This is a genomic window from Sinorhizobium chiapasense, assembly GCF_036488675.1.
GTDB lineage: Bacteria > Pseudomonadota > Alphaproteobacteria > Rhizobiales > Rhizobiaceae > Sinorhizobium > Sinorhizobium chiapasense.
The window spans coordinates 401,507-459,177 of the sequence record NZ_CP133148.1; the positions used below are offsets into that span (position 1 = coordinate 401,507).

Genomic DNA, 57,671 nt, shown 5'->3' on the forward strand with positions numbered 1-57,671 from the left:
GGCGACGACCATGCAGGACAGCGAAGCTTATGGCGATCGGTTTGGCGACAAGTTCGGACTCGAGACGGCTCCTGTCTTTATCACGAGAACACTCCGCAATGCAGAAATCGCTGTGACCGAGATACGGTCGGACTATCCGCGGATCGGCTTGACGGACTCAATCGCTCGTGAAGACGGATACCTTGTGGGCCTTCAGATTCGCGACTATCCGCATCATGAGTACTGGGAAGACGGCAGGCAGGCGCCCCTGACTTCGCTCCGCTCCGGGGATTCGGTGTTTTACGACCTCAAGCGCGATCCGCTGGTGCTTATCGATAAGCCCTTCCACTCCATGCATTTCTATCTGCCACGTGTGGCCCTCAACGCGATTGCAGATGACACGGAGGCGCCGCAAATTGGCGAACTTGCCTATCAACCCGGGGCAGGGGTGCCCGACCCCGTGATCGCCGATCTCGGCTTGTCATTGCTCGGCGCATTTGGTCGTCCGGAAGAGGTGAGTCGCGTTTTTGTCGATCACGTCACGCTTGCGGTTGGCGTTCATGTCGCGCACAGATATGGCGGCATGCGTGTCTTGCGGCGCGAGCGCGGTCAATTGGCAATGTGGCAGGAGAAACGTGCCAAGGAGCTTCTGGAAGCCAACCTCGATGGAGATATTTCGCTCAGGGCACTCGCGATGGAATGCGGCTTGTCACGCAGCCACTTTACCCGGGCGTTCCGTGCGACGACGGGTGTTGCGCCACATCAATGGCTGCTGCAACGGCGAATAGAGCGAGCAAAAGACCTGCTTCACGATACCAAGCAGACCATCGCCGAAGTCGCCCTTTCATGCGGATTCGCCGATCAGAGCCATTTCACCAGGATATTCACCCGCGTTGTCGGCACGAGCCCTCATGCCTGGCGCCAATCCGTAAACTCTTGAACGATCGGGGCGCTTTCATCTGGGGGCGGATGCCGGCCTGCCAGCAACCATATGCCCTACGGATCGGCCGATGCTCGCTCCTGCTCCCGCGGTGGCCCCGGATATTCGCTCGCCGAGCGTGAGATCACGACCGTCGATCTCCTGGCCTTCGATGAGCCGCTTGCCAACCAGACGAATAATTTCCGGGCTCTCAGCAAATTTGCTGTGATGAAAGCTATCGCCTCCCTTGAGCTTGGTGAGATTGATCACGACAATGTTGAATTCCTTCAGCTTGGATCTGTAGGGCTCCCTTTCCGGATCGATCGCACCGACGCGATCGATGTCGCCGCCCAGATGGCGAGACAATGCAAGCGCCTGATCGTCCTGCGAGAGGAATATCGTGATGCGGGGCCGTGGCTCGGCCATCTGAACGAGCTGGCTACGGAACACTTCGACATCGAGGTCGGGCGAGGCCATGATGATGTTCTTGATCTTCGAGGGCAGCCGGCCACGTCTGATCGACAACTGCCGGAGCGCTTCAACCATCGTCCAGTTGCCCATGGAGTGCGCCATCACCGTAATGTCGGAGACATTGGGATTGGCGGCGGCCCGTGTCAGGAGATATTCCAGGGCATCGCGCGAGTAGGTGGCGCTTTCCTTGTCGTAGACATAGTCGAGCACATGTCCGCGCGAGGGCCACGTGAACAGTACTGGGGCCGCCTCGGCGCGGGAATCGTGTGTAATCTGAGCGAGCCTGTAGGCGGATGTCGCGAACGTATTGTTGTAGCCGTGGACGAAAATGAGGAGCTTGCGCTTCTTGCCCGCCACCCGGAGAAACCACCGATCGACATCGGCCGGATTCATGTCGCTTGCCTCGACGGTCACGAAGTCCGTCCGGGCGTCGCCTCTCGGCCCCCTCGGCCACTGTATCTCCCCGATCTTTCGGGCTTTGTCGGGTGGTATCGATACCACCAGATGATAGAGAGACTGCTTCTCAGCCCTGTCACCACCATAGACCGCACCGGGCAGGGGGGACCGCTCGCGCGTCGACATCACGAGCATGTCGACCTTCTGGGTTCCCACCGCACCGATGGAACTGGCTTTTCCTGGCGCGATCAATGCGTGTGGTTGAGTCGCGCAGCCGGCGACGCTCGAGGTCATTATCAGGAGCAGGCTCGCGCATAGCCTCGTCAAGCCCTCGCGCGCGATATGCAGCCGCCTCTCAATCGGCCACATTTCCGCTCGCTTTGGTGGCCTTGGCGCGCAGTTCGAGAAGGCCGAGCAGAACTTCGTCTCGCTCGGCTGCGAGTGACTCGATCGATCGCGATCCCACCTCTGCGCGAACGCCGTCTATCAGTTTCTGCTGCAGCTCCGGCGTCAGCTCGGGAGTGCCGAGGACCTTCCACCACGCCGTCATCGGCCCGGCGAACTGCTGCAGGAAGTGCTCCATGCCACCCTGACCGCCGCCCAGATGATTGAGAAGAACCTGGCCCATGATGCCCCAGCGCAGGCCCGGGCCCCAGCACAAAGCTGCGTCGATGTCAGCGACGCTGGCGACGCCTTCGGAGACGAGATGGTAGACTTCGCGTGCGATCGCCGCCTGGAGTCGGTTGGCGACATGGCCCGGCAGTTCCTTGTTGAGGCGGACCGCCTTCTTTCCCAGCGACGTGTAGAAATCCGTGGCGCGGCGGATCGTGTCCTCCGAAGTCCTCGATCCGCCGACGATTTCCACCAATGGAATGAGATGAGGCGGGTTGAAAGGATGTGCAATCACGCACCGCTCCGGATGGGCGGGGCACCCGGGCTGGATTTCGCTCATCGTCAGACCCGAAGAACTCGACGCTATTATAACCTCCGGAGGCAGCAACTCGTCGAGCTCTCCATAAAGCTTCCTCTTGAAGTCGATCCTTTCGGGCCCATTCTCCTGAACGAGATCCGCATCCTTGGCCGCCTCGGCGAGGTCTGCCGCGAATATCAGATTTGATTGCGACGCCCCTGGCGCAAGACCGAGCCTCTCCAGTGCTGGCCAAGCCGTTTCGACGAAACGCCGGAGCGATGCCTCCGCATTCGGAGCAACATCGGTGGCGGCGACCCGAAGGCCTTTTGCCAGAAAGAGTGCCGTCCAACTCGCCCCGATGACACCTGTGCCGATGACCGCCACGCGGCGGATAGGCTTGCTCTCGGACATGATCAGTTTCCCCTTCTACGCAAATCGGCGTAAGCGATGCCGGTGAGGTTTCCCTGAGCGTAGAGAAGCGTCCGCTTCTCAGAGCCGTCGAGTCTGGCGGAATAGATGGAACCACCAAAATCGGTGACGAACATGCGATTGCCTGGAACGTCAAGCGCAAGCCCGATGCCCTCCATCAGGTCACTGACGACCCTCTCCGGAGTCGGCCTGTCTTGAGATGACCTGTCGATTACCGCGCGGTTGACGGTGTTGCCGCTCGGCGGATTTCCGCGATCTGTCCAGTAGAGAATGCGGTTCGTTAGGTCGAGCTCGAGGTCGATCGGCTCCGGCAAACCATCGAAATAGACCTCGATGTCGCTGCGGCTGGCGGGGCTCTCCCCCGCAGGAATGTCGATGCCCGCACGAAGGATGCGACCGAGACCGGCATTGTCCGGGCCCTTTTGCGTCCAGTAGATCTGTCGCCGCTCGGGGTCGGCGGTGATGCCAACGCACCATCTTGTCTGATCGTGTCGCTCAGCGTCGCCGTCCCCTGCGATGACGAGCGTTTCGACGCTGGATCCGTCCAGATTGGCCCGCATGACGCGCATTCCCTCGCGGTCGCACCAGTAGAGCTTGCCCGCACCCTTTTCGAGGTGAAGTTGCTTTGGCGTGAACGTCACGCCTTCCGGAATGATGACGGTCCGATTTCGTCCATCGATGTCGACGCGTTCGATGGAACCATCGTTCAGGTTGGGCACGCCCATATTGCTCCAGTAGATATGGCCGGTCTCGATATCGATCGCCAGCCCATCGGGGTTTCGCCCATCCGTCACGACCACCCGCTTGTCGGATCCATCAGGCTTCATGGAAAGGACACGACCGCCGCTGAGGTCGAGAATGAACAGGCGACCGTCCACGGTCCCGCCGGCCCGCGCGGATTCGGCACTGACAATTTGTGTTTCGGTCACGTTTCCCTCCTTCAGGCACCGCTTCATCCGCGAGCGAGGCATCGAACCTTCATTTGGCCGCAGCGTGAGCAGCCGCTCCTTGGATTGCCCCGTTGGCGCGCAGGCTCTCGACCTCCTGTAGTGTGAAGCCAAGTTCCTCGAGAATCTGGTTCGAGTGCTCGCCGAGTTCCGGTGCAACGCGAGGCGCAACCTTCGGCGCCTCTCTGACGGTGATCGGGCTGTTCACGGTGTAGCGGGGCTCCGCGCTGCCATCGGCAATCGGCACGATGACGTCGTTTGCCAGGAGCTGGGGATCCTTCACGATCTCCGCCGGCACCTGCACGACGCCGTAGGGCAGCCGGGCGGCGTCGAGGACCTCTTTCCAGAAGTCGAGGGGTTGCGACCGGAACGTCCTGTCGAGCTCGGCGACGAGCACCTCGGCATTTGCACTGCGGTTCTTCGCATTGCTAAATAGGCCATCCGCAGCGAGGTCGTCGCGCCCGATCGCCTTGGTAAAGACCGGCCAATTCTTGTCCCCCTCGACGAAGGCAAGAAGCAGCCAGCGGTCGTCCGCCGTCTGATAACTGCCTCCGGCGAGGGGGTTGGGAGGTCTTTTTCGATCGCTCAATCCCGAGAATCGACCGCCCCAGAGCGCCGCCTGCAGCCACGCGGCAGTGGCCCAGGCCCCTTCCGCAATCAGCGAGGTCGAGACACAGCAGCCCTTCCCGGTGCGTTCCCGGCGATAAAGGCCGGTGACGATGCCGGCGTAGAGTGAGATTGCGGTCGCGTGGTCACCGATGCCGGGGACGGGGATTGCAGGAGGGCTGCCGGCATTCCGCGTATATTCCATGAGCCCGGATCGCGCCCAATAGGCAGTGATGTCGAAGCCCGGCTTGTCGGCCTCCGGCCCCTTCTCGCCATAGCCAGTCAGGTCCGCATAGATCAGCCGCGGATTGAGGGGCGCAAGGTCCTCGTAGTCGATCCTGAGGCCTTTCCGCACGCGCGGGGGGAAGTTGGTCACGAAGACATCGGCCCATTTGATGAGCCGGCCGAGAATCTCTGCGGACTGCGGGTTTTTGAGGTCAATGGCAAGGCTGCGCTTGTTGCGATTAGTAAGTTGCCAGGTGTAGTTCCCAGCGAGAGGCGGGTTTGGCGGCGTTATGTAGAAGTAGCGATAGGGATCGCCGATCTTTGGCGGCTCGACCTTGATGACGTCCGCGCCGAAATCCGACAGCACAGTCGTTGCAGCGGGGCCTGCGATGAAGCTCGCAAGATCCACGACCTTCAATCCCGAGAAGATGCTGTCCGTCTCCATCGCCACCTCCCAATTGCTGTCTAAAGGGACCACAGCCCAGGCTTCTGTGTTTCGAGGACCGAGGAGATCCAGTCAAGCAATCGCGCCTGAACTTGATCGCGGTTGATTTCATTAAGCATTTCGTGCCTGCCACCGAGGTAGAAGTCGTGGCACAGGTTGTAGAGGCCGGCCGCACGGTAGCGCTCCATCAACAGCTCGACGCCGGCAAGCCGCTGGCCGACCGGGTCTTCGCTGCCGGAAAAGAGGTAGACCGGCAGGTCAAGCCGTATCCGCGCGAGAGCAACGGGATCGGCCAGGCGCGGCGCGGCAGCGAGAAAGGACGCAAAGGCAGCCGGTTGAAGTTCCGCGAAACAAAGCGGATCATTGATGAATGCATCAACGATCGCCGGGTCGCGACTGAGCCAGTCACACGTTGTACGAGCCGGCTCGAAAGGAGCGTTGAGGATGTTCGTTCCAGGGGACGCCGCATGCGCCAGGCGCGCCAGTCCATCAAGGGCGCCGGAACCGGATAGGGCGAGGCCGGCGATCTCCTGGCTATGGTCGAGCACATAGCACTGCGCCGCAAACGAACCCATGCTGTGACCAAGCAGGATAAGCGGCAGGTCGGGGTTTTCGTCGCGGGCGATCAGGCTGAGCCGCGCCATATCCGCCACAAGGAGCTCGAAGCCGCCTTCGCCGAAATCCCCGAGGTGAGCGGGAGTAGGGGCCGTTCGGCCGTGACCGCGATGGTCGCTGCCGTAGACAGTCAGGCCAGCGCCAGTCAGCGCCGCGATTGCTTCGTGATAACGCCCGATATGCTCGCCCATTCCATGGGCGATCTGGACGACACCGCGCACGCGGCCGCGCCCCTCCCAGCGGTGGCAGGTGACTGGCAATCCGTCACTGCTGCTGAAACTGAACGCAGTCGAGGGCACCGCCTCGGTGCGCACGCCTGGGCCGCTTCGCCCTGCCGCCAAATGAGCGCGCTCGCCGGCCACGTCACCGCCCCCGAAAATGGGGTGCGCGCTTCTCCAGGAAGGCGGAGGTCCCCTCCTTCTTGTCTTCGGTCGCAGCGCAGATGCCAAAATAGGAAGCCTCTAGGGCAAGACCGTTTTCCTGGCTCGCCTCCAGCCCCTTGTTTACCGCGTCAAGCGCGAACTTGACCGCGATGGGTGCATTGGCTGCGATCTGGGTGATGATGACCTCCGCGCGCTTGATCAGCTCCGCGGGCGCAACGATCTCGTTGACCAGACCAATACGGTGAGCCTCCTCGGCGCTGATCATCTCGCCGGACAGAATGAGCTGCAGGGCGCGCCCTTTACCCACGAGACGTGGTAGCCGTTGCGTCCCCCCGCCGCCCGGAAGAAGCCCCAGTTTCACTTCCGGTTGGCCGAACTTCGCCGTCTCGACAGCGATCCGGATGGTGCAGGCCATCGCCGTTTCGCATCCGCCGCCGAGCGCAAAGCCATTGATTGCCGCAACGACCGGCTTTCCGAGGTTCTCGATGAGGTCGAGTACGCTTTGTCCGAACCGGCTCGACTCCTCTACCTCGAACGCGCCGAGATCTGCGAGTTCGCTGATGTCCGCGCCGGCGATAAATGCCTTGTCTCCCACTCCGGTCAGGATGACGCCCCGCACAGCAACGTCATCGCGCGCATGTTCGAAAGCCGTGCGCAGGTCCGTCCAGGTCGGCGTGTTCAAGGCATTCAATACCTCGGGCCTATTGAGCGTGATGTAGGCGATGGCGCCTTTTCTTTCGTAGAGAACATTGGCAAGCGAAAGCTCAGAACCTGCCGCGACTGGCAAGTCTCCGAACGGACGAGTTGCGGTGGGTGAACTCATTGGACCGGCTCCTTTCAAACTGCGGACGGCGACGGCAGGTGGAGAACCAAGGCTGTCACACAAAGGCACTGAGCCCGGTGATCGCCTTGCCGACGATCAGGTTCTGCATCTGGTACGTACCTTCGTAGGAATAGAGCGCCTCGATATCCGCGAAGAAGCGCGCGACGTTAAAGTCGGCGACGATGCCGTTTCCGCCGAGCAGTTCGCGTCCCCAGGCAACGGTCTCCCGCCCCTTGGCCGTGCAGAACGCCTTGGCCAGCGCCGCGTGCTGATCCTGAAGCTTGCCTGCGTCGTCGAGTTGGGCCAGGCGGACCATCAGGCACTGGCAAGCCGTCACGTTGGCTAGCATCTTCGCAAGAAGGTCCTGAACGAGCTGGAACGAAGCGATCGGTTTGCCGAATTGCAGTCGTTTCTGGGTGTAAGCGAGCGTATGTTCATAGGCGCCCATCTGCGCCCCGGTCGACGCCCAGCCAACCATGTACCGCGTCATCCGCAGCACACGGGCCGTATCGCGGAACGAGTTGCCTGCCTGCAGACGGTTGGCCTCCGGCACGCGAACGTCCTGCAGAGTGATCTCGCCGTTCTGCACCACCTTGAGCGCTATCTTGTGCTCGATCTTTTCGACGCTGAAGCCAGGGGTGGTTTTGTTTTCGACGATAAAGCCCTTCACTTGGTTATCGGCCACGTCGCGCGCCCAGATGATCGACAGATCGCACCAGGGTGCATTGCCGATCCACCGCTTTTGACCGTTGAGGATCCAGGTGTCCCCTTCGCGCTTCGCGGTGGTGGTCAGGCCACCGCTGGCGCCGGAACCCACCAGCGGCTCAGTCAGGCCGAAGCAGCCGATCTTTTCAAAACGGGCCATTTGCGGCAGCCATTGCCGCTTCTGCTCTTCGGAGCCATCGAGGTAGATGGAGCCCATTGCAAGGCCGCTGTGGACTCCGTAGAACGTGCAGAAGGATGGGTCGACCCGCGCCAGCTCCATCGCTACGAAGCCGAACTGGGCCTGGCTGCCTCCAGCGCAGCCATAGCCCTCATAGCCAAGGCCACCAATACCCAATTCCTTGAAGGAAGGTAGCAATTCGAAGGGGAACGCATCGTCGGCCCAGTATTTGTCGATGATCGGCGCAACATTCGTCTCCATATAGCTGCGCACCTTTTTCAAGAGCGCCAGCTCATCCGCGCTGAGCGTACTTGCTAGATCGTAGAAGTCGCTATTCGGCACGGGTAGGGGCTTCGGCGCCTGGACGGTGTTTGTGGCTGCGACTGGCATTTTGGGCCTCCCACATTTTTCGCCTGCGCGGCCCGACTTCGACACGCGCGAGGCTGAAGGATGACGCAACAGAGATGGTCCCGTATGGCATGAACGGACCGTCGTTTGGTCAATTCGGCCATTGCATGACAGGTGCCCGGATGGGCGCTTGGTTCATTTTGAATATTCGCGCCAGGGCACCACGACCGCACCGTCGGCTCGAGCTAGCGCCCTCCCCAGATGGTCGGCACTCGCAAAGCCGGTCGCTGCCGCGACTTCAGCAAGCGAGACGTTCTTTTGCTGCAGAAGGTCTCTGGCTCTCGCAAGTTGGAGGCATTCGATCCATCGGTGGGGCGTCAAGCCGGTGGCTCTGCGAAACGCTTCGGCGAACTGGCTCACCGGCAGGCCGCAGGCGTCCGCGAGCTCTGCGACCGTGAGGCCGCCATCCAGCCTCGACGCAAGCAACTCCTTGATCTGGCGCTCCTCCCGGTCCGACAGCGTTATTCGCGCCGGCTTGCCGGCCTTGGTGCCGTACACGCGCGCGAGATGAGCGGCGATCGCTACCGTGACATGATCGATGAAGAGCGGCGACACCTCCTGCGGATTCTCAAAGGCTGGCAACAGGGAAGTGGCGAGGCCTTTGAAGATCGGGTCATCCACTCCGAGCCCAGGCTGCGACATCAGCTCGTCTACACGCGGAGCACCGTCGCTGTCGGCGATCGCGTTCAGGACCTTGTGCGGCAGGTAAAAATGCAGGTTTCGAAACGGACTGATGCTGTTGGCGATCGGATTCTGGCGGAGATCGTAGATCGAGAGCGATCCGGCAGCCAGATAACCGGTCTTCTGAGGTTTGCCGTCGATCCAAAGGTCGTGCCTGGGGCATGGGCGCAATTGCATCGTTGCGAGGAATGCATCCTCGCGAGGAATTGGAGCCGTCAGGCCATTGTTCTCGACGTCACAGACGATTTGCGTGACGGCAATGGTGGTCCGGCTCAAGGTCCGGATGATGAAAGGCGGCGGCGCCTTGAGCCCGAATATGTCGCCGAGCCTCTGACCATAAGCACCTGGCTTGCTCGTCCTTCCCATCGCAACCTCACGCCCGGGCTGCCTGCGTGACCATGCGGGGGCTGGCACGCTCCATGGGGTCCACTTGATCACGGCTGCAGACACGAGGCTATTACAAAAGGATGGCGTTTTTCACACTTGCGGCATCACCCGTAAGCGATACTCTGTACGCGGAACTCAAGGCGGGATTTGTCAGATCCTGAACAAGTGCCTGATGCGTGCGGTCAGGCGGGGCGCCGACTTGGAACCGTCGTCGTCATGATATTGTTTCAGTCGAACCAGCTCCGCGGCGGCTCGCTTGGACAAACTGGAGCCGAGTTCGTCGGCGATCGCAGGGCGGTCGCACAGCAGCGCTGCGAGACCCTCCTGTGTGATCTCGTAGACCACGACGAAGGTCAGTGCCTCGACTGTCCCGAACTCGCCCGCCCCCGTGAGCAGACCGGCTTCGCCGAAGAAGTCGCCCGGCGCGAGACGCACAAGTTCCGTCACCCGCGTCTCGTCGCGACGCGTAATTGCGACGATGCCGCTGCGAATGATCATCAGCGAATCCAAGACAGCACCCTGTTCGACCAGAATCTCCCCCTTCCGGAACGTTCGGCGAACCATCGTCGAAGCGAGGGCTTCCTTTTCGTCGTCGGTCAGCGAGGCAAACAGCGCAATCGCATCAAGAAGGCGTCGAGGTGTTGTGTGATGGCCGAAGGAGATCTCGTCATCGGCGGCGCCCATCGCAGCTCCGGCGCTCTCAGGCGGCGGAGCAAGAATGAGCCCTGTCGCCTTCGCGTGGCGGTAGACCAGGTCGAAGATCTCGGTCCTTGCTTTTCCGGCGAGTCCGATATCAGCAACGCTGAATGTCAGTTCCAGTTGAACCGCAGTCGCGTCAAGGGATGTCACCTGGACGCTCGGTTCCGGCTGCGCCATGATCGAGTTGCTGCTGGTCAATGCCGACCGCATCACTTCGATCATCGCCGAGGGTAGTGTGGTCGGGCGGAATCGCACAGTGAGCGTCACGCCATGGCTTTGTTCGGGACTGCTGAGGTTGGTCAGCCTCGCCCTTGCGAGATCGCTGTTGGGAACCACGATCAGATCGTTGGCGCCGGTGACGAGGTGCGTTGCCCGCCAATTGGTCTCCACCACCTTGCCTTCGATGTCATTGCCGAGCACGAGCCAGTCGCCGATCCCGTAGGGTCTGGCGAGATTGAGCGCGATTCCCGAAAACACATCGCTCAAGGTGCTTTGCAGTGCGAGGCCAAGGACGATGGCGATGGCACCCGAGGTCGCGATGAGCGTGCCGACGGGGGCGTCGAATACGTAGGCAATGACCGACAGAATCGCGCCGACATAGATCACGCCGACGATCAGGTCCTGCAGGAGCCGCACCTCGCTTGGCTGCCGCTCGAAGATCAGAAACACGCGGACGATGCTGATCAGCGACCACGCCGCGTTTGTCCACCAGATGATCTTGGCGATGGCGATGAAGACCCGTTGCAGGACCGTCGTCCCGGGGCGCCCTGGTTCATAGGGAATGATACCGTGATAGAGGAGCAGGACTGTGAGTGCTACGAAGAAGGTCAGCTGACCGATCAGGCGGCGCTTCGGATGGTGGCGCAGCAGCACGCGCGTGATCAACGCCCCGACGGCGGCGAGAGCGCCAGTCTGCACAAACGGATCGACGATGATATCCATCATATCGCTCAGCCTTTGAGCGCCCTATGGTTGAGGAGAGAGCCAAACGGTCATCCCCGGTTCGAGATTATCTATGGCTTCACCGGAGTCGAGTCGCACGCGGAAGCTGTTGAGATCGTGATCGCCGACGGCGCGGGCCGCACGCCAGGTGGCGAACTCGCCCAGTGGGCGGAGTTCCGTCACGCGGGCGTCGATGCGCCGTCCGTCCTGGGCGGTCAGCGTCACCGCGGCCCCAAGCGCGATCCTATGCATTTCGTCCTCGCGCAAGGTAAAAGCAAACCACGGGTGGTCCTCGGTCTCCATCGTTAGTAACGGTTTGCCGGGCCCCAGGATCTCTCCGAGTTCGGCCACCCGTATGCGTACCGTGCCGTCGGCAGGCGCGAACAGCCTCGTCTTATCGAAGCGTGCGGCGAGCTGCGCCACCGTCGCATCGGCGAGCGCAACCCTGGCATCGGCCAATGCGCGTTCTTCTGCCGTGGGGCCGGCGCGTGCAGCCGCCGCCTGGGCCTGCTTCAGGTCGAGGTCGGCCTCGGCTTTTGCGAGCGATGCGGTGGCCTCGTCCGCCGTTTGGCGGCTGGCGAAATTTCTGGTGAGGAGGGCGCTGGCTCGAGCGTATTGCTGTTGGGCAAGAACGAGATTCGCCTCGGCCGTGCGCACGCCCTCATCGGCGATTGCCACTTCCTCATCTCTGACGCCCGAATAGACCTTGTCTCGGTCGGCCCGCGCGCTCGCCGCCACGGCTTTGGCTTCGCCGACCGAAGCGACAAGATCGGGACTATCGACAATCGCAAGCAGGTCGCCTTTCCGAACCGTTTCGCCGGGCGAAACTGCCACCGAGGCCAGCCGACCCGATATCTCGGGTGCGATCCGAATCTCGGTTCGGCGTACCATGCCGGGGATCGACCGCTCCGCTTCCTGCGCGCGCGAGACCTCCGCTGTCGCCAATGGGAGAGCTGTCACGGCCGTCACGGCCAGCGCGATCAGGAGACGATGTTTCGATCCAATATCCATTCTAGGCTCTCCGGGCGGTTGCAATCCGGGCGCCCGCAACAGCCAGGATCGCATATGCGCCCGCCAGCGCCCAGAGTCTCATCCAGTCGTCGAAAACGTCAAACAGCGAGGCTCCCATCTGGTTCACGCGCACCAGCGCGTCGATTCCCGACGTGCTTGGCAGGATCACGCTTGCGGCGCGCAGAACGGGAGGGATCGCTTCAGGCGGCCAGGCCACGCCGACAAGGAAGAAAAGTGGCAGGCTGATCGCGATGAACAAGAGCACCGCGGTCTCGCGGCGCTTGAACCAGCCTCCGACAAACTGGCCGAGCAAGCTGACGGACAGAATGAAGGGAATGGAAAGCGCGAGGATTTCGAAGACGCGGTCGCTCGCAGAAAAACCGTAGACTCTCGGAAGGACGACCAGAAAGAGCGCGTAACCCGGCAGTGAAAGCAACAGGTGCGCAAGGCTCTGGCCGATCACCGCCGTCAAGGCGCTGCGATTGCGGAGTGCGGCGTGACCGCCACCTTCGAACGCCACGCCGCCAACCGTCGCGACTCCCATCAGTAGCGTTTGTTGCAGGATCAGGACGAAGGCGGCCGGCACGATGTAACTGCCATAGCCGCCGGTGGGGTTGAAGAGTGGCTGGTTCAGGATTTCGACGGGCGCGCTGCCGGCCAGCGCGGCCCGGTAGAGACTGCCGTCCGGTCGCGCGCTGCGTGCTGCAAGATCGGCGCGGACTGCGCCCACCGCTTCCTGGATACCCTGGAGCGTGCGGTTGTAGAGCAGGAAATAGGTGGAGTCCACGAATGCAGGCAACCTTGCGCCGCCACCCTTCAGAACGTCGCGCTCCGTGCCTGCGGGAATGCCCAGGATGCCGAAAACCTCGCGACCCGCCAAGGCCATCTGCGCTTCCGCCAGAGTGGTCGGCCGAACCGCAACTTCGAGGGTCTCATGTGCATCGAGGGCCTGGAGGATCGTCAGGCTGACGTTTGACCTGTCGTCGTCGACCACGGCGATCGGAACGTTCTTGATGAGCTGACCGAGATAGGGTTGCGGATAGAATACCCCATAGATGATCGGCGCGAGCACGATCAGGCTGAAGGCGCCGCGGTCGCGAAGGATGCGGCCGTATTCATCGGTGAAGGCGCGCACGAGACCGATCCGAGCCGGGCCCGGTGGAGCTGGTGCCTCCGCCGGGTTGGGCATTGGGCGACGGGAAACCGAGCGCAGTCTCATTAAGGCGAGGCCGAAATAGACGAAGGCCAAACCGCCGAGCATCATGAAAGGCATGGCCGAATCCTGCGCGGGCACGCCGCGCGCCGCCTGGTCGAACAGAAGTTGTATGTACCAGCGCAGGGGTAAAAGGGCGCCCCAGCCGCGCGCGAAAGCGCCCATGGCAAGAACCGGGAACCCTACGCCTGCGTATCCGAAAGCCGGGGAACAGACGATACCGGTGAGGCTCAGTCCGAAGGCAAGATTCCGGACAAGCAACTGGAGCAAAGCGCCTATCGAAAGGTAGGCGATGATCAACAGACAGGCCGAAACGCCGACAAGCGCCGCGTTGCCCCGAAACGGGATCTCGTAGAGACCGTGAATGATGCCGAGCCCGACGGCCATTATTAGCAGGAAAATGATGAAGTACGGGGCGAGCTTGCCGACGAGTGCGGTCAAGCTGCTTCCTCCGGCAGTCGACAGCCATTCGCTCATGCTGCGCGACCCGAACTCCGAGCCAACGGCATAGCCGGCGGCGATCGCAACCACGATGTGAAGGACGGTCGGCAAGATCGCGCGCAGCAGAAACTGCGCATAGTTCATGGCGGGATTGGTGAGCACATATTGTTCGACGATCAGCGGTCCGGGCTGAAAGGAGGTCCCGCGTAGACCGGGCGGCAGGTCGGCGACGGCGGCTGAGACGGCGCCCTGGAGCGCGCCGGAAGCAACATTGCCGGGGGTGAAGAACTGCTTGTTGGAAAAGATCACGATCCTCGGACGGCGCCCGCCCAGAATGTCGCTCTCGAGATCCTTGGGAAGGTAGACTGCGGCAATGGCTTTCCCCGATCGGACCGCATGCATTGCCTGATAAAGGTCCTCAGACCGCACGTCGACATTAACGCCCGGCGCGGCACTGATGGCATGAACGAAGGTCATCGAAGTCCTCGATCGGTCGTGATCGACGACATCGACATGGAGGTTGCGGATAACCGCATTGCTGAAGGTCGCGGCCAACAGCGCAAAGGCGAGCAACGGAATGCCCACGACGAGCAGCAGCGCCACCTTGTCGCGCCAGATCCAGGTTATCTCGCGCATGGCGACGCTGACAATGCCGGGACGATGGGGGGTTGGCATTATCGTGCCCGCCAATCGGTGTAGGCGCTCATTCCGGGCCGCAACGCGCTGACCTTTTCGACCGGATAGGCTCTCACCTCGAAGGTGCGCAGGTCGAAGTCTCCGGTTGCCCGCGTCGCCCGCCACCCGGCATATTCGCCGCGCGTTGCAATCGTCCGCACTTCGACTTCTATCGGGGCGTCTCCAAGTGCGGGAATCCTTGCCGTGAACCGATCGCCGACCTTCAACCCGTTGAGCAAGTCTTCGCGAAGGTCAAAGCGCAGCCAGACGTCGCTAAGGTCGATGAGCGAGAGCAGGGGCACGCCGGGTGAGACATATTCCCCCGGTTCGGCCGCGACCTGATAGACCTGCGCCGAAACCGGCGCGCTGACCGTCAGCTCCGCGACCTGCGCCTTGAGGGTGACGATTACCGCCTCTGCCTTGGCGACAGCAGCCTTTGCTACGCCGCGCTCCTCTGCCGTGTATCCGGCGACCGCCTCGTCGAGGGCAAGCTTGGCCTGCTCCAGAGATCGCTTGGCGACATCGAGCGATGCCGTCGCCTCGTCGAGGTTCTGCATTGACGCATGTTCGCTCTTCGTCAACTGCACTGTGCGATCATAGGTCTGCTGCGCAAGCGTCATGTTCGCCGCGCTTGCCGCGACCGCCGCCTTGCGCTCGGCAATAACTTCGGCGCGCGTGCCGACCTCAATGCGTTTGAGATCGGCAACAGCGACCAAGCGTGCCGCTTCGGCCTCGCGCAATTTCATCCGCAGCTCGGGATTGTCGATTGCAACGAGCAAGTGGCCGGCGTTCACATTGTCGCCCCGCGAGATGGGCCGCTCGCCGACGCGGCCATCGACGCGCGCGGCGATGTCGATGCGGGTGGCGTCGGCCTCGCCCTGGACCAGCAGGGGCTGCGGCTGCACCAGGTACCACAACGACAATCCCACGATCACGGCGGTGCTGATGGCGACGATGGTGGCGGCGATCGGCGCCTTGCCCGTCGCTGCCGGCGACGCGGGTATCGGCGACGGCTCGACCCGTTCGACGATCGCCGGTCTGGTCGGTTCTGCCTCAGCGGACGGGTTTGATATGCCGCCGGACCGGTCCATCGCCGCAGCGATAGAACCGGCCGATGCCTCGGTCGTCCCGGCGCCGTCCGGCGCATTGTTCAAATTGGTCGGGTATGGCGCACCGATCGGCGAGCTCTGTGACGGCTCTTTCACTCCATCGCCTCCGCGCTTCAATTTCTCCCAGCGTAGCAAATTCGGTGGCAATCGCGCTCCGCGTCTTGTCGCTTTGGGCTGCATTTTGAACAAAACCGTCCGGGGTTACACTGCTTCCGGCCGACGGGCCGCGACCTGAGTAGCCATGACGACTGACACAGGGGTAGTGATGCGCGGCAGAATTAAAAAAAAAGCGGTGCTTTCGGCAAAGACCGCCTGTCGAGGACACGTCATCGTCGGCGTTCCCGCATGTCGATGTGTGAAGCCGCGCGTCGCGTGTTGAGGTTTGCGTGCAACTCGCTTGGAACGAGGCAGATAGATGGTCGCGAGACTGACAATGAGCGAACGGCGATGGGCCGTCGTCATTCTTCTGGTTGTCAGCCTGTGCGGCTTGACCATGGCGGCCGATGGTCGGGCGGACACGCTTGGCGTTCACGGCTTTATTGTGCTGGTCTTCAGCTTTGGGCTCGCTTTCTTCGTCATGTCAGACTTCTATTCTCCCGAGCCCGATCCGGAGCGGCTCAGTCGTTATTACGACGATCCGACGAAAGTGGGCATCGTCCTGGCCATGGTTTGGGCAGTGATCGCCATGTTCGTCGGTGTCTGGGTCGCGGCGTTGCTCGCCTGGCCGGATATGACGTTCGACGCAGCCTGGGCGAGCTTCGGCCGGCTCCGCCCAGTCCATACCTCCGGAGTGATCTTCGGCTTCGGAGGCAACGCGCTGATCGCGACGTCCTTCCATGTGTTGCAGCGAACGTCGCGCGCTCGCCTGCCGGATCAGTTGAGCCCCTGGTTCGTGCTTATCGGCTACAATCTCTTCTGCCTGGTCGCTGCGAGTGGCTACCTTCTCGGCATCACCCAATCGAAGGAATATGCGGAGCCTGAATGGTATGCGGATATCTGGCTGACGATCGTCTGGATCGTCTATTTTCTCATCTACATCCGAACATTGGCACGCCGTAAGGAACCGCACATCTACGTGGCCAACTGGTATTACATGGCCTTCATTCTTGTCGTTGCGGTCCTCCACATCGTCAACAATCTCGGCGTGCCGGTGTCGTTCGGACATGCGAAGAGCTATTCGCTGTTTTCCGGTGTTCAGGACGCAATGACCCAATGGTGGTACGGCCACAACGCTGTCGCATTCTTCCTCACCGCCGGCTTTCTCGGCATGATGTACTACTACCTGCCGAAGCGTGCGGAACGGCCGCTCTTCTCCTATCGGCTATCGATCATCAGCTTCTGGGGCATCACCTTCATGTACATGTGGGCGGGCTCGCACCATTTGCACTTCACAGCACTGCCGCAGTGGGTCCAGACCCTCGGCATGACCTTCTCGTTGGTGCTGCTGGTGCCGTCCTGGGCCTCTGCGGGCAATGCCCTGGCGACGCTCAACGGCGCTTGGCACAAGGTGCGTGACGACGCGACGCTCAGATTCATGATGGTCGCTGCCGTCTTTTATGGCCTCGCAACCTTTGAAGGTTCGTTTATGGCAATCCGGGCGGTGAATTCGCTCTCCCATTACACCGACTGGACGGTTGGGCACGTGCATGCCGGCGCACTCGGTTGGGTCGCGATGATTTCCTTCGGATCGATTTACGCGCTCGTGCCGTGGATGTGGAAGCAGAAAGCGATGTATTCGCCCAAGCTGGTCGAGGTCCACTTCTGGCTCGCGCTCTCGGGGACGATCGTTTACGTGTTCTCGATGTGGAACTCGGGCATTATTCAGGGGCTCATGTGGCGTACCTATAACGAGAACGGGACGCTCGCCTATTCGTTCCTCGAGTCCGTCGTCGCCATGCACCCTTATTACATCGCTCGCGCTTTTGGTGGGCTCCTGTTCCTGGTGGGTGCGACCGTTGGTTTCTACAATATCGTAATGACGATTCGCGCCGCCCACACAGAGCTTGCGGCCGATGCCGCGCGTTTGCTCGTCGCATAGAAACCGTTTGAGATAAGATTGAGAAGCACGCGTGTGATCTCCTGCGGGTATAGGTCGACCTCACCGGCCACTGGATCGAGTGATTTCTCCAGCGTGATCGTGAACCCCTGCTTCTCAGCTCGAGCCCCATGATAGGCGAGATTGAGGCTCTCCTCGACGATGGCGTTGATATTGGTCGGGCGGCGCTCTCCCGCTCCCTGACGCGAATGCATAAGCATGTTCTTGACGATTGAATCGGCGCGCTTGCCGTGCTGGACGATCTTCTCAAGATTGCCCTTTATCGTGTCGGCGAGTGTGTCGATCTCGGCGCGCGGCGCGCCGTCGGCTACCGCGCCGCCCACCGCTTGCTGAAGCTCTTCGATCAATTCGACCGACAGCGCCGAGAAATTATTGACGAAGTTCAACGGGTTCTTGATCTCGTGCGCAATTCCGGCGGTCAGTTGTCCGAGCGAGGCGAGCTTCTCCGTCTGGATCAATCGGTCCTGCGTGGTCTTGAGTTCCTCGAGGGAGCGCGACAGCTCCTCGGTTCTCGCCTGTACTTCCTGGAAAAGACGCACATTTTCGATGGCGATCACCGCCTGGTCGGCGAAGGTCGATGCCAACTCGATCTGCTTATCGGTGAAGGGCCGCACGGTCGAGCGGGCCAATGCGAGCACCCCGATCGGGCTTCCTTCGCGCAGGAGCGGCACGCCAAGTACGCTACGAAACCCGCCAAGTCTTTGCCCCTCGCGCAGCTCGTACTCCGGGTCATCGAGAACGTCGGCGACCTGAACCGGCCGGGCCCCAAGCAGGGTGCGCCCAACGATGGTGCCGCGCCCCGGCTCCAGCGGGAGCGCTCGGAAATATTGGTCGAATTCCTGCGAGAAGCCGAAGCGGGCGACAGGATAGTGCGCGTCACCCATCGGCCGGGTCATGGTCGCCATGTCCGCGTGGCAAAGACGGGCACCCGACGATACAAGGGTATCCAAAACGCCCTGCAGGTCGAATGCGGAACGGCTGATAACCTTCAGCACGTCGGCCGTCGCGGTCTGCTGCTCCAGCGCCTCGGACAGCTCTGCCGTTCGCGCCTTCACCTCGTCGAACAGCCGCACGTTCTCAATCGCTATGACCGCCTGGTCGGCAAAGGTCTGAACGAGCTCGATCTGCTTTTCCGTGAAAGACCTGACTTCGGTCCGGCGAATGACGAGAGCGCCAATTGATTCCTCTTGCCGCAACAAAGGCGCTGCCAGAGTTGTACGGTGGCCCATCCGCGCCGCCATGCGGTGTCCGTCCGGGAACTCGTCGGCTTCGGCGCTGTGGTCGGGGACATGGACGGACCTTCGCTCTATAACCGCTCGCCCGGTCGCCCAGCCCGGTGATACCGGCCAGCCAGGGAGATCCATTGGAATCGGCCCATGGTGCGCTCTCGGATGGAGCATGTCTCCATGCTTCAGGAATATCACTGCATCGTACGCCTCGCAAAGCCGCACGGCCGACTCGACAAGCGTATCGAGCACGGTCTGGAGGTCGAAGGTCGACCGGCTGATGACCTTGAGGACATCCGCTGTCACAGTCTTCTGCTGCAGCGCTTCCTTCAGGTCGAGATTCCGTTTCTCCAGATCGGTGAACAGTCGAACATTCTCGATTGCTATCCCGGCCTGTTCCGCGAAGGTCTTGAGGAGTTCGACTTGGCGATCGGGGAACAATCCCGGTTCGGTTCTTGCCACGACAATGGTTCCGATCGGAAGACCGCCGCGCAAGATAGGTACGGCCACCAGGCTCCGGTAGTTCGAGGATTGTGCGCTAAGGGCGGGGTGGGCCTCGTATTCTGGATCGACGAGCCGGTCCTCTATCTGCTCCACCGATCGGCTGAGGATTGAACGCCCGGCCGCACTGCCTCGACCGGGTGGGGATGGAAGCATCGCGCCCTCGGGTTCCAGCCGGTGATGCGCGACGAAATGCAACAGTTCGCCATCATAGCGAAACACGTGGCAGAATTGCGCGCCGCAAAGCCGGGCGGCACGCTGCGCGATAGTGTCGAACACGGGCTGCGCATCGGTCGGTGACGTCGAGATGACGCGAAGTATTTCGCTTGTCGCAGTCTGCTGTTCGAGCGCCTCGCCAATCTCTCGGTTGCGCGCTTGCGCTTCCTCGAAAAGACGGACGTTCTCGATGGCGATCACCGCCTGATCGGCGAATGTCCGCAGGAGTTTAACCTGCCGTTCTGGAAAGTATCCGACCTCACGTCGACTGACGCCGATCGCTCCGATCGGACGCCCTGTCAACATCAGCGGCACGCCGATGGCACTGCGATAGGAGACGATTTTCGCCAGCGGGAGCAACTGGTATTCGGGATCGGCAAATACGTCAGGAATCTGCTCTATGGTACCGCTGAGAAAGGCTCGCCCCGTTACATTGCCCCTATAGGGTTTCCGCGGGAAAATGGCATGTACCGCTTCAATGCCTTCGCGCGATATGCCGTGATAGGCGACGGCGTGCAGGAGTTCACCGTCGAACCGAAACACAAAGCAAAATTCTGCCGCGCACAGCCTCGCAGCGCTTTTCGCTATCGCATCGAAGACGGGCTGCGCGGAACTGGTCGAGATCGGAATGACCCGCAGTATTTCGCTCGTCGCCGTCTGTTGCTCGATAGCCTCGTCACGCTCCCGCCTCAGCAGCTCGACCTGTTGTCTGAGACTGACGCTTGAATCATCCGGCTCGCGCCCCTCCACTGCAGTATCCCCCATGCAATCAGCTTGAGTCGAGTGCTACCGTCCACCATGGGATGCGCGCCCCACGTCCAATCCCATGGCCGGCATGCCTGCTAGGATACTCCATCTGATCAGTTGTGACGAGGTGACCTCACAGCCATTGCGTCTGAGTCTGCAGACGCAATGGCTGTAAATCCCGCTCGGGCGGCCGAACGAAAGTCCGCAGAGTGTCGATCTTTTCCATCCCCGTTCCCATCGTCGCAGAAGGGCCAGCACCGGAAATTCCCAGCGTTATAGGGAATGGCAGCAACGGGTCGATTCTTCCGGTTCCAATCCGTCGCGGTTGGGTGGTGAGCGGAATTTCTGCAGCTACTCGGCTTACGTCTGGTTTGCACAAAGGAAACGGATATTACTGGATGTCGAAGGATCACGGCAAGACAGCATTATCGGCCGATCGGCTCATGACGCATGCTCGCAGTCAGAACGGATGAAGTCTGGCCGCTCTCGACAGGAATGCTCAGAATTCCTGATCGCCGCTATCGTGGAGTTTCGAGACCGGCGGCGACTCCAGGAATACAGCCTAGTCCGGGCTTTACCCATCCCCAAGTGCCTCGGCATCGCGCTTCATCCGCGGGCGAGGAAATCATTTGCCGAGTAGTTCCGAACGGACTGGCGGCGTGACAAGCGGACGTGGAGGAACAGGAGCCAGGTTCGAGCTGCAAAATTCTTGGCCTGAGACTCGCCGCATCGACCCGATACGATGGCAATTACGCGGAAGCCTCCGGGCGGGTCACGGCAGGACACTTACGACGTAAGGTGTTGGCGCAGGACGAAGGTTTAATCACATGTCCGAGAAAATCCAGATGCCGCCCACCATAATAGCCATTACCGAAAACAAGGCCATTAGCGCATTTTGCGTTTTGACACTGCTGGCGGCCGGCCGGCCTGCGAGCCAGCCAACGAAAGATGAGAAGGTCCCCATCGCAGCAATACTTCCGAGACAGAACAAAAGAAGATAGGCTGCCGCGGCACCATCCGAGGGCAAAGCAAGCGCGGGAACGATACCGAGCAAATGCGAACTGCCAGCAAGGCCGTGCAACGTGCCCACCGCAAACGCTGAGTGCTTATGTTCATGGCCATGCGAGTGTCCGCCACGCCCATACAGATGGTGTATTGGGCGATCGGTCAACGCTACGTGCAACCCCCAAAGCCCGATGACGCAGAGCACGACACCAACGCAACGCTCACACCAGGCCGAGATAAGATCGAGGGAAAGCGTGTCTCGCAGCAGCAGCGCGAGCAACCCGACGCAAATGACGCCGGCGCTATGCCCGATTCCCCAGCGAATACCTGTGCGCCAAGCCCTGGCCTTGGCATCGACCGCATACGGTGCAATCGCGGCGAGGTGATCGGGTCCGGAAACCACGTGAAAATAACCGGCGAAGAGCCCGGAGGCAAGGAGTGTTCCGAGAAAGACGGGAGTCATGTGGCAGCCTTGGTAACCTTGGAAGTGCGTTCGCGTCCCAGGTGTGAATTGGGTGACTGGCGATTATCTGTTTAGTTTGCGGATGGCGGAACGGGCGGGGAAGCCAACGTCGGTCTCATTGATCAATCGGGCAATCGAATACGCGGTCGGACGCGAGAATTGATCATGTCCGCGAGCCATATCAGGCCACCGCGCCAGAAACCGTGCAGCCGTGCTTGGTGGCTGCGGTAGAGAAGAATGTGACCGAGCTGAGCCACGCGTCCGCGGATGAAGCCGCCTTTGAACAGACCGAATTGTCCGAGTGAGCCATAGGCGCCATAGCCACCGAGCGACACGATCGAACCGAAGTCCCGGAAGTTGAAGGGCGGCAGATCTACTCCCTCCAGCCAACCAGGAAGATAACGGATCAAATGAGAAGCCTGCTGATGCGCAACCTGGGCTGCCGGAGGCAGCTGCTTGCCCGCATCATCCAGAGGAAGGCTCGAACAATCTCCGACGGCAAAAATTCTTGAATCGACCGTCGTCTGCAAGGTCGGTCTCACCACGATCTGGTTATTACGCGTCACCTCAAGACCGTCGAATGTTGCGCATGCATCCGCGGCCTTCACACCGGCAGCCCATACCTTCAGCTCTGCGTTGATCTGTCTGCCATCTGCCAGTTGAAGGGAGCCGGCGTCCGCCGCGACGACCTGCGCGCCAGTGAGAACGGTGACGCCGAGCCTCTCCAAACGTTCGCGCGCGGCGATTGCGACACGATCCGGAAATGCGCCCAGCAGATTAGGCCCGCTCTCAAGCAGAGTCACCTTGACTTGGTTGCGCAGTCCCGCTGCGCCGTAGTAGGCCGTGACGTCAGTAAGTTGGATAAGCTCTGCGGCGAGTTCAACTCCAGTGGCGCCGCCCCCGACCACTGCAATCTGCAACATGCTGTTGGCGACGAGCGTTTCGAGTACTCGGGCCATAATTTCCCGATTGAAGTTCATCGCTTGGGAACGGTTGTCAATCATGAAGCAGTGGTCGCGCACGCCCGGTATTCCAAAGTCGTTGGCCTGACTACCCGTCGCCAGGATCAAGGTGTCATAGGAGATATGCCGTTTCGGCAAGATACGGCGTCCGTCGATCTCTAACGGGGCAAGATATACCTTGCGCTCCTTCCGATTGATTCCCTGGACTTCTCCGGGCTCAAAGACGAAACGGCGACTGCGGGCTTGGGCAATATAGGAGGTTTCCTGCTGGGAAACGTCGGTTGTTCCGGCAGCGATTGTATGTAGCATCGGCTTCCAGACATAGGCCGGCTCCCTATCGATTAGCGTCACAGCAATCGGGGTTCTACGTATGGTCCGCGGCAGTTTGGAAACGATCTCCAATCCCGCTATTCCACCACCAACCACCACAATTTGATGAGGCCTCGGCGCGATGATTTTTTGTTCCGGACCGCCTCCGTGTTGCTCGAAGGATACCGTGGATGATTTCGGCATATATCTGCTCCAGATGTCATCAATTGCGAAGCACGGCGCGCCGTGAGACCCGGGTCGTGGTGTCGTCAGGACCTTTCTGAGCGTGCCCCTCTTGGTGAGTTGCAAGCTCGGATGGCTCGACAATCAGCCGTCCACTGCGACGATAGGTAACCAGAAGACGGAGCCAATTTGCCAGGATGGAGAGCTTCGCGTGGCCACCACCGGTCAAGGCGCGAAGATGCAGCAGCCCCCACATCAACCAGGCAGGAAAGCCGATGATTGAACGGCCGCGAAATTCCGCAACACCGACATGCCGAGAGATGGTTGCCACCTTGCTTGGCGTGAACGTCTCGTAACGATTGGGAAGGGCGCGGTTTGCGAGGCGTGCAGAGATCAGCTTGCCGACGTACCGGCCCTGCTGCTGCGCAATCGATGCGAGGCCTGGCACGGGTCGGCCATCAGGTCCGATGGCATGGGCTGCATCCCCGACAACAAAACACTCGGGATGACCGGGCACTGAAAAATCGTTCTGGACTGCTACGGTTCCGTTCGGTTTTACGTGCCCGCCAAGTGTGCGCGCTACCGGTACCCCCTGAACGCCGGTGCACCATAACACGGTCGCAGCCTCGATGCGTTCATCGCCAACTGTAACGCCAGTCGCGTCAACATGGGTGACGGGCGCACCTAGTCTTACCTCAACTCCTTGACGTTGCAGCGCGCTGGCCGCGTAGGCCGAATGGCGTTCGCTAAATGCGGGCAGCAATCTCGGTCCAGACTGAACCAGCACGATGCGTGCCTGGCGGAGGTCAATATTTCGAAAGTCGGATGCCAGTGTCCTTCGGGTAAACTCGCTGATCGTGCCGGTAATTGCGACGCCGGTTGGCCCGCCTCCCACGACGACTACGGTCATGTCGCGCGCCTGCTTCTTGGGATCCGACTCCATTTCTGCGCGCTCGAACGCCTTCAGAAGCTTATTCCTGGCGGTGATGGCGTCACCGAGCGACTTCAATCCAAGCGCATGTTGGGCCCATTCCGACTCGTGCCCGAAATAACTTGTTTGCGCACCCGTTGCGACCACGAGGATGTCGTAGGCCAGATCGCTTCCTTCGTTCATGACGACGGTCCGGCGGGATAAATCGATACGCGTCGCCTCGCGCAGTTCCACCCGGACGTTAGGCATCTCGCGCACAAGCGAACGGATAGGTGCGGCAATCTCCGCAGGCTCCAGAATCGACGTGGCGACCTGAAAGAGGAAGGGTTGAAAGAGATGATGATTGTTGCGGTCGACAAGGGTGATCTCGGCATCGCTGCTGCGCAATGCACGAACGACGGCCATTCCGGCGAAACCAGCGCCGATGACAACCACTTTGCTGCAAGACTTCTTGTTTGCCGAAGCAGTGTTCATGGGGCCGCCTCGTGGAGCAGCGCGGCTCCCTGCGCGCCGTGTTGCGCCCTGGTAAGCAGCTTGCGCGATCGCGGAGTGTCGCGGAGTTCAAGATTGGCCAGCGCCAGTTCGACCGCACGCTTCGGCTGTTTGCCGATCCCCATGAAGAAGACGGCCGCGTGGTCGGCGTACGCCTCGGGTCGACACGCCAGCAACCGTTCATACGCTTCTGCCGCAAGTTCGGCTTGCATGGCGGCCGCCTTGGCGTCGCCGAGCTCGGCGAGGATTTCCGCGTAAGTTGCGCGATACTCGGGGTCGTCGGATGTTTCAACCAGAGGTGCGATGAGGGCTTCCGCCACGTCCAACTCTCCGCGCGCGAGCGCCACCTCGGCACGATGTCCCCACCCCGGGACGTGCGCTGGTAGGATCGCGCCGAGCTCAGCGAAGGCCGCGTCCGCGCGATCCAGATCGCCGCGACGCATAGCGCTCACTCCCCATTCGAAGAGCAGTTGCCCGCACGGAAAAGGCGACACGCCATTGTCGGCACCGAGCGCCGCCGTATAGAAGGTTTCCGCCGCGCTCCACTCATCCATTTCCGCGAGCAGCGTCGCGAGGCCTCCGAAGGTATCGATCCGGGGATCGCTCTTTGCGAGTCTCTCACGCAGGACCCGCGCCTCTTTATATTGTCCCGTCGCCTGCAGTATCGCTGCCCGTTCGACGTCAATTTCCGGTTCCGGCTCTGAACAGCCGGCCGCGAGCGCTTCATCAAGCAGCGCCTTCGCTTGATCGAAGCGGTGGAACCGTCCAGCGATCTGGGCGTGAACAAGGAGCGCTTTGGCGGAGCCGCGCGACAGCTCAACGGCCTCGGTCGCGATCATCTCCGCCCGGTCATGGTCCACGATACGACCAAGCACGTCACCGCGAAGAAACAGGAGCTTCGACAGTTTCAGTAAGCTTTCGAAATTCGCGCCTTTGACACGGCCGCCCTCCAAACTGTTGATCGATGCCGACAGATTGACAAGAGCGATTCGCCCGCTTGTGTAACGCCGGGGATCGATCATCATCAGACGCCACCCTGGAGACCGGTCAACAGGGCCGGATAACCGCGCGTCAACGAACCGCCGTCGATCGCAATCGTGTCGCCGTTGATCGATCTCGCCCTGTCCGACGCGAGGAAGACGGCAGCCTCGGCAATTTCTTCCGCCACAACCGCACGTCTCATTGGGATCACGCCCAGGAAGAGCTCGCGCATGGCTGGATCTTCCAGCTCTTTTCTTGTCAAAGGCGTTTCCACCAGGCCTGGCGCGATGCCTACGACGCGAATACCTCGACTGCCGAGTTCCAAGGCACCGCAGCGCGTGATCATGTCCACCCCGGCCTTCGCTGCGCAGTAAGCCACCTGACCCTCGCCGGCCTGCCGTGCGTTCACCGATGAGATGTTGATGATGACACCTGGTCTTCCTTGCTCAATCATGATCCTTGCGCCGTGCTTGACGCCGAAGAAGACCCCGCCGAGCGTCACGGCCTGAACCGATCTCCACTTGTCGGCGGACAGTTCGGTAAGCGGCGTGATTACGCCAAATCCCGCACAATTGACGACGATGTCCAGCGATCCGAAAGTGTCGCGTGCGGCGCGCAGCGCGTCCTCGACCTGGTCCTCGTCTGAAACGTCGATGACGCGGCCACTCGCGCGATCACCTAGCTCGCGGCTGGCATCGTCAAGCGCTTTCGCATTGAGATCACAGAGCAACACGCTCGCACCGGCACCGATAAATGCCGTCGCGATCGCCTTGCCGATGCCGGATGCAGCGCCGGTCACCAAGGCTCCCTTGCCCTTCAGCATGTCCATGTTTTTCTCTCCAGTAATGGCGGTGGAGAGACCTCCACTCGCGAAGTTGGAATTTCTGGCCGAAGCTAACGGCGCTCGGCTTCAAGGTAGTCGTGCACCACTTGACCGTCGCAAAGCGTCATGTCCCAGAGATGCTGTCGGCCCTCCAGCACGCGCACGACCGGAAGCGCCGCGATCGGGCAGCCGACATGCGGGATCGTGAACAGGTCTGCCGGCCCGCCCCAAGCGCCCTTCAACCGGACATCGTAGAGATTGACCCGGACGAGCTGTGCGACCTTCGGTGTGTGATTGTCGACGTCGGGAAGCAGCTTGAGCACGAGTTGGGTCGTCTGCAGCTCCTGCTCTATCTCCGCCAGGCGATCCGACAAATCGACCGCGCGGTACGGCATCGTCGCAAGAGCCACCTGCACGCCACCATAAGACAGGCTGCCCGTCAGCACCTCGCGCACCGTCTTCAGCTCAGGCTCGCCGTGCCGCTTTGGGAAGCCGAGGATCTCCCGGCCGGCGAGCGTTGGTGACTCGCTGTTGAGAAATGCCTGGAAGACGTAGATGACCGGCTTGCCCTCGAAGGTGCAAGCGACCGAATGACCGACCTCGGTGTACGGGCCGAATCCGCTGACATCGGTCATGTGCCGCCACTCTATTGTGACGCGGTTGCCCTCGGCGGGTTCGAGAGGTCTTGGAACAACCGCGCGCACGGCTTCCGCGGTACTCTCGTAAGTGACGACGAGTTGGTGCATGTCCTTGTAGTGCCAGGGCCCGCGCGGGTAGCTGGGCCTCAGTGTCGACATCACCGGATATTGCAGGAACCAGTCTTTGCCGATGCCGGATGCGGAGCCGGTCACGACCGCGCTGTTCCCTTTCAATCTGTCCATGTTCACTTCTCCACAAATGCGGGCACGGGAAGATCGGCCCGCTCGTTAGCTTTGCGCACGTAAGGAAAGACCCGGCTGGCCGGCTGGGTCGGACCGTCGACCCCGTCGCCCAGTCGCTGGCCCCGCCCGCCATTCACGTAGAGCGTGAGCATCTCGTCCAGGATGTCGTCGTCGAGCCAGCGACCGCCGGCGCTCTCGTGCGGACGGTTCTCAAGCGCTGCCCGTTCGATCTCCAGGAAATTGCCCGGCGCGAAGGAATGCGCGAGGTCCAGGATCAAGTAGTCCCCCATCAGCAGGTCGCGCAGCGGATGGCGCCCATCTGTGCCTGGCGCCCATGCAACCTCACCATCGAGACCGTCGAAGAACGCAAGCGTTGCCTCAGCGCGCGACTCGTAGAGCGGCCGATATGCCCTGGAGAGGGCAAAGGCATCCTCCCTGTTGTAAAGATCGCGAAGTTCAACGCCCTTGGGATCGCGTGTCGCGTTCGCCAGCAAGACGTTCTTGATTTCCGGCCGGCCGACACGTTCGAGCCGGATCGGCTTGCCGCGGCGCGTGACAAGGGTCTCCGCAATGGCAGCAACCAGTGTGATGCCATTGAAGCGTTCGCGGATCGAGGCAATCGGCACCTCGACGACGATCGTCAACACGTCGCGAAGCTGAACGGTGTTGGTACCTTCCTTCCCGAAGGACAGTTTGCCTGACATATCGGTCCGGATAGTCGCCTCGACATCCATGAAAAACGGGTCGCTGACCAGTCCCGCGAAGACGCGCGTGCCATCCAGTTCCAACGGTTCGCCGGTGACGAAGCCTGTCTCGCGCCCGTCCGAGGTGACGACGGTCCCTTTCTGAACCGAAGTCCCTTCCGGGACATCATCGAAACGGACATCGATCGTATGTTCGGCCGGGCCGTGCACGAAGCTGCCGGCCGACCGGGTGAGCGGCCGCAGCCGGAAACGGTAGGTGACGACATCACTGAAGAAGGCCTGCGCCGTTGCCATGGGAAACGCATTCATGATCAGGACGAGATTCCCCGGGCGCTCCGGGCTGGGAAAGGCATAGAAATCGGTGATGTCCACTGCGGGATCGTCCATCACCGCGGGGCCGCTGAAATGGTCTGACATTGAGTTCGCCTCTTTTCGCCAGTTCAGAATTTTTGTTCGACGATGCCCTTGAGCGCATTCAGCCCGGGCACGAACAGGTACTCGCCGCCTTTCACAGTGACGAAGGTCGGCAGGTCGAAGAGGAACGGTCGCCTGGCACCGGGAACTGACATTTGCGAGCCTTCGCCCCCGACACCATTGATGGGGTCTTGCTCGCTTGGATCGAGTCCCAGGAATTCGCCGCCTTTCATCCATTCGGCCTGGACGAATTCGAACTGCCGTTCGATGTCGGCCTGTACGAAAAGATTGATGAGGCCGCGATCGATGCCATCGTCCTCGAGCGCGCCATCCCTAAGATGTGGACCATATTCGACGCCGCGCCGGAGCAACCGGTGCCGCCGTACCGCAGTTGCCCGTTTCAACGGAGTGGCGCGCGGGTTGCTGCGGCGCAGGTGAGAACCGAGCGGGCACCGCAGCCCCCGGTCGTCGCCTTCATAGGTGAAGTTGTTGCGCCGGTCGGGGTCGGCCGCGATTTCTGGATCGTCCCTTTCGGGCGACAGGTCGACGGGGCAACCGCTGGGCCACCGACCCATCATTTTGGCCGCCACGAGATCTCGGTGATGCTGATCGTCGCTGCCATAGAGGGATTGTGCGGCTGTTGCCAGGTAACGGCGAAATGCTGCCACGTCTTGATAGAGCTTGCGGAACACGACGAATGTTCCGTTCACCCGCAGTTCGAATGGTTCGGGCATCTGCGTGCCGCCAGGCCCGACCTCGTCCTCGTAGCCGAGCAGGAACTCTCCCGGTTTCAGCGGGCGCCAGGTGCCATCGCTCTCCAGTACGCCATCGCCAGGATAAGAAGGCGTGTCCGCTCCTTCGATCGGCGGTTGGGAGATCGGATCGGCGAACCCGAAATGCTCGCCCTCTGATCCGATCCCGCTCTCATGCGCAAGCGCCATCGTGTCTTGAATGAACCGGATTTCGACCCCACCAGTGGCCTCGAATTCCGCTTCAAGGATCCGGGTCGCCTCTTCGCGACCTTCGTCGGAATCGGTTCGCAGCAACGCCATAGCATGAATGTCGGGGCCGCCCAGTCCGCCCTCCCAATGTTCCGGCGCGTGCGGCCCGACATCACCCACCGCGTTCGCACGACCCCGGGCGCCGGCCCGGAACGCCTCCGGGAAGCTGTTCAGCGCTCGCTCAGAAAGTCCGAGCGCCTTTAGCCCCTGGTAGGTAAAGCCAATATTGACCGTGAATCGTGTCCCATGTTCCTTTTCGTGGGCATTGACGCGCTGGAACATGTTGCGCAGCCATGCGCGGGCTTTTGCGCCGCCGTTGAACGTAAGGAAAATGTGACGCCCGTAGCGCATTAGAATAGGCGCCACGATGTTGTCCTGGATGTCGTGCAGGTTAGCCTTCAGGTCAGCAGACGTTAAGCCCCGTTGAGAACCGAGAGCTGGCATATTCGTTATCCTTGTCGCAAAAATTCACCGCGATCAGCGGCAGATGAGATCGATCCCAGGCTGAAAGCCAATGGCCGATCCATCCACCGGAACGTCAGGCGGCACCAACTTCGCCTGCCTCACTTGCTGAGGCGTTCGGCAACATCCTCGTACTGCCACTGATGGGCCACATCCGTGTCGATCATCGCGCCACTCAGCACGGGCTCGTACGGCTGCGCCAGTTCGTGGAAGAAGGCATCCACGGCATCGTCGAGATTGCCGTCGCCCTTAGCGACCGCACGCTGGAACTTCAGTGTCTTCTCGTACCAGTCGGCGGCCTTGTAGATCTGGCCAATGCTGAGGCTCGGAGCAACGTCGTAGCAGGCCAGGGTCTTGATCTGACCGCGTGCGATGTATTCTACGATGTCACGTGCGGTCGCATCCGGGCCGGTCGGGCAACCCACGCACTGGCCCCAGATCTTCGTCAGATTCTCCTTTCCATTGAGAACGAAGTCGTCGAAGTACTTTTCCAACGTGCCGTCGAACTGAGAAATGAAGAAAAGGGTATAACCGCCGAAGTCCTGGGTCCTGGCAACGAACCAGCGCGCTGTCCGGATCAAGCCCAGCATCGTCGTCGCCTCGGAGAACGTCTTTCCAGGCCCTCCCCAGACAGGGATCTCGCGGCTCAGTGTATCCGTGAGCGCTACCAGGTCGGCGTCGGGCTGGAGGGCCCACATGCCGGTGAACTCCTTGACCTCGTTCTTGCCGCCATTGCCCATGACTAATCCCGGGTACCGCAATCCCCACGCGCCCGCGCTCGTGTTGGGTTCGGACAGTTCTGCCAAGCTGCGGTTTTCATGGTCCATCTGAAGTCTCCAATCTGATGTGCGTAACGGGCCTTGCCCGATGTTGACAACGCCCACTTAGGTGTCAAAGTGGGCGATGTCAACATGGATAGTCACTTAGATGGCAAAATGTTGACGCGGGCAACATTCAACCCTAAATGGATAGTCATGACCAAAGCCAATTCCACTGCAGAGCAACGCCCCTACCACCACGGTGACCTGCACAGGGCCATCGTAAGTGCCGCACTCGAGGTCCTGAGCGAATCCCAAAGCACAGAGTTCTCGCTTCGCGAGCTCGCGCGTCGAGCGGGCGTCAGTCATAACGCTCCGTACAAACACTTCGCTGACAAGCGTGAGTTGTTGGCGGCGGTCTCGGCGGTGGGATTCGAGCGCCTCGCGAAGCGAATGACCGATGCAACGCAGGATCTCTTTAGTCCACGCGAGCGTTTAGCAGCTATGGCGCGCGCTTACGTTCGCGACGGCGTCAGCAATCCCGCACTCTACAGATTGATGTTCGGCGGCTATCTTACCGGTCAGGATAATGGCCGCCCTGCCATCGAACGGGATGCTGCTGAGAAAATGAGAGCGCTCATGGTGGACGCGATAAGCGAAGGCGCTCTTGGGCTCTCCATTCCGAACATCGCGCAAAACGAACGCAAGATCGATGGTGCCATCCTAATTTTATGGTCGCAGATACATGGCCTGACTTTGCTACTGGTGGACCGACTGGTCGGCCCCAGCGAAAATACCGACGAACTGAGCGAGAGCGTTTTGCAAGGCATGCTCGACGGACTGGCAAACAGAATTCCCACTATACCGGCAGGCGCGTGGATAGGACCTCCGGTGCCTGAATGACGTAGGATTGGATTCGATTGCTCGCTCCCGGCCTGCTCGCTCTTGGTGTTCATCGGAGGGCAAGCTGATGAGTTGCGCTTCGCAAACTCAAGCCGGGCGAAGGGGCGCGTTCAAACGAATGTAACCATGTCGATCACGACTGGACCGCTGCAGCAACCGCACTCGTTAGCCTGCGTCGGCAATACCGTGCCGCTTCGATTAGATTCGTCGATACCGCTGCAAAAACATCCGGATCGTCTCTTCAACCACGTCCTCGGTCGCGAAGGGGAGGCTTTCGCGACCGATCATCCAGGGCCACAGAGATAGCTCGTTCAGCATCCCCATGAACTGATGAGCCGCAAGCACCGGGTTGCGGCAGTCCAGGACACCCAGCGCGGCGAGATCGGTGAGATAGCGCACGAGCCTCTCGGTCTGAGGCTCCATGACCGCGGCAAACTCCTCGGCGATCCACGGAAACTGACGGGAGTCGGCCACCACCATCCGAAGAAAGCCGCAGTATTCCGGGTGCCTGTGCAGCTCCAGAATCGCGTGCGCGATGACACGGAGAACGTCCTCGACGTCGCCGTGTGGTTCGAGGCCGGGCGGAAGCGCATCCTCGAGCTGTCCCGACACCCTGCGGAGCATCTCCCGGAAGATGTCCTCCTTCGTTGCGAACTGGTTGTAGAGCGTTCGCCGCGCCACGCCGGCGGCCTTGGCCAGGTCGTCCATGCTGACGGAACCGAAGCCCCGTTCCAGGAACAGCCGCCCGGCCGCCTCGATGATCGCCTCCCGTGAGCCGCCATGCCGGCCTTTTGGGCTGGCCCCATTTGAAGCTCTGCTGTCATCCATAATCACCCCCATTGCACCCATGAGTGCGCCACTCCATGTACTGCATGGTGTAGTGCAACACAAGGACCGGACAGGTCGCCCGACCGATCCGGTCCACCATACGGAACCTCCAGCGTCGCCATTTTTTAACCGGCTCTAATTCCCGCCGTAACCGCTGTTTTAATCAGGCGGCGGATATTCGCCCGTGACGGAGATGTTTCCCGGGACCTTGTATGCGATCCGCAAATTGGCGGCGGCAGCCTGAAGCCAAGCGACTGCAGCTTCCGTGGTCCATATCGTGCCATCCGGTGGCAGGCTCTCAAACAGGCCCACCATCATCAGGTTCACAGATGGGGGGTTCGCGCTGCCGTGCCCCTGGTTCGAGCCTCCGTTCCCAGCACCAGCGGACGGGCCGGCCTGGCCTCGATTATAGGAGCCCGCATAAGTCGCGTCAGAGGAAGCCGAATAGGCTCCGCCGGTAGACCCCGAAGAGGTCGCGTAGGACGCACTCGAAGATGTCCCGCCAGACGAACCAGAAGAGGACGAACTCGAGTAACTGGAGCGAGAGGAGATAGAGCCAGACCCAGACTCAGACCCTGATGTGTTGTAATAATATGTGTTCCCACTGCCGCTCCCGTTTCCACTCGAGGCGATCGCGGCACCGGTGGTTACTCCGACTGCATATCCGCCAAGGGCGTAGGCCGCGCGGCGATAGTAGCCACGGCCATAGCTATAATCTCCGCTGCCATAATCGCCGCTGACAAAATCGCCATAGTCGCCGCCACCATAGCTGCCGCGGCCATAGTATCCACGGCCAAAGTATCCGTTGCCGTTACCAGAGACTTTGACATCGCCGGAATTATTCACAGTCACATTGCCCGAGTCCTTGGCGGCGATATTGCCTGCGATATTGCCCCCGGAATTCGCGAAGGTGCGGTTCCCGTTGATGTTACCGCCCGAGTCCAGCGTGTTGCGGATATTTCCGAAGTTATTCCCTCCGCGGCCAGGCCCTTCCGCCAATCGCCGCTTTGCGCCACCGACGTTTGGCGCATGGGTCGGGCGTTTCACCGGCAGACGGTTTCGTGCGCTCACCGGCGGGCGGGCTTGGCTGGCCAGCGGTGGACGCGGCATGCCGCCCATTTGCAGGCGCGGCGGTCCGCCCATCGGCAGGCGCGGCGGGCCGCCCGGCGGCGCAAATTGGCCGAAGGCAACGCCCGATCCTGCAACCGTCATTGCGAGAAGAGCAACGAAAGTCCGTTTCAGATGGTTCATCACTTGCTCCTCTTGGTTTCCGGCGCAACGGCCGGAGTCAACTTGATCTTTTTCGCCCCTGCAGGAGGTCGGAAGGCGAATTCGGAGTCGGACGGACGGGCTTGGGTGCTCCAGTTCGTGAATTCCGCAACAAGACTGGGTTGGCCCGGGAGCCGCCGGTAGGTAGCGATGAGGCGATGCGGTGTGGCCGCGCTATTCTTCTCGACCCATAATTCCAGATCGATGCCAGATTTCTGATGGAAAAACAGATGGCGGCACTCGACGCCGTCGATGTTGGCCGTCCCAACCTGCCAAGCGGCGATAGCATCGCTAAGCAACGTTTTGTCCGGAGAGTCAGTAAGAAAGCCGCTGAGTGGAAAATCGACCTCGATCTTGTCCAGCACCGAATTGAGCGCGGACGGTATGTCACCCGATGCGGCAATCACGGCGTACTCCTTGCTGTCGGGTAGGAAGATTGAAGCCGCCTTGCCGTCGTAGAATAGATTGTGCTTGCCGTCATCGCCGGTGGACACGATCGCGATTCGGTTAGGACGGCGCATGACGATCTTCATCTCATGAAAGATGTGGAGCGGCTGTCCGGATTGGTCCAAGTAGACCCTGATGGTTCTCGCCGTAATCGACTGGTTTTTCGCCAGGAGCGTCTTGCCCATCTGCGAGACGGCGGTGGCGACTTCATCGCTGATCGCCGGTTTGAACGGCGGAGCCGGTTCCTCTGCTCGCGCTATCGGCAACGCGGCGAATCCCACAACGACGCCGAACGCGGCGGCCTGAACGGCATTTCGCAAGACCGAAGTCATCAGCGCCGGCCACCGCGGCGACGAACCCGGCGAGACTGGTGCGCTGCGGGCTTCCGCCGCACGTGTCGTCGCGGCTGCGACAAGGATGCGCTCCCTTGTCGCAAGGCTGCGAGACTGGCGATGGCCATCCGAACCGCGTGGGGCTTTCCGAACCGCCCCCTTCGAACCATTGCAAACTTCCATGTTCAATTCCTCTTCACGACTGCATTTGCACTATCGAGTGCAGATACGGTATACTGCACAGTGCAGTGCATCGCAAGAGGAATTCGCTATCAGCGGACCCGGCTCGCCCAGCCAGCGACCGCGCTACACCGGCCGCAGGGAGCAGAACGACCCTTACGGCCTCACTGTTGGTGGCCAGAAGCAGCGCGTCGGAGCCAAACGATCTTGCCGCTTGCAGATGATCAAGCGCGGCAGATCCGGTTCAATCGTGCTGGAGACTTCCATGGTTCATCCGGTCCGAAGGGAACCGATTCCGACGAGGTGCGCGCTCGCATCCTGGAGGTGGCGGAGGAATACTTTCGCCGCATCGGCTACGGTAAGACGTCGGTGGCCGATATCGCCTCCGAACTCGGCATGAGCCGGGCGAACGTCTACCGTTTCTTTCCCTCCAGGAACGCGATCAAGGAGTCCATCTGCAGGCGGGTCTTGAACGGTATCGCTGAGGTCGCCTTTACGATCGCAAGCAGCAACGCGCCGCCCCTGGAGAAACTCGAGAAGCTCCTGACCGCCATTCACCGCCACTGCAAGATGACTCTCCTCAAGGAAAAGCGCCTGCACGACCTTTTAGTCGCCGCCATGCAGGAGAACTGGCCAGTCATCAACTCGCACATCGAGCAATTGGTGACGATCTTCGAGGCAATCATTCGCGAGGGCATCGGAATGGGCGCATGCAAGATCGAAGATCCCGCCGAAGCGGCGCGTGCCGTCAATACCGCGTTCATCCCGTTCCTCCATCCGATTTTGATCGAGCACTGCGTTCAACGCGGCGAAGACACTGAAGCGGCCCTGCGCGAGCAGATCCGCTTTATCCAAAAGGCTCTCGGCCAGTCGGACTATGCTCGCAGACCAGCCGGATGCGGACCTGGCCGCCTCACCATCTGACAGTCGGCTATGGGTCGACCTTTCCGGTTCGATCCGTCGGCGTCGGGTGGAGTGCGGAAATTCGTCGGGATGGTGCTGAGTGACGGCTGTGACCACAGTTGCGGTCGTTTTTGTCTGTGGTGCTCATAGCCTCGTGACCGGTAGCGGTCTCCGCCATGCCGATCGCTTCTGCATGGTGCGCACCATTCGGGCGGTTCCAACGCCACACCTTCGGGGCGAATTGCTTCTGCATAGTTTTCTCCATTCATGTCTGGTGCTGTCTGGGCGCCGGACATGGTCGTCCGGGCGCTATGCGGCATGGCAACCTGCCGGAAATCACTCCCGAGCAACTGCAAAGTTTGGCAGTCGAGGCGCTTCCGGAAGTCCGGTCAAAACGAATACCCCACCTTGACGGCGGCGCTGACTACATCATTGTCCGTGAAGTCTCCGAATGAACCCGACGCGTCACCGAACTGGTAATACGAGACAGCGGTCGTCACTTTCACTTTGTCTTTCGTGTAGATCGCACCGAGCGTTGCCCCCCATAGACCGTCTGTTGCGTCGATTGGCGCGTCAGCCGATATGTCGGTTTCTGGCTCGTAGGTCAGAGCCGTGAATCCCGCCCAATTCTCGTTGAACACCTGCACTGCGCCGAGCCTGTAGGTTGTCGTATCGTTGAAGTGGGTCAGCGAGCCTAGAGGATAACCCGGCGGACTGATTGTGGTTTCGCTCCATTCGGCCCAGCGAACCGTCGCGAATAGCAGCGTCGAAGGACTGATCGGGGCCTGAAGATCGATGTTGACCGATTGGGGGGTCTCGACGCTTGTCGTCCCGACGTAAGCACCGGAAGTGTCGAGATCGTAGTCGATTGCCGAATTATAGGTGACTGCGACCCGAACATGGGCCTCCGGGATTTCAAAGGCACCCCCGACCACGTAGCCCGCCGCCCATGTGTCCTCAAATTCGACGTTGGCGAAGCCGGCTGGCACGCCGCCTGCAAAGACTGAGATATCGGTATTGCCGCCGAGACGCTGAAGCCTTGGGCCGCCGAAAATGCTGAAACGATCCGTCAGCTTGTAGCGCAGCAAGCCTGTGACGGCGAATGACTCGACTTCTCCCGTCAGCCCGGACAGCGGTCCGCTATTGTACTCGAGCGTGCGCCCGTAGGGATTATCTACAATGACCGCTCCCGAGAATTGCTCGTTGATATCAGCCTTGAAGGCGCCAGTGTAAAATGGAAGCGTGGGCGCCGTGTCGCCCGAAGCAAACGGGGGACCGACGGCAGTGATCTGTCCCTCCACGCTCGGACTGGCAAAACCTAGCCCGAACTCGATGTAGCGTCCTGGCTCGAAAAGGACGTCATTCGGCTGCCCCAGAACATCGAATCCTCCTGCGACCGCAGGTGTCACGAAAAGATAGCTGAAAAGTCCGGTCACCAACCTAATAGTTTTCATGCGGGTCTCCCTCCTCCGAGACAACTCGCTTTCTGTAAAGCCCAAGGAAATGGACAGTTCTCACCTGCTGCGGACCCCGCGCATTGCCTCCAAGGCGCCGGCTAATGGGCTAGATCAGGAGGCGAACCTCGACTCCTTCAATCTCCGGAGATCAGGCTGATGCGGGCAGGGATGGCGTGCGCGTCCTGGTCCCGCCGACATCACGCGTCAACGATTTCGAGCAACTGCCTGCCAAAATCGACGGCGCTGTCGTCGGTACGCATTTCGGCGCGCATAATGTCGCCAGGCGCGAGGTAGCGTGTGTGCGCGGTTGCTTCCTGGACAATCGCATCCTTCCGCTCGGAATCCTTGAAGAGCTTAGTCGTCACGATCTGGGCCAGAGCGGCATTCGCTTGCAGGATCACGCCGCCCGGCGTCCCGGTCAGGACGAGATCACCCGCCCACAGGTCCATCAGGGACGCAATGTCGTTGAGGCAGGTTTCCGGGCGAAAGAGGAGGTCGCGGGTGTGGGCCGACTGTCGAAGTTCGTCGTTCAGCCAGAGGCGGATCTCAATCCTGTCGAGCAGATCCGCTACCTCTTCCGGTTCCGGAATGACCAGCCAGGGTCCGCAGGGGCAGAACGTACGGGCGCTCTTGCCACGGAACCACTGCAAGAAGGCTTCGCCGAACATGATGTCGCGGGCGGAAACGTCGTTGCACAACACTAGGCCGCCGATGAAATCGCCGAGGGTCTCTCGGGTGACGCGATCGCCCGCATTCAAAGGTCGCTTCAGGACAAGCCCGAGTTCCACTTCATAGTCGAGCATCTGACACCCGGCGGGTCGGATCACCGGGTCGAATGCTCCGGATAGCGATGAGGCGGCCTTCATGAAGAACAGGTTCTTCTGACGTGGCGCATGCCCCGATTGATCGGCGTGATCCGCGTAGTTCAGACCCTGGCAGACGATCTGCGCCGGCGCTGTGACGGGGCTCAGAATGTTTGCTGAGCTGATCGCGAACCGCTCAGCGCCTGCCCTCGCTTTGAGTTCTGCAGGAGTAAGGCGCAGGATGTCGGCGGTTGAGACGAAGGTGCCCCCGAGCGGCGCAATCTCGTCTCCGTCCAAAATCCCCCATAACGGTTCGCCGCCGATCGTAAATCGGGCCACTCTCACTACCATTTCATTTCCTTTCTTTGGAAGGGCCGCATCGAAAGCGGCTCGAATCTCCGCCCAGCGCGCCTTTTGAAGGTCGGAGCAAGGCGTCAAGCGCGGTCCTTGCCCTTGAGGTCCCCGTATCGCGCGCGATAGTTCTCGATTGTGTCCATCGCGCCGCAAAACTCGACATTGTGCCAGTCGGGGTCGTAGAGATAGCAGGCGACGTTGCCACCGGTTTCGCCATCGCCCAAAGGCGGTTCGCTGTTGTGGCGGACTGGACCGTAGTTCAACTGGAAGCCGTCGGCCTGCTGTTGCTTGGCAAAGGCCAGGACATCCTCCAGCCGGTTTCCTTTCACCTCGAGTGCGAAGTGGAAGAAGCTCATGCCCGAAGGCACCGTGATCCTACCGGAGGGGTCGTATTCCTCGATGAGCACGAGGCAATCCTCGTGGTCGGTGGCACTCATGTAGCAGCAGCGAATGCGCCACCCTTCCTTGGAGGGATGCGGTTCGGGCTCGCAGGTGCGGCTGTGGATCATGCCGGCAACTTTCTCGTACCAGGCCCGGCTTCGCGCGATGTCGCGCACATAAATCGAGAGCTGCCCAATGTGGGAAACGAGCGAAGGCCTGAAGACGCCGTAGTCTTCCGTCTTGTTGGAGAAACGCCGCTTGGTCAGTGTCGGCCACAGCAGCACCATCTCGCGAAACCATTTCCGCTTCAGGAGGCCGGCGAAGCGTAGTTTGAATGGCGGCAGGACGTTCGGGGGAACGAAAACGGTGTTGCTCATCTGCTGGGCTCCTCAATAATCTCAATCCAGTGCTTGTCTGGGTCCTGGACGCAAAAAGCACGCGAGACAGGGCGCGCAGAGGCAAGCATGCGCCCTTCGCGGATCGACAGGTCCATCTCTCCTGCGCGGCGCCTGACATCGTCGAATGCCTCTGCGTCCCTTACCGCTAACGCGAAGTGCAGCATGGAATTGTTGTCCATCTTCAGCTTGTGATGCTTCACCAGACAGATGTCGTGATGGTGGAAGCCGAAGGAGAAGAAGTGCATTTCCTGCTGCGACAGGCGCATTGCTGCGCTGCTGTCCGGGTGGTTGAGAGCGGAGAACTGCAGATCGAAAAGCTTGATATAGAAAGCCTTCGAGCGCTCCAGGTCGGTCACGTAGAAGACATGGTGCTGAAGGTTGGTCACTGGGATCCGAGTTGGAGCATTCATGATTGGTTTCCTGACTGGTAGTTTGCCCAAGGGAGTGCCGGCGCCCGCTCTCCGAACGGGCAAGATTGATCGCCATGATTGGCGTCCTTTTCTCGCGAATTTTCAGAGGAACTGCGTCTTAAAGGTGTAGCGACCCATTTTTTCGCGCAGCGGCCCTGGATCGCCCTCAGTTGCAATTCTTGCCAGCAGCCCAAGCCGGGCGTCTTGAACGACCGAGAGCGATTCGAGCTTCACGCCGGCCGATGCCGCCTCCTGGCGTACGACGTCCTCGATCTCCAGCATCGACAATGCTGGTTTGAAGATCTTGCCGACGGATGTGATGGGCAGCGCGGCCAGAATCCGGACTGATCTGGGATGTGCGGCGCGCTCTGGAATTCGGCCGACAGCATGAGCAAGCAGGTCCGCCTCCGATGCCGTCGTCCCCGGCTTCAACTGAATGTAGAGGACGGGCAGTTCTCCGGCGCGTTCATCGGGTCGCCCAACCGCTGCGGCGAGTTGCACCGCCGGGTGATCCTGCACAGCATTTTCGATCAGCTTGGGATCGATGTTGTGGCCGGCCCGGATGATGAGTTCCTTCTTGCGGCCTGTCAGCCAGAAATAGCCGTCCGCATCCTGGCGGGCGAGATCGCCGGTGTTCATCCAGCGCTCGCCGTCGATCTCGAGCCAGAGACCGTTGTTGTGTTCCGCATTGATATAGCCGGCGAAGACGTTGGGCCCGTGGATCGCGAGCACGCCGACCTCTTCCGCCCCGGCGAATCCGGTGAAGCCGCCGGAATCATCGAGTCTGACCACTGCCATTTTCTGGTAGGGGAGGCGCAGGCCGATCGAGCCGATGCGTCGCTCGCCTTGGGGAGGATTGATACTGGAAACACAGGCGCCTTCCGTCAGGCCGTAGGCCTCCAGAATGCGTATTCCCGTCGCGTTTTCGAAATTGCGGAACAGTTCCACGGGCATCGGCGCGGCGCCGCAGAAACCATAGCGAACGCTCGAAATGTCGCAGCCGCCGACCGGCACCTGCAGCAGTGCGGAATATACAGTCGGAACGCCCGAGAAGGCCACGACGCGATAATGTTCGACGATGTCCCAGAAGGACGGAATAATTCCCTCTGCGCGATAGCCCTGGGGCGTGCCCATGACGACATGTGCGCCTTGCGCCCAGGGGATGAGGCCCGTCACCAGTTGCCCATTGACGTGGAAGAGCGGCAGCCCGCAGAAGATCGTCTTGCCCGGTGCGAAGGCGTCGCCAATGAAGGCTCGGCTTGACCAGGCGTCGAACACTTCCGAGAAGTGGGTGCGCGCGGCGATCTTGGGCAGGCCGGTGGTGCCGCCTGTGCACAGATAGGAGGAAATGTCTTCGGCCTTGGGAGTCTCGAAGGTCAACCGGTCCCCAGGTTCTGCGGCCATCTCCTGGCGCAGGCTGAGAACAGGAACGGTGACCCCGTCGAGGACCTGGGGCACGTCGGTAGCGGTGTTACCGAGATACGGGGCGAGACTGACGGTCAGAACCCCTCGCAGGTTCGGCACATTCGCCGCGGCCCCGATCGCCTTCTGCCAGATGTCGGTTCCCGGAGATGGGGCCAGGGTGACGAGCCATTTTGCCTTCCCGGTGACGAGAAGCTCGGAGATCTGTTCCGCTTCAAGAAGTGGATTGATCGCAAAGGCGATGCCCGCCGCCTCGCCGCCCCAGATCACGAAATGCGTTTCGGGCAGATTGGGCAGCACGAAGGCGACGACGTCGTTGCGACCAATTCCCAACCGCCGGAGGACATTGGCTGTCCTCGTGATGTCAGCGAGGAGCTCTGCATGCGTCCAGACGAAGGGATCACGGAAATCGCCTACGCGCAGAAAAAAGGAGAGGGCAGGTTGATCCGGCGCGACAGCGGCGCCGCGCTCAAGCATCTCGTAGGTGCTTGCCGGGAGGTTACGCTCCGACAGCGGCGTTTGCTCGAATGCCTCGATATCGCGCAGAGTGACAACGGGGTGCCCGAAGTCGTCAGGGGGTGTTGCGAGCATGAATGTCCTCCTCCCAATCGATCCGCGCTGCCTGACTTGGGTAGCGGCGGCAATTCCAATTAGCGATGTGACGAGCTTTCTCCGGCTCGATCTCCGGTGCCGCGAGCACGAACTCCGCCGCGTCGGATCCGAAGAGCCTCAACACTGAAGGAAACCAGGTCCTCGGGCGCAGTGAGCGAGCGCCTCAAATGGAAGTTCTTGAAAGCTTTCGGCTCCCAGAGCGCCGCAGTTGACGCGCAAAAGCATTCGGCGGCCCGAAGACTGTCCTGTTGACGAAACTCCTGTGCACGGACGCCCGTTTCGACAAATTCCGCGACGCTGTCCTTCACGCGCTTTGCGTGTGCCTCGAAGGCCGGCCAGCGCTCATCGTCGGCGACCGTGAGTAGTTCAAAGAGCTTTTCTTCCTCCCGCATGAGCGCAAGAACTCGTCGGTGCAGCTCCAGGATGAACATTCGGAGACTTTCTGCACTCGTAAGCCTTCCGTAGTTGGGTGGCATGACGGGAAAATTGTCTTCGAGCACTCGCGCAACAAGCTCGTCGTAAAGCGCCGATTTGGATGGGAAGAACCTGTAGACATTTGCTGGCGACATCTTCAGGTAGCTCGCGATGTCGCAGACGTTCGTCTTCCCGGATCCATAGAGCGCGCACAAAGTCTCTGCCGCACCGAGAATGCGGGCAACGTTCGTTCCCCGGCTCTCCTGTCGTCTTGTTCGGCGATTGGTCACATCCGAGCGGCAATGATGACTATCAAGCATCGGGTCCTCCACGCTCATCTGCGGCGTCGTGGCAGGCCAATCGCAATTCGCCCAGATAGATGCTCTCGCTTAGGACACAGTCGCGCCAGACGCTGCCATTTGCGTGGGTTACTTCGACGCGATATGTGCTTCCGTCACCCGGCAAGCCATCGAAGGCAAAATCGCCGAAGTCGTTCGTCGTGGCTCTCGCGATACGCTCGCCTGCCTGGAAAAGGGTTACCTCCGCCCCTTGGACGCAATCGACCAACCCGGCAAGTTCTGCGCTGACGCTGCCACCGATAAAGCACGTCTCCCAGCGCTCCAGGCCTCGGTACCAAATGCGGGGTTTGGTCGCGAGGTTGGGCTTGAGCACCTTGAGACCTTCCGTCTCTGCTTTTTTCTCCATGACGGCGTCATCGAGTTTCACCGCCTCGAAAACGTCCGTCGGGCAGGACTGTTGACAGCGGGGCCGATCCCATCCCTGATCCAGCAGGTGAGCGTCGAAGAACCAAGTTTGTGGTACCTGCTGCTCCTCGTTCCAGACGATTGCGCCATACGGGCAGGAGCGGACGATGTCCTTGCGGCCACGCGACTTCACCGGATCGATGATGACGATGCCATCGTCGCGTTTGCGAATGGCGTCGCCGGCACGGCGCATGCAGGGCGCGTCATCGCAGTGATTGCACATCACCGGCAAGTAGGTGGTCTCCACCATGGGGGCGCTGCCCTGCGTACGCCGCAGGATGCGGATGGGGCTATCGCCGACCGCAGGGGCCGGCGCCGAGTAGCCCGCGAACTCGTTTCCGACATGCTCATCCCGGTTCGCGATGACGCAATTGTAGCAGTTCACGCAGCTTCCAACGTTGATGATCAGGTTCCATTTGCTCACGGTTTCCTCCTACGCTGCGCGATTCATCCTGAACGCCTCGGCGTTCCGCCACTTCTCGACTTGCACAAGGCAGGAATTGGGAGCCATGCTGCTGGTTCCGCGGGTCTGCGGTCTGTCCGGGGTAAGGATGTTCAAGCAGCCGCCGACCTCGACGGTCTCCCCAGCAACGTCGATGAGCTGGAACTCGGCGCTGGCCTCATAGGACTTGACGACGCCTGGGGTCACTAGAGGCGAAATGTCGGCGGCGCAGATCACGGCGCCGCGATCGTTGAAGATTTTCACGAGGTCACGATGGCCAATGCCCCGGGCGGCGGCATCGGCCGGGTTGAGCCGCAGCAACCAGAAGCGATGGCCGGCAACCAAGGCGCGGTGGTCCTCCACCTGATTGACCGCACTGTTCTTGCCATCCATGCTAGTGTGAAAGCTGTAGCGGCTATGAGCGGCGATCATCTGCAGCGGATAGCGCTCGGCCAGCTCGGCGTTGCGCAGTCCTTCCCAGGAGGGAATGTAGCGGTTGACCGGTGGGCGGTCCGGATTGTCCGCCGTGTTGCGCTTCAATATCTCGGGCACGAATTCCAGTTTGCCGCTCGGCGTTTGCAGGCCCATGCCGAACGCTTCGGCGTACTGGGATGGCATCGGAGCCGGTTCCGGCAGATCCTTGCGCCTGCCCTCGGCAAACCAGCGCATGTCGACGGGTTGTCTGAGTTCCGATTTTTCGGGCGGTACGACGTAGTAGCCCTTGCGGCAGAATTTCTTCCAGGGAATTTCGCCGGGCAGATCTGACGAATCGAACACCCGCTTGACCCAGTCGAGCTCGCTGCAGCCCTCGGTAAAGACCGCACCGAGACCCAGCCGGGTCAGGATGGCGGTAAATATGTCGTAGTCTGACTTCGACTCGCCCAGGGGCTCAATGCATTTATGCTGGAGGGTGATGACGCGATGGTTGACGACGTTGACGCCGTGATGGGCGTAGCCTCCGGAATTCGCCCATTCGCCGATGTCCCAGCGTTCCAGCGAGGTGCAGGCCGGCAGGATGATATCGGCAAACTGCGCCTCGCCCTCCATCCAGATGGACTGGTTGACCACGCACTCGATGCTCTCGTGCCGGTAGGCGTCCACCCAGCGCCCCGAGCGGGTCACTGTGCTCAGAGACGATCCGCCGTAGCGGTAGATCATGTGAATCGGCGAGTACCCCGGCATAGGATAGCTGAAAGGCGCGAACTGAGCCTCCTGAGCCATGCCGTCCCAGAGATAGCCGGTAGCGTGACCGTCGATGATAGCATCGGGCAGTTGCTGGCGCGGCACCATCTGCTTGACGGGATTCATCGTCAGGATGTGCGGCATGCGCTGATAGTTGTTGAGCGCATTGCCGGTCCACGCCAGGTCGCCGGAAATTCCTCCGTCGGCATAGCCCGGAAAATAGAAATGCAGGTCGTGCGGGACGCCGATCTGGAGACCGCCGAAGTTGACGCCCGGCTTGCCCCAGCCCTGCATCGCCAGCATCATGATCATGCAGCGGGCCCACTGAGCCCCGGTCGCGCCGCGACCTGCACCGCCGAATCCAGCGCCTGTCATTCCGACAGCCAGGTAGACCTTCTTGCAACCCCACTTGCGGGCCAAGGCGCGCACGTCTTTGGCAGGGATGCCGGTCTCGACCTCCTGCCATTCGGGCGTCTTGGGGACGCCATCGGTTTCGCCCAGCAGGTACGCCTTCCATTCATCGAAGCCGGTGGTGCGGGTGGCGACGTACTCCTCGTCATAAAGGCTTTCCGTGACCCAGACATACATGATCGCCTGTGCCAGGGCCGCGTCGGTCTGCGGCCGGACGGGCAACCAGCGTCCACCCAGCAACTGTGCTGTTGGATTGCAATGCGGATCGATATGCACGAACTCGATGCCGAGTTCCTTGGCCCAAAGACGGCGCGCCGTGCCCTCGAACCCCGCATAGGCTCCATTGGTGCTTTCGGGATCGCAGGACCAGAAGACGATCATCTCGGCTTCCTTGAGGCAATCCTCCACCCCGCCGTAGCCCGCAGGCACGCCGACACGCATTGAATTGCCGAAATGGTGCATGGCACCCCAGTACCAGCCTTCCCAACTGTCCGGATTGGCCGCGACCCGGGTGAAGCCGATCAGGTTGGCGAACCGCATCAGCGAGCTCAGGTAGTAGCCCACGTTTCCCCACTGATGATGGGACGACATGGGGAATGTGATCGAACCGGGTCCGTGGACGCGCTTCTGCCGATTGATCTCCTTGGCGACGATGTCCAGCGCCTCGTCCCAGTTGATCCGCACGTAGCCGGATTTTCCGCGGTTCTGTGGGTTGCGTTCGCCGTCGGGATCGAAGTCCACCCGCTTCATCGGGTAAAGGATTCGCTTGTCCGAATAGACCAGCGATTTCATTGTCAAAGCGTGGGGGGCAACCAGCGCGCGGCGCGGCGGGCTGAACTTGCGCCCACGGGCTTCGATCACCCAGGTGGACGGGTCGCTGCCGTCGAACTCGACGGGAGTAACGCGCAGGATCCGGCCGTCCTTGACGTGAACGAACAGGGGTCCGCCGTTGGTGCAGGTGGTATAACGGCGGCTGCCGTCGGGCATCGGCGTTCCCATGGACAAGCCTGCAGTTTCGCTCATGTTGAGGGTCTGCGTGAACCAGACGACCAGATCGTCCGGTCCCGTCGTCACGACCTTGAAGTTCTTGGCCGCATGGATGATTTCCAACTGATCGCGATTGGGCATCAGGAGCTTCAAAGCCGTCGCTGCGTCCTTGAAGGACATGGCCACTTCGGCCTCGGCCGGCGAACCCGCACGGGAGCGGAATCTGCCGTCTCGGATTTCCAGAATGCGGCCGAGGCTACCGTCCTGCAGACCAATCCATGCCACAACATCGCGCTGCTTTAGCCGTTCAGCGAACGCGGGACGGCCGGAAGCGGTGTGATTGAGTACCTTGGGCAGGGCAAACAAGATGGCTCTGAGAACCTGCCGGCTCATCTTCGGTTTGATGGCTAACATGGCGCGCGCTCACCAGGTCCGCGTGCGCAGAAATTCCGGTCCCGTCGCGACTGCACGCGCGGCTTGCAGTTTCATAGGCGTCTCCTCCCTATCGGCCATAAATGACTATTAAGTCATAATGACGTTATAGTCAACAACGCGATGTTCGGCTTTTCCGCAGATTTGAACGTCGCTGTTCAAACCCTCGAAACGATGTCCTCGGGAGAGGTGGAGGGCTGCGCACGATGCGGTGGCGCATTCGACTAAGGAGCATCCGGCCTCTCGCCGACAAACGACGAGGCTATCGGGTCGTTCAAACGACTCTGGCGCCGTAAGGGGCCGCGGCTGCGAACAGGCTAGTCGGCTCCCATTGCTTTGCGCTTTTTGGCTTTGGGAGGTGGCGTGCTTCGCCACCTCCTGGGCTGCGTTCGACTGGGCAGCGGCCCTGCATTCAGTACGAGATCTGCCCGTCCACGATCTCCCCGGTCGAGGGGGAAAGCTCGCGCTTCAACACTTCGCGAGCTTCGCCGCTGATGACCGATGCCGGCCCCGCAACGGCCACGCGCGCGGCCGACCCGGCGAAATTGGCAGCCGCCACTCCTGCACGATCCGCGAACGTGGCATCGCCTCCCGAAAGCGATTGACCGGCCAGGCGCCGGCCGAGCAGACGTACGATCTCGGGGCTGTCGGCGAAGGCATTATGGCCAAGCGGATCGTTCGAGGCGATGGCGCTCGTGTCGATGACGGAAACGCCAAGTTCCTCGAGCGCGGCGGCATAGGGTCTGAGATCTGCCCCTCCGATTCGTTCAACTCCGCCCGACAGCCACCGAGAAGCCCCAAGCGCCTTGTCCCGCGTCGATGTCACGATCGCGAAATGCGGCCGTTTGGCTCCCATCTCTAGGAATTGGCGACGAAACACATCGATATCGATGTCCGGCGACGCAAGCACGACGTTCTTGATTTTGGCCGGGATTGCCTTTTCGCGCATGGCAACGCCGCGGAGCGCCTCGGCGGCGAGCCAGGTACCCATCGAATGCGCAAGGATCGTCACGTCATCGACGTCGGGGCTCCTTGTCGCCTGAAGGATCAGGTCCTCTAGTGCCCGCCGCGAGTAGTTTGCGCTTTCCTTATCGTAGAGATAGTCGAAGACGCGCGCCCGTGATGGCCAGGCGAAGAGAATCGGCGCCGCATCAGTGCCCGAGTCGTGAACGATCTGGGCGAAGCGGAAGACGGCGTCTGCATAGGTGTTGTTAAAGCCGTGCACGAAGATGAGCACCTGGCGCTTGGCGTTCCGGTTCTTGCGGAACCACTTGAGAGCCTGCCCTTCCGAAGCGACCTTGCCAACGTCAAGGACCGCGAATTCCTTTTCAGGATTGGGCGGTACGCGCGAGGGCCATTGCACCTCGCCGATCTTGCGGTTTCGATCCGGAGGAATGGAGACGGTGACGCTGTTGAGCGAGATCGCCGTTCCGCGCTCGCCCGAATAGAGTCGGCCGGGATCGTCCGACGGCTTGCGCGTCGTCGCCACCAGCATGTCGACCCGGTTCGCGTCAGTAGCGGCCACTGCTGGCGGTTGAAGGACGTTCTCCACGCGAGTCGCGCAGCCGTTTAAGGCGACGGACAGGAGCAGTATCAGCGGGAGCACCCGTCGAGGCCCCGTCCGGTTTGTCGCCCGGACCGGCCGCGAGCGGCCGGTCCATTGTACAGCGAAAATGCTTCGCGGGCGGTCGAGAGAGATGGAGCCGCGCATCTCAGTGCTGCTCGACTTCGCGCGGAATGCGGAACCAGGCAACATAGAGCGCCGGAAGGAAGAGAAGCGTCAGGGCCGTTCCCACGACAATTCCGCCCATCATCGCGTAGGCCATTGGTCCCCAGAAGATCTCGTGTGAGATCGGGATCAGCGCCAGGGTGGCGGCCGCGGCGGTCAGCATGATCGGCCGCATGCGATGTTCGGTCGCTTCGACGACCGCCTTCCATGGCGACATGCCCTCTGCGCGCAATTCCTCGATCTGCACGATCAGGATCACCGAGTTGCGGATGAGGATGCCGACGAGCGCGAGCACGCCGAGGAGCGCGACGAATCCGAGCGGGGCATTGCTCACAATGAGAGCCACGACGACGCCGATGAGGGCCAACGGAGCAACCGAGAAGACCAGGAACAGCCTGTGGAAGCTCTGAAGCTGGATCATCAGGAGCGTTGCCATGATGAGGAGCATGGCCGGCACCACCGTCGCAATGGGACCCTGCGACTTGGCGCTTTCCTCGACCGCACCGGCGACTTCGACGTGATAGCCGACCGGCAACGTCTGCTCGAACGCCGCAACCTTGTCGGCCAGCGCCTTCACGATAGACGCCGGCTGCGTCGTATCGCTGATCCCAGCCTTGACGGTGATGGTCGGGAGCCTGTCGCGCCGCCAGATCGTCGGTTGTTCCACCTCATAGCGAAACCTTGCGACCGAGGACAATGGGACCGACTGGCCGCTGCTGGATTGCAGTTGCAGGTCCAGCAGCGTGTCGATCGAACCGCGCTCGGTTTCTGCGGCGCGGCCGACCACATTGACCAGATAGATGTCGTCCCTGACCTGCGTTGCCGCGTCCCCTCGGACGACGGTGTTGAGCGCCATGGCGATGTCCTGGGATGAGACGCCGAGCTGCCGCGCCTTGTCCTGCAGCACGTCGAGCTTGACGACGCGCGCTGGCTCATTCCAGTCAAAGGCGAGGTTCTTGAGGGAAGGATGGGTGCCGACGACAGACCCCAGTTTTTGCGCGAGATCGCGCACCGTCTGGAGGTCCTCGCCGGACACACGGTACTGAATCGGCTTGCCGACCGGCGGTCCGATTTCCAGAAGCTTCACATAGGCGTCAGTTCCGGGAAAAGTCTTCTGCAGATACGCTTCGACTTCCTGCTTCAGCTTGTCGCGAGCCTCGAGCCCTTTGGTGACGATGACGGTCTGCCCGAAGGCAACGTCAGCCGGCTGTACATCGAAGGAAAGGATGAAGCGCGGCGCGCCCCTTCCGACATATGTCGACCAATGCTCTACCGCAGGGTTGCCAGTCAGCACCTCACGCTCGAACTGACCCATCTGGCGGCTCGTTTCGGCAACCGAGCTGTTCTGCGGCAGATTCCAGTCGACGATGAGTTCCGGCCGGTCGGAACTCGGAAAGAACTGCTGTTGCACCATCGACAGGCCGGCGACCGATCCGGCGAAGAGCAGGACCGTCGCGATGATCGTCATCCAGCGCCAGCGCAGGCAGAATTGCAGCAGCCTTGAAAATGCCCTCGCGGACCAGCCCTTGTGTTCGGCATGCTTCTTCATCGTCTTGGGCAGCAAGGTCACGCCGAGCAGGGGCGTGAACAGCACGGCGACGATCCAGGACACGATGAGCGATACGGCGATGACGACGAAGAGAGAGAAGGTGAACTCGCCGGCGCTGCTCTTGTTGAACGCGACGGGGATGAAGCCCGCGACGGTCACGAGCGTGCCGGTCAGCATCGGGAAGGCCGTGGACGTGTAGACGTAAGTGGCGGCCTTCTTCAGGCTGTCACCCAATTCCAGCCGCGCCACCATCATCTCGACCGCGATCATCGCGTCGTCGACGAGAAGACCGAGAGCGATGATGAGCGCTCCGAGCGAGATACGCTGCAGCGAAATCCCTGTATAGAGCATGACCATAAAGGTGATGGCGAGAACGAGCGGGATTGCGATCGCCACGACCAGGCCAGCCCTCAAACCCAGGCTGATGAAACTGATCACGAGCACGATCGCAACCGCCTCGAACAGGGCCTTTGTGAAGCCCCCGACGGCTTCGTGAACGACTTTCGGCTGGTCGGATACCTGTTCGACCGCGACGCCGACCGGAAGGTCCTGAACGATCCCGGCCATCGTCTCCTCGATCGCTTCGCCAAAGGCAAGCACGTTGCCGCCCGTCTTCATGCCAATCGCGAGCCCGATCGCCGGTTTTCCATTGAAGCGGAAAAGCGAGCTTGGCGGGTCGACATAGCCGCGGGTGATGTTGGCGACATCCGTTAGCGGAAAGAAGCGATCGTTTACCCTGAGATTGATGCCGCGCAACGTGTCTTCGGAGATGAAACGACCGCCGACGCGCAGCGCGATGCGCTCCGGTCCCGCCTCGACGAAGCCGGACTGTGTCACGGCGTTTTGCGCCTGCAGTGCGGAGACGATCGCGGCGCGGTCGATGCCGAGGGCGGCGATCTTGCGGGTGGAGAATTCGAGATAGATGGCCTCGTCCTGTGCACCGACGATGTCGACCTTACCCACGTCTCGAACCTTGAGGATCTGCGTTCGGGCGTCCTCCGCGAAATCGCGCAACTCCCTATGGCTGAGGCCGTCGCCCATAAACGCATAGATATTACCGTATACATCGCCGAACTGGTCGTCGAAGAACGGCCCGATAACGCCCTGCGGAAACTCGTGCGTAATATCGTCAATCAGGTTGCGCACCCGCGACCAGGTGGGCTTCACATCCGCTGCGTTCGTCTCCGGCAGCAGGTCAACGAAGACGATGGTCTGACCGGCGGTGGTGATACTGCGGGTATGTTCGAGATTGTTGAGTTCCTGCAGCTTCTTTTCGATACGATCGGTGACCTGCTGCGTCACTTCCTGAGCGGAGGCGCCGGGCCACTGGGCCTGGATGACCATCGTTTTGATGGTGAAGGACGGATCTTCCTCGCGGCCGAGGGCCATATAGGCGTAGGCTCCGGCCACTGTGAAGATGAGCATGAAATACCAGACGAGTGAGCGATGCTCGAGCGCCCAGTCTGAAAGGTTGAACTTGTTCACGGGCGTTGCTCCTGTTTGGTTCTCACGCTCTGGCCCTCGGCCAGTTGATTCACGCCGGCGACGACAACCTCTTCCCCGTCGGTAAGCCCGGAGAGGACGCGGATGGAACGGGCGTCGTTGGACGAGATGTCGAGCCGGACGGGTCTCAGTGAAACGGTGTGGGTCGCGAGATCGACCACCCAGACATGGTCGGTGCCATCCTTCTTTACGACGGCCGCCGCAGGCAGGCCGATCTGGCGCACTTGCTGCACCTCTGGTGGCGCAGCGGTTACCACTGATCCGAGGCGGAAGACTTCCGGCGCCTGATCGATCGCGATTTTCAGCCTGCGCATGCGGGTGCCGGCATCGGCCTGCGGTCCGATCTCGCGCAGAACGCCGGAGGTCCGGAGCGTATCGTCGAGTTGGAGGGCGACGTCGAACCGGTCGCCCAGGCGCAAGGAGCGCAACTGCGTTTCCGGCACGTCGACGACCACGTCACGCCGATCAAGGCGAGCGAGCCTCAGCACCGGCTGCCCGGCGGTTACCGTCTGTCCGACTTCGGCCGACGTGGCGGTGACGACACCATCGAACTCGGCCTTCAACTCGGCATAACCAAGCTGTTCGCGCGCCTTGTCGAGGCTGGCATTTGCCTGTCCGACACTGGCCCAGGCCGATTTCAGCGCCTGCTCGGCAAGATCCAGATCGGCGATGCTCGCGGCGCTCGTCGAGGACAGCCGGCGCTTGCGGTCCTCCGTCAGCATGGCGTTTTCAAACTGCGCTTCAGCGTTGCGCAGATCGGCTTCGGCGCTCCGGACCGCGAGCTCAAGAGCGAGCGGATCAATCTCGGCCACGATATCGCCTGCCCGCACGAGATCGCCGACATTCACCTTGCGCGATACGACGCGCCCCAATGTGCGGAATGCAAGATCGGTTTCCACCCGGGCCTGGACGATTCCGGGGAAGTGCACTGTTTCCGCCTGCGCGGCGCTCGCCGCGACGGACTTGACGGGCCGCGGCTTGGCCGGCTCGCCAGCGCCGGCATCCTGATCGCAGCCGGCAAGAAGCGCGAGTGCTGCGACGAGTGAAAACGAAAGGTGAGATTGGTAACGAGCCATCTTACTTGCCCTTCCAGGCCACGGCTTGGCCTTCCTTGAGAAACTTTCCGCCCTCGGTGACGATCAGGTCCTGCGGGGCGATCCCGCCGGCGACGATCAGATCGCTTTTGCGGTAGCTCGCGACCGCAATCTTCCGGAGCGACACGGAGCGGTTTTCGGGGTCGATGAGCCACACGGCGGGCTCGCCCATGGCCGATGCGATCGCGCCGGCGGGCAGGACGATTCCCTTGCGCGTCGGTGAACGGAACTCACCGACGACGGACGTGCCGAGCGGCCATTGCGCATCTTCCGGGAGTGCCACCTTGATGCGGACCGTTCCGGTTCTCGTGTCGATGAAGGGAGAGACCTCCCTGACCGTCGCTTGCGTTTCCAGGGCGCGATCCGCGATTGGTGCCACCTCAACGTCTGCCAGTGGCCGCCCTTCCAGAAAGAAGGCCTCGAACACGTCGAAGACGGCATCTCGCCGGCCGTCATGGGCGAGCGTGAAGGCAGGCTGCGCCGCAGAAACGACGCGGCCGACCTCGATCTCGCGTGCGGTGATGATGCCGTCCGCGTCGGCCTTCAGCTCGGTGTAGGACAGGGCGTCCTCGGCCGTCGCCAGCGCCGCCTCGGCAGCTTCCAGCGACGCTTTTGCGGTCCGCAGCTCCTTGTCGGCCTGATCGAAGGTCGCCTGCGAGATCGAGCGCGAGCGCAAAAGCGCCTCGTACCGATCAAACGTCAGCGTCCTCTGCTTGACGATCGCGCGGGCCGACTCGAGCCCGGCTCGGGCGACTTCCACGTCGGCCCGCTGTTCTTTGTCGTCAAGGCGGGCGAGAACATCGCCGGTGCGCACATGCAAGCCGACATCGACGAAGCGCTCGATCACCCTGCCACTGACGCGGAAGGACAGGTCGGACTGAATGCGGGCCTTTACCTCCCCGGTGATTTCGGCTCTGGGCTGATATTCGGCCTGCGAGGCGCTCACCGCCCGAACCTGCTGCGGCGATGGCGTCACTTCGGCTTTGTCTTCGCAGCCGGCGAGATAGGCGCAGGCGAGACCAATTCCAATCAAACGAAAGGGCTGCATTTTTTGCTCCGTTACGGTTTGCAACCAAAGGGATGATGCGCTAGTATCACTGACTAACGGGTTAGTCAACAATGGCGAGACTACACGTTGACGCACGGTCAGAACGGGAGAGGCATTCCGGCCTAAGCCGCGGGTTAACCTGTTAGAATCGCCGTAACCACGCGATTCGAACGACCGTCGTGGCCCAGCAGGAATGGAAGTGAGATGGCAAAGACTGAGAAGAGGCCCTCGCGGGCAGAGCAAAAGGCCCGGCGCCCTCAGGAGATTCTCGAGGCCGCGTTCGAGGAGTTCACCGCAAAGGGCTACGCGGCTACGCGGGTGGAAGACGTCGCCGCCCGCCTCGGCGTGACGAAGGGCACCATTTATCTGTATTTTCCGACAAAGGAGGTGCTCTTCGAGGAGATGTTCCGCCACATGTCGACACCGTTCAAGGACGTGCTGGCCTCTGTCGGCACCTTCCAAGGCTCGTACGCCAACCGGCTGCGGGCACTCCTGCTCCTTGCATACGAAAAGATCCCCAACGACCGGAAAACAAGGGAACTCCTGCGCCTGACGTTGTCCGACGGAACGCGTTTCCCCGACATCGTGGACCGGCACTTTGACGAGTTCATCGCCCCGCTGGTCGCGGCTGTCCGCGCACTCGTCGAAGAAGGAGTGTCTGCGGGTGAATTCCGCCGTGGAGCGGCTGCAAATTATCCTGACGTCGTCGCCAGTTCGATCCTTCACGTTGCCGTATGGCGGCTGATGTTTGCAGACCGAAGGCCGCTCGATGGACCAGCCTTCATAGAAGCGCATTTTGACCTCGCCCTGAACGGACTGTTGCAGCGTTCGTAGCGCGCGAGGCTTGATCGTGCGCGATCCACGCGCTGTGGTCACGTCGGCTTCGGTACGGCAGAAGGCCACGGCTCCTCGCGTCCGTCCCCGCCGATCTACCGTGCGTTCGACGTCAGGCGATGGTGAGGCTTCGCGCAAACTGTTCGCCTCCGAGTACGACGAAAGAAATGACGGCCATCATGAGGCCGCGCCGAAAGCGCGCCTGCTTGATAATTCTGACGCGGGATGTTTTGAGCAGTTCGGCGGCAAGTACCGAAGTCCAGTCGGACCTCAGTGCTTGTTGGACGAAGTCTTTGAGATCGGTGAATAAGTCGGGATCGACATAATACACACGCTGCTCGGCTCCGCCGGACGTTTTGGCGACGAGTTGCTTATCCGCGCGCGCCCGAGTTGGATAGAGCACCTGTCCGAACTGCAGGATCGGCATGATGACGATACCCCACACCACCGCGAAGAACATCGGGCCAAGCGGTGCACGCGTCGGCAGGAGATCGCCGAAATGCAGCACCAGATTGAGCGCAAGGATGTAGCCGGCTCCAACGATCTGCGCCTTGGTGTCGTAAGAGCGCGCGGTCACTTGCGCTTCCTGCAGCGCGGCAAGCAGCATCTTGTCTACATAGTCGCGGTTGTTCTCACGCGGTTCGGGATGCAGTGCGACATCCGGTCGAAGGAAGCGGTCAAGGACTGACGAAGGTGTCTCCTGCATTGGCTGTGCTTTCCGTCAGTGCTCGGGTGCGAAAACGAGCGCCGTGATCGCGTCCGGATCCGCGGCGTCCTCAGGGATGCGGTTTACTGCGACAAAGAGTGCCGCCCGAGAGACCAGAGTCAGCACGATGGTGTCCGCGAGTCCGCTGACGATGGCTGACCAGGTAAAGAGGCGAGTGCAGACGACACAGGCATTAAGGAACTGGCCGGGCGACGGGCGCATGAAAGCCTCCGCTCGAAAACGTTCGAGGTCTTGGGTTTGATGATGGTCACGAAGCCCGGGTGCAGGCTCAAAATTTAATCTGACTATTAAGTCAATTCGACTGCATGGTCAATATGAGAATCGTGCAGTCGTGCAATGCAGTACAGGCATGGCGGGCGAGGGCATCTAAGAATGTGCTGCGCTCGGCTCCGGGTCGGTACATGGCTTTCTTCGGCGAGGGTCAGCGCGACAGAGGAGCCGCGGACACTGAGCAGGTGGGAAATGAAGGAATGGCGCTGAGTCCTTCCGACGCAAGGCGGCGGGCTTCAGGCTGGACATTTTGGTCAGTATGACCTATTCGTGTGGGAGTTTGAGGCTTTCTGCACCATGGCAAACATCAACCCGACCCGCCGAGCCGAAATTGGGCGCGAAAAGCGCGCGAGAACCCGTGCGCAGCTTGTTGGAGCTGCCAATTCGCTGTTCGCGAGACAGGCTGTTGAATCTGTCACGGTGGATGACGTGGTCAAGGAGGCCGGCGTCGCCAAGGGAACGTTCTACGTTCACTTCGATAGCCTTGAGGCTTTAACGGCAGCGGTTGCGGAGGAACTGGTGCAGTCGTTCGACGAACTGCTGCAGCCGGGCCGGATCTCGATTTCCGATCCCGCCCTGCGAATTGCTTTCGGCTGCAGATTATTCATCGATAAGGCTCTCACTGACTCGCGATGGGCTGCGGTCGCGGCAAGAATGACGGCAGCAACTCCGAAGGGTGGCGAGAACATTCGTCGCCGCCTCTTTGAAGACCTCCAGCAGCTTTCGAAAGAATCGCTGGAAGAGACGTCTGCGGAGCTGAAGCTGGAGGTTGTCGTCGGGATCATGCTCCAGATCTTGCGCGCTCTGGGTGAGGGCAGGTTGTCCTCGCTCGATCGTGACGCTGTCATTAGCGCCATCCTCCGCGCGATCGGTCTCAGTGCTCAACAGGCGGAGTCGGTCCTTGAGCGCTTGCCGCCCAATACCATTCCGGAGAAATCCTCTCGAGCCGCGGCGAACTGACGAGCATGCTTGCTGACAAACTGCGCGTCTGCGAATTGCTAGGGTAGATCCCCCACGTCGCGCATGATCGCCCTATCATGCCGTCACGGACAGCTTCAATAGATGTCGGTTAGAGCCTGCGGTTGTCGCGTGGGGCACTCCCGAGGGCCCGAAGTGCCGCCTCCAGAGCTTGGCTGGATAATTCGGGCCGAGCGGCTCGCTCGATAATGCCGCGTGTAACCTGCAGCCAAATGCCAACGACTATGTCGACGGCCAGTTCCGGGTCGCGCACTGTCACCTGGTCTTGTGCAATAGCCTCGGCAAGATCGACTTTAAGATCAGCGCGCACAGTGCGGCCGAACTCGTTCGGCCTTTGCGAGGTCTGAACGACTAATCGCGCCCATTCATTGTCAGAAATCGCTTTTTCCAAGGATTGCGTGAAGGCGAAAGACAGGCGCGCGATCGGGTCCCGCAGCTTGGCCCGGGCGGGTGTCAGCAGTTCGTCGAAACTCCGTCCCAGCTGCACACCTACCGCCGCAACCAATTCGTCGACGTTGTTGAAGTGATAGTAGAAAGTGCCCTTGGCGACCCCTGCTGCCTCTGCAACCGCGTCAATGGTGAGCGCAGCCCCTTCGGCAAGCAACGTCGCCCCCGCTTCGAGGATATGCGCCCGCGTCCGAGCCCGTCGGTCGCGTCCGATTTTTGCTCTTCGCGCAAGGTTAATCTTCGCCATTCGCCATCCCGTCTTGCATCTCAGGTGCAATTTCACCTTGACTATATAGTCGAAATGACTCTAATGTCCAATTGAATTCCCCGCGGGCTGCCTGCCGCGCTTGTTACGCGTCCCCCTCTGATACCCATGTGAGGTTTACCGATGCCATCCCTTCTCCACCTCGATTCCAGCATACTCGGCGAAAACTCGGTCAGCCGCGCACTTTCGGCGGCGGTGGTCGCACGCCTCAAGAATCTCGATCCGACGATTGACGTGGTCTATCGTGACCTCGCGGCTCACCCGATCCCGCACCTCTCCGGCAGTTACGTGGCCGTCGTCAGGGGAGGCTTGGAAGCCGGCCAGGATGCCGCACTTCAGGCCGACCTTGAACTCGGCGGAAGCGTTCTGGAAGAGTTTCTGGCAGCCGAAACGGTCGTACTCGGGGTAGCCCAATACAATTTCAGCGTGCCCAGCCAACTGAAAGCCTGGATCGATCGCATCGCAGTCCCAGGCAAGACATTCCGCTACACCGAAAAGGGGCCTGAAAGCCTGGTGGGCAACAAGCGCTTGATCATAGCTCTGGCGCGTGGCGGCTTCTACGGACCGGGTTCTCCCGCCGAGAATTTCGAGCACACGCTGACGTATTTGAAGAGCGTGTTCGCCTTCATCGGCATCGCCAATCCTGAGGTCATCGTCGCCGACGGCGTCAACGTGAGTTCCGAACAGCGCGAGTCCTCTCTGAAGGAGGCAAAGGCGCAGATAGCTGGCCTGGAGGCGGCATAAGTTATATCACCGACGGGGGTGCGCTGATTGGCGTTCGAGAGAGATCGTTCCCTGCAAATCGCGGCGGGGAGGACGTATGTAGCCCTCCGATCCGTGGCGCGAACCGGATGCTGCCCGTAAGGCTCCCTTTACCATCGACCTCCTAACCTCGTTTGGGAACGTGATTGTGCGCCAAAGGCGCGCCCGCCATGAACGCGGGAAACAAGTCCCGGACGCCATGACTTCGCGCAGCGACCGGTCCAATCCTCCATGACCCCATTCGATCATGTCACACCCAGGGAAGTTTCGCGGATGAAAACGGAATGCGTCGCCAGCGGCAATGAGGACATTGCCGGCCGTCTCAATTTCATGGCACTCTATGACGCCGCCAGGAAGAACCTCAAGGCGCTGAAGCCGATCTTGCAAAAGGAACTCGGGCCTGCGCTCGACCGGTTCTACGC

Annotated in this window: 48 protein-coding genes (1 of these 48 cut by a window edge); 8 read left to right on the plus strand and 40 right to left on the minus strand. The window is 61.1% G+C overall.

Annotation, left to right across the window (positions count from 1 at the left end):
- The first annotated feature begins 10 nt into the window (after positions 1–10).
- Positions 11–919 (plus strand): AraC family transcriptional regulator, encoded by a 909-nt coding sequence (locus RB548_RS01815; protein WP_331373360.1) that lies wholly within the window; start codon positions 11–13, stop codon positions 917–919.
- A gap of 15 nt (positions 920–934) precedes the next feature.
- On the opposite strand, the gene RB548_RS01820 is transcribed toward RB548_RS01815, so the two are convergent.
- From RB548_RS01820 to RB548_RS01875, 12 genes are all read right to left on the minus strand, one after another.
- On the minus strand, positions 935–1,960 hold the full coding sequence (locus tag RB548_RS01820; RefSeq protein WP_331373361.1) for an alpha/beta hydrolase: 1,026 nt from the start codon (positions 1,958–1,960) through the stop codon (positions 935–937).
- Positions 1,961–2,120: 160 nt separating this feature from the next.
- Positions 2,121–3,086, minus strand: a complete 966-nt coding sequence (locus RB548_RS01825) for a 3-hydroxyacyl-CoA dehydrogenase NAD-binding domain-containing protein (protein WP_331373362.1) — start codon at positions 3,084–3,086, stop codon at positions 2,121–2,123.
- Between the two features lie 2 nt (positions 3,087–3,088).
- Positions 3,089–3,931: a 3-hydroxyacyl-CoA dehydrogenase gene (locus RB548_RS01830; protein WP_331375047.1), complete on the minus strand. Its 843-nt coding sequence runs from the start codon at positions 3,929–3,931 to the stop codon at positions 3,089–3,091.
- A gap of 151 nt (positions 3,932–4,082) precedes the next feature.
- Positions 4,083–5,327 (minus strand): CaiB/BaiF CoA transferase family protein, encoded by a 1,245-nt coding sequence (locus RB548_RS01835; protein WP_331373363.1) that lies wholly within the window; start codon positions 5,325–5,327, stop codon positions 4,083–4,085.
- Between the two features lie 20 nt (positions 5,328–5,347).
- Positions 5,348–6,304 (minus strand): alpha/beta hydrolase, encoded by a 957-nt coding sequence (locus RB548_RS01840; protein ID WP_331373364.1) that lies wholly within the window; start codon positions 6,302–6,304, stop codon positions 5,348–5,350.
- 1 nt (position 6,305) lies between these two features.
- Positions 6,306–7,148, minus strand: a complete 843-nt coding sequence (locus RB548_RS01845; RefSeq protein ID WP_331373365.1) for an enoyl-CoA hydratase-related protein — start codon at positions 7,146–7,148, stop codon at positions 6,306–6,308.
- A 55-nt stretch (positions 7,149–7,203) separates the two neighbouring features.
- On the minus strand, positions 7,204–8,466 hold the full coding sequence (locus RB548_RS01850) for an acyl-CoA dehydrogenase family protein (protein WP_331373366.1): 1,263 nt from the start codon (positions 8,464–8,466) through the stop codon (positions 7,204–7,206).
- A gap of 108 nt (positions 8,467–8,574) precedes the next feature.
- Positions 8,575–9,486, minus strand: coding sequence for a helix-turn-helix domain-containing protein (locus tag RB548_RS01855; RefSeq protein ID WP_331373367.1), 912 nt, complete (start codon positions 9,484–9,486; stop codon positions 8,575–8,577).
- A 171-nt stretch (positions 9,487–9,657) separates the two neighbouring features.
- Positions 9,658–11,151, minus strand: a complete 1,494-nt coding sequence (locus tag RB548_RS01860) for a mechanosensitive ion channel family protein (protein WP_331373368.1) — start codon at positions 11,149–11,151, stop codon at positions 9,658–9,660.
- Between the two features lie 21 nt (positions 11,152–11,172).
- Complete coding sequence (locus tag RB548_RS01865) at positions 11,173–12,159, minus strand: HlyD family secretion protein (protein ID WP_331373369.1); 987 nt, start codon at positions 12,157–12,159, stop codon at positions 11,173–11,175.
- Between the two features lies 1 nt (position 12,160).
- Positions 12,161–14,488 (minus strand): ABC transporter permease, encoded by a 2,328-nt coding sequence (locus tag RB548_RS01870; protein ID WP_331373370.1) that lies wholly within the window; start codon positions 14,486–14,488, stop codon positions 12,161–12,163.
- A complete protein-coding gene (locus tag RB548_RS01875; RefSeq protein WP_331373371.1) occupies positions 14,488–15,693 on the minus strand; it encodes an HlyD family secretion protein in 1,206 nt (401 codons plus the stop codon). The genes RB548_RS01870 and RB548_RS01875 overlap by 1 nt, the downstream gene beginning before the upstream one ends.
- A 319-nt stretch (positions 15,694–16,012) precedes the next feature.
- Between RB548_RS01875 and ccoN the strand changes: the two genes are divergently transcribed.
- Positions 16,013–17,635: a cytochrome-c oxidase, cbb3-type subunit I gene (gene ccoN, locus RB548_RS01880; protein ID WP_331373372.1), complete on the plus strand. Its 1,623-nt coding sequence runs from the start codon at positions 16,013–16,015 to the stop codon at positions 17,633–17,635.
- Here the strand turns inward: ccoN and RB548_RS01885 are convergent.
- The 10 genes from RB548_RS01885 to RB548_RS01930 all read right to left on the minus strand — a co-directional run bounded on the left by RB548_RS01885 (position 17,560) and on the right by RB548_RS01930 (position 30,781).
- A complete protein-coding gene (locus RB548_RS01885; protein WP_331373373.1) occupies positions 17,560–20,361 on the minus strand; it encodes a GAF domain-containing protein in 2,802 nt (933 codons plus the stop codon). The two genes, ccoN and RB548_RS01885, sit on opposite strands and share 76 nt — an antisense overlap.
- Positions 20,362–21,166: 805 nt before the next feature.
- Positions 21,167–21,811, minus strand: coding sequence for a High-affinity nickel transporter (locus RB548_RS01890; protein WP_331373374.1), 645 nt, complete (start codon positions 21,809–21,811; stop codon positions 21,167–21,169).
- A gap of 122 nt (positions 21,812–21,933) precedes the next feature.
- Positions 21,934–23,286 carry an NAD(P)/FAD-dependent oxidoreductase gene (locus RB548_RS01895; RefSeq protein WP_331373375.1) on the minus strand — a complete coding sequence of 451 codons (1,353 nt, stop codon included), beginning with the start codon at positions 23,284–23,286 and terminating at the stop codon, positions 21,934–21,936.
- 19 nt (positions 23,287–23,305) lie between these two features.
- The gene (locus tag RB548_RS01900) at positions 23,306–24,631 is read right to left on the minus strand and encodes an NAD(P)/FAD-dependent oxidoreductase (RefSeq protein ID WP_331373376.1); all 1,326 of its coding nucleotides are present in this window, start codon (positions 24,629–24,631) and stop codon (positions 23,306–23,308) included.
- 35 nt (positions 24,632–24,666) lie between these two features.
- A complete protein-coding gene (locus RB548_RS01905; RefSeq protein ID WP_331373377.1) occupies positions 24,667–25,527 on the minus strand; it encodes a tetratricopeptide repeat protein in 861 nt (286 codons plus the stop codon).
- A gap of 185 nt (positions 25,528–25,712) precedes the next feature.
- Positions 25,713–26,498 carry an SDR family NAD(P)-dependent oxidoreductase gene (locus RB548_RS01910; RefSeq protein ID WP_331373378.1) on the minus strand — a complete coding sequence of 262 codons (786 nt, stop codon included), beginning with the start codon at positions 26,496–26,498 and terminating at the stop codon, positions 25,713–25,715.
- A gap of 65 nt (positions 26,499–26,563) precedes the next feature.
- Positions 26,564–27,373: an acetoacetate decarboxylase gene (locus RB548_RS01915; RefSeq protein ID WP_331373379.1), complete on the minus strand. Its 810-nt coding sequence runs from the start codon at positions 27,371–27,373 to the stop codon at positions 26,564–26,566.
- Positions 27,374–27,375: 2 nt separating this feature from the next.
- Positions 27,376–28,494 (minus strand): DUF4331 family protein, encoded by a 1,119-nt coding sequence (locus RB548_RS01920; protein WP_331373380.1) that lies wholly within the window; start codon positions 28,492–28,494, stop codon positions 27,376–27,378.
- A 23-nt stretch (positions 28,495–28,517) separates the two neighbouring features.
- Positions 28,518–29,936, minus strand: a complete 1,419-nt coding sequence (locus RB548_RS01925; protein ID WP_331373381.1) for a Dyp-type peroxidase — start codon at positions 29,934–29,936, stop codon at positions 28,518–28,520.
- 119 nt (positions 29,937–30,055) lie between these two features.
- Entirely contained in the window at positions 30,056–30,781 is a 726-nt protein-coding gene (locus tag RB548_RS01930; protein WP_331373382.1) for a hypothetical protein, read from the minus strand.
- A 147-nt stretch (positions 30,782–30,928) separates the two neighbouring features.
- On the opposite strand from RB548_RS01930, the gene RB548_RS01935 reads away from it, so the two are divergent.
- Positions 30,929–31,615, plus strand: a complete 687-nt coding sequence (locus tag RB548_RS01935; protein ID WP_331375048.1) for a TetR/AcrR family transcriptional regulator — start codon at positions 30,929–30,931, stop codon at positions 31,613–31,615.
- 198 nt (positions 31,616–31,813) lie between these two features.
- On the opposite strand, the gene RB548_RS01940 is transcribed toward RB548_RS01935, so the two are convergent.
- From RB548_RS01940 to RB548_RS01950, 3 genes are all read right to left on the minus strand, one after another.
- Positions 31,814–32,464 carry a TetR/AcrR family transcriptional regulator gene (locus RB548_RS01940; RefSeq protein ID WP_331373383.1) on the minus strand — a complete coding sequence of 217 codons (651 nt, stop codon included), beginning with the start codon at positions 32,462–32,464 and terminating at the stop codon, positions 31,814–31,816.
- A 138-nt stretch (positions 32,465–32,602) separates the two neighbouring features.
- Positions 32,603–33,694, minus strand: coding sequence for a hypothetical protein (locus RB548_RS01945; protein ID WP_331373384.1), 1,092 nt, complete (start codon positions 33,692–33,694; stop codon positions 32,603–32,605).
- Entirely contained in the window at positions 33,694–34,491 is a 798-nt protein-coding gene (locus RB548_RS01950; protein WP_331373385.1) for a DUF2092 domain-containing protein, read from the minus strand. The genes RB548_RS01945 and RB548_RS01950 overlap by 1 nt, the downstream gene beginning before the upstream one ends.
- Before the next feature lie 387 nt (positions 34,492–34,878).
- Between RB548_RS01950 and RB548_RS01955 the strand changes: the two genes are divergently transcribed.
- Positions 34,879–35,595 (plus strand): TetR/AcrR family transcriptional regulator, encoded by a 717-nt coding sequence (locus RB548_RS01955; RefSeq protein WP_408642392.1) that lies wholly within the window; start codon positions 34,879–34,881, stop codon positions 35,593–35,595.
- A 368-nt stretch (positions 35,596–35,963) separates the two neighbouring features.
- On the opposite strand, the gene RB548_RS01960 is transcribed toward RB548_RS01955, so the two are convergent.
- The 12 genes from RB548_RS01960 to RB548_RS02015 form a co-directional block, all read right to left on the minus strand.
- Positions 35,964–37,028 carry an OmpP1/FadL family transporter gene (locus RB548_RS01960; protein WP_331373386.1) on the minus strand — a complete coding sequence of 355 codons (1,065 nt, stop codon included), beginning with the start codon at positions 37,026–37,028 and terminating at the stop codon, positions 35,964–35,966.
- 200 nt (positions 37,029–37,228) lie between these two features.
- Positions 37,229–38,185 carry a fumarylacetoacetate hydrolase family protein gene (locus tag RB548_RS01965; RefSeq protein ID WP_331373387.1) on the minus strand — a complete coding sequence of 319 codons (957 nt, stop codon included), beginning with the start codon at positions 38,183–38,185 and terminating at the stop codon, positions 37,229–37,231.
- A gap of 83 nt (positions 38,186–38,268) precedes the next feature.
- Positions 38,269–38,946, minus strand: a complete 678-nt coding sequence (locus RB548_RS01970) for a VOC family protein (protein WP_331373388.1) — start codon at positions 38,944–38,946, stop codon at positions 38,269–38,271.
- Positions 38,943–39,353 (minus strand): VOC family protein, encoded by a 411-nt coding sequence (locus RB548_RS01975; protein ID WP_331373389.1) that lies wholly within the window; start codon positions 39,351–39,353, stop codon positions 38,943–38,945. The genes RB548_RS01970 and RB548_RS01975 overlap by 4 nt, the downstream gene beginning before the upstream one ends.
- 126 nt (positions 39,354–39,479) lie before the next feature.
- The gene (locus RB548_RS01980; RefSeq protein ID WP_331373390.1) at positions 39,480–41,390 is read right to left on the minus strand and encodes an acyl-CoA synthetase; all 1,911 of its coding nucleotides are present in this window, start codon (positions 41,388–41,390) and stop codon (positions 39,480–39,482) included.
- Between the two features lie 59 nt (positions 41,391–41,449).
- Entirely contained in the window at positions 41,450–42,145 is a 696-nt protein-coding gene (locus tag RB548_RS01985) for a TetR/AcrR family transcriptional regulator (RefSeq protein WP_331373391.1), read from the minus strand.
- Positions 42,138–43,013 (minus strand): 4Fe-4S dicluster domain-containing protein, encoded by an 876-nt coding sequence (locus RB548_RS01990; RefSeq protein ID WP_331373392.1) that lies wholly within the window; start codon positions 43,011–43,013, stop codon positions 42,138–42,140. Before RB548_RS01990 ends, RB548_RS01985 begins: the two co-directional genes overlap by 8 nt.
- 9 nt (positions 43,014–43,022) lie before the next feature.
- The gene (locus RB548_RS01995; protein ID WP_331373393.1) at positions 43,023–46,025 is read right to left on the minus strand and encodes a molybdopterin-dependent oxidoreductase; all 3,003 of its coding nucleotides are present in this window, start codon (positions 46,023–46,025) and stop codon (positions 43,023–43,025) included.
- Positions 46,026–46,455: 430 nt separating this feature from the next.
- A complete protein-coding gene (locus RB548_RS02000; RefSeq protein ID WP_408642393.1) occupies positions 46,456–47,754 on the minus strand; it encodes an alpha/beta hydrolase in 1,299 nt (432 codons plus the stop codon).
- 1 nt (position 47,755) lies between these two features.
- A complete protein-coding gene (locus RB548_RS02005; RefSeq protein ID WP_331373395.1) occupies positions 47,756–50,806 on the minus strand; it encodes an efflux RND transporter permease subunit in 3,051 nt (1,016 codons plus the stop codon).
- Positions 50,803–51,900, minus strand: coding sequence for an efflux RND transporter periplasmic adaptor subunit (locus tag RB548_RS02010; RefSeq protein ID WP_331373396.1), 1,098 nt, complete (start codon positions 51,898–51,900; stop codon positions 50,803–50,805). Before RB548_RS02010 ends, RB548_RS02005 begins: the two co-directional genes overlap by 4 nt.
- A gap of 1 nt (position 51,901) precedes the next feature.
- Positions 51,902–52,966: an efflux RND transporter periplasmic adaptor subunit gene (locus tag RB548_RS02015; protein WP_331373397.1), complete on the minus strand. Its 1,065-nt coding sequence runs from the start codon at positions 52,964–52,966 to the stop codon at positions 51,902–51,904.
- A gap of 204 nt (positions 52,967–53,170) precedes the next feature.
- Here RB548_RS02015 and RB548_RS02020 point away from each other — a divergent pair, with 204 nt between their 5' ends.
- Positions 53,171–53,800 (plus strand): TetR/AcrR family transcriptional regulator, encoded by a 630-nt coding sequence (locus RB548_RS02020; protein ID WP_331373398.1) that lies wholly within the window; start codon positions 53,171–53,173, stop codon positions 53,798–53,800.
- 112 nt (positions 53,801–53,912) lie between these two features.
- Here the strand turns inward: RB548_RS02020 and RB548_RS02025 are convergent, their stop codons facing one another.
- A complete protein-coding gene (locus RB548_RS02025) occupies positions 53,913–54,506 on the minus strand; it encodes a hypothetical protein (protein ID WP_331373399.1) in 594 nt (197 codons plus the stop codon).
- 15 nt (positions 54,507–54,521) lie between these two features.
- Positions 54,522–54,728 (minus strand): hypothetical protein, encoded by a 207-nt coding sequence (locus tag RB548_RS02030; protein WP_331373400.1) that lies wholly within the window; start codon positions 54,726–54,728, stop codon positions 54,522–54,524.
- Between the two features lie 366 nt (positions 54,729–55,094).
- On the opposite strand from RB548_RS02030, the gene RB548_RS02035 reads away from it, so the two are divergent.
- Complete coding sequence (locus RB548_RS02035; protein ID WP_331373401.1) at positions 55,095–55,757, plus strand: TetR/AcrR family transcriptional regulator; 663 nt, start codon at positions 55,095–55,097, stop codon at positions 55,755–55,757.
- 109 nt (positions 55,758–55,866) lie between these two features.
- Here RB548_RS02035 and RB548_RS02040 read toward each other — a convergent pair whose 3' ends face one another.
- Complete coding sequence (locus RB548_RS02040; protein WP_331373402.1) at positions 55,867–56,379, minus strand: TetR/AcrR family transcriptional regulator; 513 nt, start codon at positions 56,377–56,379, stop codon at positions 55,867–55,869.
- A 231-nt stretch (positions 56,380–56,610) separates the two neighbouring features.
- On the opposite strand from RB548_RS02040, the gene RB548_RS02045 reads away from it, so the two are divergent.
- Both RB548_RS02045 and RB548_RS02050 read left to right on the plus strand, forming a co-directional pair.
- Entirely contained in the window at positions 56,611–57,231 is a 621-nt protein-coding gene (locus RB548_RS02045; protein ID WP_331373403.1) for an FMN-dependent NADH-azoreductase, read from the plus strand.
- A 291-nt stretch (positions 57,232–57,522) separates the two neighbouring features.
- Positions 57,523–57,671: the 5' end (the start) of a methyl-accepting chemotaxis protein gene (locus RB548_RS02050; RefSeq protein WP_331373404.1), read on the plus strand. Its footprint extends 1,372 nt past the window's final position; 149 of the gene's 1,521 nt are visible here — the first part of the coding sequence; the start codon lies at positions 57,523–57,525; the stop codon falls past the right edge of the window.

What these genes read in the sequence shown, in the direction of transcription:
- RB548_RS01815 (WP_331373360.1), top strand. Translation starts at nt 11, where the DNA reads ATGCAGGACAGCGAAGCTTATGGCGATCGGTTTGGCGACAAGTTCGGA.
- RB548_RS01820 (WP_331373361.1), bottom strand. Translation starts at nt 1,960, where the DNA reads ATGCTCGTGATGTCGACGCGCGAGCGGTCCCCCCTGCCCGGTGCGGTC.
- RB548_RS01825 (WP_331373362.1), bottom strand. Translation starts at nt 3,086, where the DNA reads ATGTCCGAGAGCAAGCCTATCCGCCGCGTGGCGGTCATCGGCACAGGT.
- RB548_RS01830 (WP_331375047.1), bottom strand. Translation starts at nt 3,931, where the DNA reads ATGAAGCCTGATGGATCCGACAAGCGGGTGGTCGTGACGGATGGGCGA.
- RB548_RS01835 (WP_331373363.1), bottom strand. Translation starts at nt 5,327, where the DNA reads ATGGAGACGGACAGCATCTTCTCGGGATTGAAGGTCGTGGATCTTGCG.
- RB548_RS01845 (WP_331373365.1), bottom strand. Translation starts at nt 7,148, where the DNA reads ATGAGTTCACCCACCGCAACTCGTCCGTTCGGAGACTTGCCAGTCGCG.
- RB548_RS01855 (WP_331373367.1), bottom strand. Translation starts at nt 9,486, where the DNA reads ATGGGAAGGACGAGCAAGCCAGGTGCTTATGGTCAGAGGCTCGGCGAC.
- RB548_RS01860 (WP_331373368.1), bottom strand. Translation starts at nt 11,151, where the DNA reads ATGATGGATATCATCGTCGATCCGTTTGTGCAGACTGGCGCTCTCGCC.
- RB548_RS01865 (WP_331373369.1), bottom strand. Translation starts at nt 12,159, where the DNA reads ATGGATATTGGATCGAAACATCGTCTCCTGATCGCGCTGGCCGTGACG.
- RB548_RS01870 (WP_331373370.1), bottom strand. Translation starts at nt 14,488, where the DNA reads ATGCCAACCCCCCATCGTCCCGGCATTGTCAGCGTCGCCATGCGCGAG.
- ccoN (WP_331373372.1), top strand. Translation starts at nt 16,013, where the DNA reads ATGGTCGCGAGACTGACAATGAGCGAACGGCGATGGGCCGTCGTCATT.
- RB548_RS01885 (WP_331373373.1), bottom strand. Translation starts at nt 20,361, where the DNA reads ATGGGGGATACTGCAGTGGAGGGGCGCGAGCCGGATGATTCAAGCGTC.
- RB548_RS01890 (WP_331373374.1), bottom strand. Translation starts at nt 21,811, where the DNA reads ATGACTCCCGTCTTTCTCGGAACACTCCTTGCCTCCGGGCTCTTCGCC.
- RB548_RS01895 (WP_331373375.1), bottom strand. Translation starts at nt 23,286, where the DNA reads ATGCCGAAATCATCCACGGTATCCTTCGAGCAACACGGAGGCGGTCCG.
- RB548_RS01905 (WP_331373377.1), bottom strand. Translation starts at nt 25,527, where the DNA reads ATGATCGCGACCGAGGCCGTTGAGCTGTCGCGCGGCTCCGCCAAAGCG.
- RB548_RS01910 (WP_331373378.1), bottom strand. Translation starts at nt 26,498, where the DNA reads ATGGACATGCTGAAGGGCAAGGGAGCCTTGGTGACCGGCGCTGCATCC.
- RB548_RS01915 (WP_331373379.1), bottom strand. Translation starts at nt 27,373, where the DNA reads ATGGACAGATTGAAAGGGAACAGCGCGGTCGTGACCGGCTCCGCATCC.
- RB548_RS01920 (WP_331373380.1), bottom strand. Translation starts at nt 28,494, where the DNA reads ATGTCAGACCATTTCAGCGGCCCCGCGGTGATGGACGATCCCGCAGTG.
- RB548_RS01925 (WP_331373381.1), bottom strand. Translation starts at nt 29,936, where the DNA reads ATGCCAGCTCTCGGTTCTCAACGGGGCTTAACGTCTGCTGACCTGAAG.
- RB548_RS01930 (WP_331373382.1), bottom strand. Translation starts at nt 30,781, where the DNA reads ATGGACCATGAAAACCGCAGCTTGGCAGAACTGTCCGAACCCAACACG.
- RB548_RS01935 (WP_331375048.1), top strand. Translation starts at nt 30,929, where the DNA reads ATGACCAAAGCCAATTCCACTGCAGAGCAACGCCCCTACCACCACGGT.
- RB548_RS01940 (WP_331373383.1), bottom strand. Translation starts at nt 32,464, where the DNA reads ATGGGTGCAATGGGGGTGATTATGGATGACAGCAGAGCTTCAAATGGG.
- RB548_RS01945 (WP_331373384.1), bottom strand. Translation starts at nt 33,694, where the DNA reads ATGAACCATCTGAAACGGACTTTCGTTGCTCTTCTCGCAATGACGGTT.
- RB548_RS01950 (WP_331373385.1), bottom strand. Translation starts at nt 34,491, where the DNA reads ATGACTTCGGTCTTGCGAAATGCCGTTCAGGCCGCCGCGTTCGGCGTC.
- RB548_RS01960 (WP_331373386.1), bottom strand. Translation starts at nt 37,028, where the DNA reads ATGAAAACTATTAGGTTGGTGACCGGACTTTTCAGCTATCTTTTCGTG.
- RB548_RS01965 (WP_331373387.1), bottom strand. Translation starts at nt 38,185, where the DNA reads ATGGTAGTGAGAGTGGCCCGATTTACGATCGGCGGCGAACCGTTATGG.
- RB548_RS01970 (WP_331373388.1), bottom strand. Translation starts at nt 38,946, where the DNA reads ATGAGCAACACCGTTTTCGTTCCCCCGAACGTCCTGCCGCCATTCAAA.
- RB548_RS01980 (WP_331373390.1), bottom strand. Translation starts at nt 41,390, where the DNA reads ATGCTCGCAACACCCCCTGACGACTTCGGGCACCCCGTTGTCACTCTG.
- RB548_RS01985 (WP_331373391.1), bottom strand. Translation starts at nt 42,145, where the DNA reads ATGCTTGATAGTCATCATTGCCGCTCGGATGTGACCAATCGCCGAACA.
- RB548_RS01995 (WP_331373393.1), bottom strand. Translation starts at nt 46,025, where the DNA reads ATGTTAGCCATCAAACCGAAGATGAGCCGGCAGGTTCTCAGAGCCATC.
- RB548_RS02000 (WP_408642393.1), bottom strand. Translation starts at nt 47,754, where the DNA reads ATGCGCGGCTCCATCTCTCTCGACCGCCCGCGAAGCATTTTCGCTGTA.
- RB548_RS02010 (WP_331373396.1), bottom strand. Translation starts at nt 51,900, where the DNA reads ATGGCTCGTTACCAATCTCACCTTTCGTTTTCACTCGTCGCAGCACTC.
- RB548_RS02015 (WP_331373397.1), bottom strand. Translation starts at nt 52,966, where the DNA reads ATGCAGCCCTTTCGTTTGATTGGAATTGGTCTCGCCTGCGCCTATCTC.
- RB548_RS02020 (WP_331373398.1), top strand. Translation starts at nt 53,171, where the DNA reads ATGGCAAAGACTGAGAAGAGGCCCTCGCGGGCAGAGCAAAAGGCCCGG.
- RB548_RS02025 (WP_331373399.1), bottom strand. Translation starts at nt 54,506, where the DNA reads ATGCAGGAGACACCTTCGTCAGTCCTTGACCGCTTCCTTCGACCGGAT.
- RB548_RS02030 (WP_331373400.1), bottom strand. Translation starts at nt 54,728, where the DNA reads ATGCGCCCGTCGCCCGGCCAGTTCCTTAATGCCTGTGTCGTCTGCACT.
- RB548_RS02035 (WP_331373401.1), top strand. Translation starts at nt 55,095, where the DNA reads ATGGCAAACATCAACCCGACCCGCCGAGCCGAAATTGGGCGCGAAAAG.
- RB548_RS02045 (WP_331373403.1), top strand. Translation starts at nt 56,611, where the DNA reads ATGCCATCCCTTCTCCACCTCGATTCCAGCATACTCGGCGAAAACTCG.